This window comes from Collinsella aerofaciens, from assembly GCF_040926405.1.
Taxonomy (GTDB): Bacteria; Actinomycetota; Coriobacteriia; order Coriobacteriales; family Coriobacteriaceae; genus Collinsella.
Map to the genome: position 1 here is coordinate 1 of NZ_JBCOIG010000002.1, position 49330 is coordinate 49330.

General features: G+C 62.4%; 41 protein-coding genes, 3 tRNA genes and 2 pseudogenes. 4 read left to right on the forward strand and 42 right to left on the reverse strand.

Annotation, left to right across the window (positions count from 1 at the left end):
- Positions 1-145: 145 nt before the first annotated feature.
- The 23 genes from AB5758_RS00940 to AB5758_RS01050 all read right to left on the reverse strand — a co-directional run bounded on the left by AB5758_RS00940 (position 146) and on the right by AB5758_RS01050 (position 28372).
- Positions 146-2977, reverse strand: a complete 2832-nt coding sequence (locus tag AB5758_RS00940; RefSeq protein ID WP_161145191.1) for a molybdopterin-dependent oxidoreductase — start codon at positions 2975-2977, stop codon at positions 146-148.
- Positions 2977-3879, reverse strand: a complete 903-nt coding sequence (locus AB5758_RS00945) for an FAD binding domain-containing protein (RefSeq protein WP_368141204.1) — start codon at positions 3877-3879, stop codon at positions 2977-2979. Before AB5758_RS00945 ends, AB5758_RS00940 begins: the two co-directional genes overlap by 1 nt.
- 134 nt (positions 3880-4013) lie before the next feature.
- The gene (gene gdhA, locus AB5758_RS00950; protein WP_196025386.1) at positions 4014-5369 is read right to left on the reverse strand and encodes an NADP-specific glutamate dehydrogenase; all 1356 of its coding nucleotides are present in this window, start codon (positions 5367-5369) and stop codon (positions 4014-4016) included.
- Between the two features lie 257 nt (positions 5370-5626).
- The gene (locus tag AB5758_RS00955) at positions 5627-6022 is read right to left on the reverse strand and encodes a putative Se/S carrier protein (protein WP_196025387.1); all 396 of its coding nucleotides are present in this window, start codon (positions 6020-6022) and stop codon (positions 5627-5629) included.
- Positions 6023-6051: 29 nt separating this feature from the next.
- Entirely contained in the window at positions 6052-6684 is a 633-nt protein-coding gene (mobA, locus tag AB5758_RS00960) for a molybdenum cofactor guanylyltransferase (RefSeq protein WP_196025388.1), read from the reverse strand.
- A 154-nt stretch (positions 6685-6838) separates the two neighbouring features.
- A tRNA-Sec gene (locus AB5758_RS00965) sits at positions 6839-6935 on the reverse strand.
- A gap of 134 nt (positions 6936-7069) precedes the next feature.
- Positions 7070-9037, reverse strand: a complete 1968-nt coding sequence (gene selB / locus AB5758_RS00970; protein WP_368141203.1) for a selenocysteine-specific translation elongation factor — start codon at positions 9035-9037, stop codon at positions 7070-7072.
- Positions 9034-10491 carry an L-seryl-tRNA(Sec) selenium transferase gene (gene selA / locus AB5758_RS00975; RefSeq protein ID WP_368141202.1) on the reverse strand — a complete coding sequence of 486 codons (1458 nt, stop codon included), beginning with the start codon at positions 10489-10491 and terminating at the stop codon, positions 9034-9036. The genes selB and selA overlap by 4 nt, the downstream gene beginning before the upstream one ends.
- A gap of 52 nt (positions 10492-10543) precedes the next feature.
- Positions 10544-12661, reverse strand: coding sequence for a molybdopterin-containing oxidoreductase family protein (locus AB5758_RS00980; RefSeq protein WP_368141201.1), 2118 nt, complete (start codon positions 12659-12661; stop codon positions 10544-10546).
- A gap of 122 nt (positions 12662-12783) precedes the next feature.
- Positions 12784-13623, reverse strand: coding sequence for a formate/nitrite transporter family protein (locus tag AB5758_RS00985; protein WP_368141200.1), 840 nt, complete (start codon positions 13621-13623; stop codon positions 12784-12786).
- Positions 13624-13662: 39 nt separating this feature from the next.
- Entirely contained in the window at positions 13663-14166 is a 504-nt protein-coding gene (gene hycI, locus AB5758_RS00990; RefSeq protein ID WP_368141199.1) for a hydrogenase maturation peptidase HycI, read from the reverse strand.
- Positions 14166-14747 (reverse strand): formate hydrogenlyase maturation HycH family protein, encoded by a 582-nt coding sequence (locus tag AB5758_RS00995; protein WP_368141198.1) that lies wholly within the window; start codon positions 14745-14747, stop codon positions 14166-14168. Before AB5758_RS00995 ends, hycI begins: the two co-directional genes overlap by 1 nt.
- A complete protein-coding gene (locus AB5758_RS01000) occupies positions 14748-15530 on the reverse strand; it encodes an NADH-quinone oxidoreductase subunit B family protein (protein ID WP_022095195.1) in 783 nt (260 codons plus the stop codon).
- 2 nt (positions 15531-15532) lie between these two features.
- On the reverse strand, positions 15533-16249 hold the full coding sequence (locus AB5758_RS01005) for a formate hydrogenlyase complex iron-sulfur subunit (protein WP_368152662.1): 717 nt from the start codon (positions 16247-16249) through the stop codon (positions 15533-15535).
- Between the two features lies 1 nt (position 16250).
- On the reverse strand, positions 16251-18023 hold the full coding sequence (locus AB5758_RS01010; protein WP_035138048.1) for a hydrogenase large subunit: 1773 nt from the start codon (positions 18021-18023) through the stop codon (positions 16251-16253).
- 4 nt (positions 18024-18027) lie between these two features.
- Entirely contained in the window at positions 18028-19593 is a 1566-nt protein-coding gene (locus tag AB5758_RS01015; protein ID WP_368141195.1) for a hydrogenase 4 subunit F, read from the reverse strand.
- A gap of 3 nt (positions 19594-19596) precedes the next feature.
- Positions 19597-20250, reverse strand: a complete 654-nt coding sequence (gene hyfE / locus AB5758_RS01020; protein ID WP_035138044.1) for a hydrogenase 4 membrane subunit — start codon at positions 20248-20250, stop codon at positions 19597-19599.
- 10 nt (positions 20251-20260) lie between these two features.
- Positions 20261-21718 carry a hydrogenase 4 subunit D gene (locus tag AB5758_RS01025; RefSeq protein ID WP_055309579.1) on the reverse strand — a complete coding sequence of 486 codons (1458 nt, stop codon included), beginning with the start codon at positions 21716-21718 and terminating at the stop codon, positions 20261-20263.
- A 16-nt stretch (positions 21719-21734) separates the two neighbouring features.
- Complete coding sequence (locus tag AB5758_RS01030; RefSeq protein WP_055309580.1) at positions 21735-22658, reverse strand: respiratory chain complex I subunit 1 family protein; 924 nt, start codon at positions 22656-22658, stop codon at positions 21735-21737.
- 17 nt (positions 22659-22675) lie between these two features.
- Positions 22676-24694 carry a hydrogenase 4 subunit B gene (gene hyfB, locus AB5758_RS01035; RefSeq protein WP_368141194.1) on the reverse strand — a complete coding sequence of 673 codons (2019 nt, stop codon included), beginning with the start codon at positions 24692-24694 and terminating at the stop codon, positions 22676-22678.
- The gene (locus tag AB5758_RS01040) at positions 24687-25304 is read right to left on the reverse strand and encodes a 4Fe-4S dicluster domain-containing protein (protein ID WP_117746396.1); all 618 of its coding nucleotides are present in this window, start codon (positions 25302-25304) and stop codon (positions 24687-24689) included. The genes hyfB and AB5758_RS01040 overlap by 8 nt, the downstream gene beginning before the upstream one ends.
- A 78-nt stretch (positions 25305-25382) precedes the next feature.
- Positions 25383-27605: a formate dehydrogenase subunit alpha gene (gene fdhF / locus AB5758_RS01045; RefSeq protein WP_368141193.1), complete on the reverse strand. Its 2223-nt coding sequence runs from the start codon at positions 27603-27605 to the stop codon at positions 25383-25385.
- Positions 27606-27679: 74 nt separating this feature from the next.
- On the reverse strand, positions 27680-28372 hold the full coding sequence (locus AB5758_RS01050) for a 4Fe-4S dicluster domain-containing protein (protein WP_334204084.1): 693 nt from the start codon (positions 28370-28372) through the stop codon (positions 27680-27682).
- 254 nt (positions 28373-28626) lie between these two features.
- Here AB5758_RS01050 and AB5758_RS01055 point away from each other — a divergent pair, with 254 nt between their 5' ends.
- On the forward strand, positions 28627-28950 hold the full coding sequence (locus tag AB5758_RS01055) for a type II toxin-antitoxin system RelB/DinJ family antitoxin (protein ID WP_149926611.1): 324 nt from the start codon (positions 28627-28629) through the stop codon (positions 28948-28950).
- Positions 28943-29419, forward strand: coding sequence for a type II toxin-antitoxin system VapC family toxin (locus AB5758_RS01060; RefSeq protein ID WP_368141192.1), 477 nt, complete (start codon positions 28943-28945; stop codon positions 29417-29419). The genes AB5758_RS01055 and AB5758_RS01060 overlap by 8 nt, the downstream gene beginning before the upstream one ends.
- Before the next feature lie 141 nt (positions 29420-29560).
- Here the strand turns inward: AB5758_RS01060 and AB5758_RS01065 are convergent, their stop codons facing one another.
- The 16 genes from AB5758_RS01065 to AB5758_RS01140 all read right to left on the reverse strand — a co-directional run bounded on the left by AB5758_RS01065 (position 29561) and on the right by AB5758_RS01140 (position 45163).
- Positions 29561-30562 (reverse strand): hypothetical protein, encoded by a 1002-nt coding sequence (locus tag AB5758_RS01065; RefSeq protein WP_161145201.1) that lies wholly within the window; start codon positions 30560-30562, stop codon positions 29561-29563.
- A gap of 334 nt (positions 30563-30896) precedes the next feature.
- Positions 30897-30970 (reverse strand) — tRNA-Gly (locus AB5758_RS01070).
- 6 nt (positions 30971-30976) lie between these two features.
- Positions 30977-31053: transfer RNA gene (locus tag AB5758_RS01075), tRNA-Pro, on the reverse strand.
- 91 nt (positions 31054-31144) lie between these two features.
- The gene (gene brnQ, locus AB5758_RS01080; RefSeq protein ID WP_161145492.1) at positions 31145-32503 is read right to left on the reverse strand and encodes a branched-chain amino acid transport system II carrier protein; all 1359 of its coding nucleotides are present in this window, start codon (positions 32501-32503) and stop codon (positions 31145-31147) included.
- A gap of 77 nt (positions 32504-32580) precedes the next feature.
- Positions 32581-33720 (reverse strand): aminotransferase class V-fold PLP-dependent enzyme, encoded by a 1140-nt coding sequence (locus tag AB5758_RS01085; RefSeq protein ID WP_368141191.1) that lies wholly within the window; start codon positions 33718-33720, stop codon positions 32581-32583.
- The gene (locus AB5758_RS01090) at positions 33717-33968 is read right to left on the reverse strand and encodes a putative Se/S carrier protein (protein WP_161145490.1); all 252 of its coding nucleotides are present in this window, start codon (positions 33966-33968) and stop codon (positions 33717-33719) included. Before AB5758_RS01090 ends, AB5758_RS01085 begins: the two co-directional genes overlap by 4 nt.
- Before the next feature lie 19 nt (positions 33969-33987).
- The gene (yedF, locus tag AB5758_RS01095; RefSeq protein WP_161145489.1) at positions 33988-34614 is read right to left on the reverse strand and encodes a sulfurtransferase-like selenium metabolism protein YedF; all 627 of its coding nucleotides are present in this window, start codon (positions 34612-34614) and stop codon (positions 33988-33990) included.
- A 61-nt stretch (positions 34615-34675) separates the two neighbouring features.
- On the reverse strand, positions 34676-35725 hold the full coding sequence (selD, locus tag AB5758_RS01100; RefSeq protein WP_161145488.1) for a selenide, water dikinase SelD: 1050 nt from the start codon (positions 35723-35725) through the stop codon (positions 34676-34678).
- A 70-nt stretch (positions 35726-35795) separates the two neighbouring features.
- Positions 35796-36560 carry an acyl-CoA dehydratase activase gene (locus AB5758_RS01105; protein WP_238022729.1) on the reverse strand — a complete coding sequence of 255 codons (765 nt, stop codon included), beginning with the start codon at positions 36558-36560 and terminating at the stop codon, positions 35796-35798.
- Positions 36561-36715: 155 nt separating this feature from the next.
- Positions 36716-37879 (reverse strand): double-cubane-cluster-containing anaerobic reductase, encoded by a 1164-nt coding sequence (locus AB5758_RS01110; RefSeq protein WP_161145486.1) that lies wholly within the window; start codon positions 37877-37879, stop codon positions 36716-36718.
- A 154-nt stretch (positions 37880-38033) separates the two neighbouring features.
- A complete protein-coding gene (locus AB5758_RS01115) occupies positions 38034-39317 on the reverse strand; it encodes a double-cubane-cluster-containing anaerobic reductase (protein WP_368141190.1) in 1284 nt (427 codons plus the stop codon).
- A gap of 429 nt (positions 39318-39746) precedes the next feature.
- Positions 39747-40817 carry a sulfate/molybdate ABC transporter ATP-binding protein gene (locus AB5758_RS01120; RefSeq protein WP_368141189.1) on the reverse strand — a complete coding sequence of 357 codons (1071 nt, stop codon included), beginning with the start codon at positions 40815-40817 and terminating at the stop codon, positions 39747-39749.
- A 3-nt stretch (positions 40818-40820) separates the two neighbouring features.
- Positions 40821-42263 carry a molybdate ABC transporter permease subunit gene (modB, locus tag AB5758_RS01125; RefSeq protein WP_238022730.1) on the reverse strand — a complete coding sequence of 481 codons (1443 nt, stop codon included), beginning with the start codon at positions 42261-42263 and terminating at the stop codon, positions 40821-40823.
- A gap of 68 nt (positions 42264-42331) precedes the next feature.
- A complete protein-coding gene (modA, locus tag AB5758_RS01130) occupies positions 42332-43207 on the reverse strand; it encodes a molybdate ABC transporter substrate-binding protein (protein ID WP_161145483.1) in 876 nt (291 codons plus the stop codon).
- A 203-nt stretch (positions 43208-43410) separates the two neighbouring features.
- Positions 43411-43890, reverse strand: a complete 480-nt coding sequence (locus AB5758_RS01135) for a MogA/MoaB family molybdenum cofactor biosynthesis protein (protein WP_022095222.1) — start codon at positions 43888-43890, stop codon at positions 43411-43413.
- A gap of 10 nt (positions 43891-43900) precedes the next feature.
- The gene (locus AB5758_RS01140) at positions 43901-45163 is read right to left on the reverse strand and encodes a molybdopterin molybdotransferase MoeA (protein WP_161145482.1); all 1263 of its coding nucleotides are present in this window, start codon (positions 45161-45163) and stop codon (positions 43901-43903) included.
- Between the two features lie 210 nt (positions 45164-45373).
- Between AB5758_RS01140 and AB5758_RS01145 the strand changes: the two genes are divergently transcribed.
- Together AB5758_RS01145 and AB5758_RS01150 are read left to right on the forward strand one after the other, a co-directional pair.
- On the forward strand, positions 45374-46795 hold the full coding sequence (locus AB5758_RS01145) for a chloride channel protein (protein WP_192923967.1): 1422 nt from the start codon (positions 45374-45376) through the stop codon (positions 46793-46795).
- A gap of 87 nt (positions 46796-46882) precedes the next feature.
- Positions 46883-47845 (forward strand): diacylglycerol/lipid kinase family protein, encoded by a 963-nt coding sequence (locus AB5758_RS01150; protein WP_161145481.1) that lies wholly within the window; start codon positions 46883-46885, stop codon positions 47843-47845.
- An 86-nt stretch (positions 47846-47931) separates the two neighbouring features.
- Here the strand turns inward: AB5758_RS01150 and AB5758_RS01155 are convergent.
- The 3 genes and pseudogenes from AB5758_RS01155 to AB5758_RS01165 all read right to left on the reverse strand — a co-directional run.
- A pseudogene (locus AB5758_RS01155) lies at positions 47932-48243 on the reverse strand (peptide chain release factor-like protein); the annotation flags it as partial.
- Positions 48244-48395: 152 nt separating this feature from the next.
- The gene (locus AB5758_RS01160) at positions 48396-48974 is read right to left on the reverse strand and encodes a xanthine phosphoribosyltransferase (RefSeq protein WP_055286127.1); all 579 of its coding nucleotides are present in this window, start codon (positions 48972-48974) and stop codon (positions 48396-48398) included.
- A gap of 157 nt (positions 48975-49131) precedes the next feature.
- Positions 49132-49330: pseudogene (locus AB5758_RS01165) on the reverse strand (MFS transporter); the annotation flags it as partial.

The window sequence follows — 49330 nt, forward strand, 5'->3', positions numbered from 1 at the left end:
GGGGCCTCGGGGGCGTTCGGCTAGCTGCGGGAACGGCCTATCCGCTCAAAGTGTTCGGCTGAGATCGGAAATCAACCCTCACCACGAGTGCAAAAGGCGGGGCGAGTTGCCCCGCCCCGCAAATTACGACTTGTTCGCAGACCCGCTACTCCCCCAGCAGGGCCTTCTCGGGCGTGATCGGCAGTGAGCGCACCTGGTGGCCGGTGGCGTGTGCCACGGCCGAGGCCACGGCGGCGAGCGGCGTGTTGATGACGACCTCGCCGATCGACTTGGCACCAAACGGACCCGTCGGCTCGTAGCTCGGCTCAAAGGCCACGCGTATGCTGCCGATATCCAGGCGCGTGGGTAGCTTGTAGCTCATAAAGTTGCCGGTGCGCAGACGGCCGCGGTCATCGTGCTCGACAATCTCGTAGAGCGCGTGGCCGATACCCTGGGCAATGCCGCCCTCGGCCTGGACGCGCGCAAGCGCCTCGTTGATCACGGTGCCGCAGTCCACAGCCGCCGCGTAGTCCACAACAGTCACCTTGCCGGTGGCCTTGTCGACCTCGACCTCGGCAATGCCGGCCATAAACGGCGGGGGCGAAACGGGCAGGCAGGCAGAGGCATGCGAGGTCAGCGCGTCGCCGCCCGCGATGTTCTTGACGCACAGGTTGGCAAAGTCGCGCAGCGTGAGGTAGCGGTTCTGCTCGCGCGCGGCACGCTCGTCGGACAGACGCACGTACTGACCATCGAAGACCACATCGGCGGCGTCCACGTCCCACATCTGGGCGGCTTTGGAGCAAATCTTCTCACGCAGCTCGGTCGCGGCGTTCTTGGCGGCAAGGCCCGTCACGTACGTACCCGAGCTCGCGTACGAGCCGGCGTCGAACGGCGACACATCAGTGTCCACGCCGCGCACCACGATCATCGAACTCTCCACGCCCAGTTCCTCGGCGGCAATCTGCGCCAGGATCGTGTCGACGCCCATGCCGTTATCGGTGGCTCCGGTGCCGATGGTAATGAAGCCGTCCTCTTCCAGCCGCATGTCGATGCCGGCGATGTCCACGTTGGAAATGCCTGAGCCCTGCATGGTGAGCGCGCAGCCCAGGGCGCGCACGCGGTCGCCCAGGTCCACGGCTAGCGGCTTGTCGCGCCAACCGATCATGTCCATCGCGCGCAGCAGGCAGCGGTCGAGCGCACAGGCGTTGAGCTTCTCGTTGTAGTACTGCGGCATGGTCTCGCCCTCGCGCACAATGTTCTTAAGGCGCAGGTCGGCGGGGTCCATGTGCAGCATGTCGGCGAGCTCGTTGACGGCGCTCTCCACGGCAAACTGGCCTTGGGTGGCACCGTAGCCGCGATACGCGCCGCCGCGGTTGGTGTTGGTGTAGACGGCGTCCCAGCTAAAGCGGCTCGCCTTTACGTGGTTGTAGATGGGCAGGCTCTTGTGGCCCGACAGGCCGATCGTCGTGGTAGCGTGCTCGCCATACGCACCGGCGTTGGACAACGTATGCAGATCGATGGCCGTGATGGTGCCGTCGTTCATGGCGCCCAGCTTAACGGTCATCTGCATCTGGTGGCGCGAATTGCCCGCGGTGATGGTCTCCTCGCGGGTGTAGCAGCAGTAGCTCGGACGGCCAGTCTGCTGGGTCACGAACGCCACGAAGATCTCGCAGCAGCCCGTCTGCTTGGAGCCAAAGCCGCCGCCGATGCGCGGCTTAATGACCTGCACCTGCGACTGCGGAATGTCGAGCGACTGCGCGACCATGCGACGCACGTGGAAGGGCACCTGCGTCGAGGTGGTCACCGAGATGCGCCCGAACGCGTCGGTCGTCGCGAAGGCGCGGAAGGTCTCCATGGGCGCAGTCTGCGTGGCCTGGCTGGTGTAGGTGCGCTCAAAGACGATGTCGCTCTGGGCGAAGGCCTCGTCCAAGTCGCCAAAATCGCTGGTACCGCTGCACACCAGGTTACGAGCAACGTCGCCGCCCTGCGGGAACATAAAGGTCACGTCGCCCTCGGGGTGGACAACGATGTCGTTATCGAGTGCCTGGGTAAAGTCGAGCAGCGGCTCGAGCACCTCATAGTCGACCTTAATGAGTTTGAGCGCCTTGTCGGCAGCCTCCTCGGTCTCGGCGGCGACGATCGCCACTTCCTCGTTTTGGTAACGGACGAGGTTCTCGAGAATCAGGCGGTCGTAGGGACTCGGCTGCGGATAGCTCTGGCCGGCGATGGTAAAGCGGCGCTTGGGCACGTCCTCGTAGGTGTAGACGCCCACGACGCCCGGCACCTTAAGGGCGCGAGACGTGTCGATGGAGCGGATCTTGGCGCGGGCATAGGGGCTGCGCTTGAGCTTGACGATCAGGGCGCCGGCGGGCACCATATCGCCGGTGTAGACCGGACGACCCTCGAGCAGGGCCTTCGAGTCCTTCTTGGGCTGCTTGTGGGTGATCTGCTTGTAGGAGACGCCGTCAGAGCTCGTGTCGTTGACGGGCAGCTCGGGCATCTCAAAGCCAACCTGCACGCCGGACTCGTTGAGGAAGCGCACGATAGCGCGCAGCTGGCTCTCGTAGCCGCTGCAGCGGCAAAGGTTACCGGCAAGCTGACGTGAGAGCTCCTCACGCGTGGCGACGAGGCTCGGGTCCTCCTTGGCGGCGCGGGCAAGCGCCAGCACGTTCATGATAAGGCCGGGGGCACAAAAACCGCACTGCTCGGCGCCTTCGGCAGCCATCGCACGGGCAAGCGCCTCGGACTCGGCCTTGAGGCCCTCGAGCGTGGTGATGGAGCGGCCCTCGACGCGCGCGGCGGGAACCGAGCAGCTCAGAACCGGGTCGCCATCGAGCCACACCGTGCACAGACCGCAATTGGTGGTCTCGCAGGCACAGCGCACCGACGCGCAGCCCTGCTCGCGCAGCAGCGCAAAGAGCATGGTGTCGGGGGCAATCTGAACCTTGACCTTGCGGCCGTTGAGCGTAAAGGAAAGATCGATGAGTTTGGCAGCCATTAGCGCACCTCGCTAGAATCGACGCCGGGCACGCGGCGGCAGGAATACTCATCCGTGGCAAACTTAGGAATCTGCACGCCCTCGAGCTCGTGCGCAAGCGCGGCCGAAAGCTCGATGCCGGCGGCGCGACGCACGGCCTGAATCGCCAGCGGGGCCGAGATGCGGCGGCGGTAGTCGGCCGAGCCCCACAGGTTGGTGCCATAGCTCAGCGCGCGTACGGACGCGGCCAGGGCGCGCAGCTCGTCCTCTGAAGGCTGCTCGTTCACCAGGCCACATGCCTCGCCCTGCAGCAGGGTCGCGCGCAGCGGGCGGGCGCCCACGGTGACATGCCAGCTGTTGTCCCACCAGGCGGCGGTGACGTTTAAGGAGGGGAAGTCAGTCGCGGCCTTGCGCACGGCTTCATAGCTCGCACGGTAATCGTGCTTAACGACCACGACGTGCTCGATCACGTCGCGCACATAGCCCATGTCCACGAACTCGGCGAGCGGCACGCGGCCGGCACCCGTCAGCTCAACATACGAATCGAGCGCCAAAAATGCCGAGAGCACGTCCGAAAAACCAAAGCGACCGTAAATGCTGCCGCCCACCGTGGCGGTGTTGCGCAGCTGCACGCCCACGATATCGTGGACGGCGAACTCAAAGACATGGTTGACAAGCGCGTTGAGCTCGGCATGACGCTCGAGCTGGCGCAGGGTACACATGGCACCGATGCGAAACTCGGTCTCGGTCTCCTCAATCTGATCGAGTCCGCAGGCCGAAAGGTCAATCGCCGTCGCCACGCGACGCGAACCCAGGCGCATCCAGATGCCGCCGCCCACAATCTTGTTGTTGCGGTTCTTCTGTAAGAGCTCATAGGCTTCGGCCGCGTTTCCAACACGGACGTAGGTACCGAACTTGAGCACGTTCTCCCCCATCTCTTCACTTGTCCAGTACCTTTAAGTGTACCAAACGAGGGGGCACAGCCATCGTCACCATAGAAAAAGGCTCCCAGCCGGAATGGCTGAGAGCCTTATCACATGTTATGTCGAGCGAAGATTTAGCAGACGCCCTGGGCGAGCATAGCGTCGGCGACCTTCAGGAAGCCGGCGATGTTGGCGCCCATGACGAAGTTGCCCTCCTGGCCGTACTCCTTGGCGGTGTCGTCCACGTTGTGGAACATGCCGCGCATGAGCTGCTCGAGCTTGCCGTCGACCTCCTCGAAGGTCCAGGACAGGTGCTCGGCGTTCTGGCTCATCTCCAGGCCGGACACGAGAACACCGCCGGCGTTGGCAGCCTTACCGGGCATAAAGGCGACGCCGTTCTCCTGGAAGTAGGTCGTGGCCTCGATGGTCGTGGGCATGTTCGCGCCCTCGCCGACCACCTTGCAGCCGTTGGCGACGAGTGCCTGGGCGTCCTCGAGCAGCAGCGTGTTCTCGCGAGCGCAGGGCAGCGCGATGTCGCAGGGCAGCTGCCAAACGCCACGGCCGTCGCCCTCGTGCCACACGGCGTTGGGCTTCTCGTCAACGTACATGGCGAGCGTAACGCCCTTGTCGTGGCCGGAGCGCTTCTTGTTGTAGATGTGCTCGAGCACGGTGTAGTCGATGCCGTCGGGATCCTCGACCCAGCCGTGGGTGTCGGAGCAGGCGAGCACCTTGCCGCCGAGCTGGGAAACCTTCTGGACGGCGTAGATGGCGACGTTACCGGAGCCGTGAACGACGACGTTCTTGCCCTCGAAGGAGTCGCCGCGGCTCTTGAGGTACTCGTCCACAAAGTAGGCCAGGCCGTAGCCGGTGGCCTCGGTACGGGCGAGCGAGCCGCCAAAGGAGAGGCCCTTGCCGGTAAGGACGCCGGTCCACTCGTTGGTCAGGCGCTTGTACTGACCGAACAGGTAGGCAACCTCGCGGCCGCCAACGCCCAGGTCGCCGGCGGGAACGTCGGTGTTGGGGCCGATGTGGCGATAGAGCTCGGTCATGAAGGACTGGCAGAAGTGCATGATCTCGTTGTTGGACTTGCCCTTGGGGTCAAAGTCGGAGCCGCCCTTGCCGCCGCCCATGGGAAGGGTGGTCAGGCTGTTCTTGAGGATCTGCTCCAGGCCCAGGAACTTGAGCATACCCAGAGTGACCGTCGGGTTAAAGCGCAGGCCGCCCTTGTAGGGTCCAATGGCAGAGTTGAACTCGACGCGATAGCCGCGGTTGACCTGGACCTTGCCCTGGTCGTCGACCCAGGGAACACGGAACATGACGATGCGCTCGGGCTCGACGAGGCGCTCCAGCAGGGCGGCCTCCTCGTACTCGGGGTGGGCGTCGAGCGCCGGCTGGATGGTGCCGAGGATCTCGGTCGCGGCCTGGATGAACTCAGGCTGCTCGGGATAGCGGGCCTTGAGCTCTTCGAGAACTTTCTGCGTGTAGCTCATGCTTCCTCCAATGATGGGAAACGAAAAATGTTGGTCGCGGCACCCTATGTGCCGCGAACTTTATCGAGTATGGATAATATCGCACTGTTGCGGCAAAGTTACGAATAAGGCCGCGGGCGGATGTTTCATTTTGATTACGATGCAGGTAAAGACGTTTTTGAGTGCCTGACGTGCAAAACCTGTGTTTCAAACCTGTTTCGTCCACGTGTTCCAAACCACCACATTGGGGACAGGCACCTTTGTGGTGATGCTGGTGGTTAGAGGACGAGCTGATGGTAGTCGGCGGGGGTTATGCGGCCTTCGGCGGCAGCGCGGAAGGCGGCGAGCGCATCGCCCGAGAACGGCATGGCCCAGCACAGCCCGCAGCCGGCGGTGATGGAGCCGGGCAGCGGCATGATGCGCCCGGGCACACCGGCGGCAAGGCACAGCTGCTCGCATTCCATCACATCGAAGGTGCTATCGAACGAAACGATGATCTTGCGTTCGTGATCAGAGGCATCGCCAAACGAGGCCTCGCGGTGCGACTCGCGATACGCAGCCGCCGCTGCCTCTTCCTCGGCCGTATGTCCACAGCCGCCACAGCCGCAGGCGCAAGGTTCGGACCCATCGCAAGTGCAAGGTTCCCCGGTATCGGGGCAAATATCATGTGACACGGCATCTCCCGTCATTGATGTGTGCAGATCTAGGCGAGCAACTCGGCCGCCGCAAACTCCTCGGGCGTATTAACGTTCTCGAAGCAGAGCGTCGAGCCCGCGGCCTTAACGATCTGCGGCTCATCCATATAACCGGCCTGAACGCGATTGATCAGGCAGCGAATGCGCTGGCGGTCGCAGGCGAGCAGCTCTTGGGCAACCGGCGCACACGCGTCACGGCGCCAGACGGCGCAAAGCGGCTCAATCCCCCGCTCCTCGCGCGGCACGCACACGTCGAGCGCCTCGGCCTCAACACGATCGGCAAGCGCGCCGATGAGTTCCGGCGAGACAAACGGCATATCACAGGCGACGATAGCCGCATGAGGAAGCCGAGCCGCAGCCAGCGAGCTCGCGATGCCGCGCATGGCGCCCGCCGACCCCTCAAGGTCCGGCACTATTCGCGGCACCAGGCCGCCAAACGTGCGCTCCTCAAGGTAGGCAAGCTCGCTGGGACGCGACGTCGTCACGACCAACTCACCGGCAACTGGCGCCAACCGACCCAGTACGCGCTCGATGAGCGGCTCGCCGCAAAACGCCATGCGCGCCTTATCGCAGCCCATGCGCGAGGACAGCCCGCCCGCCTGGACGACACAAGAAAGATCGGTACGTCTTACGGTAGTCATACGGCAAAACACCTCCATCGGCATGCTCGAAACCCGGTGCACGATGCTAACTACAGCCGCCGAAATAACGGCGCTACGAAAAACTCGTGCAAAAACAAAACAGCGCCTTTGCGGCACGCAGCAAGACCGCGAGCACAAAAGCGCTGGTAGCGTGTGGCGGGAACGTATGTGAATCGAACACATCCAAGACGTTTTGCACGCCTCGCAACGGTTTTGAGGACCGCGGAGCCCACCGGAGCCCATCCGTTCCCAAGTGCGGCGGTATTTTACCAAACCGACAGGCCCCATCCCAAAATGACAAACAAGAAGTTGCGGTGGAATAGTTCCTGGTTTGGCGTTAGATGCCGAAAACAGGAACTATTTCACCGCAACTGATAAGGGTGGCCTAGCGCAGGGAGCGCAGGCCGCCGGCTTCTTTGTCGAGGGATGTGAAGCGCACGGCATCCAGGTGCTCCAAGATGCTGATAGCACGCTTGCGCGACACACCCAGGGCCTCGCGCAATACACTCGTGGTTGCAGCGCCGCCAGCATCGGCGATGGCGGCGGCAACAAGCTCGCGCGCATGGGCCTCGGCGGCGGCGGATAGGGCAACGTCGCGCTCGACCTTAACGATCGAGCGATTGAGCGAAAGCTCACGCAGGGCACGCGTCATGGTGTCGCGATCGAGCTGCAACTGCTCGCCCACTTCGGGCAACGTCGGTGCATCGAGGCCGGCTTCGTTCAGCAAGGCAACGATACGTTCGCAGGCCTCGCGCACCACACGCGCCGCGGCGGCAGCGGAGTGCGGGTCGAATACCTCGGCACCCTCGGCGGCACACACGCCACGCGAGCAGCCCTCGGCAATCAGAGCCGCGGCAACGCCATCATCAGCGGCAGGCCACGCAGCATGGGCAACGGCGCCGGGCGTAAAGCCCGTCTCCTTGGGAGACGCCGCGTGCATGGCTGACAGGGTCGCCGCCAGTGCATCCATCGCAGCGTCGAGCACCACGGCGTCCGCCAAGTAGTCCGCATCACCCATAGCAAGCTTGCGAACAGAGCCCTGCGACACCAACCCGCGCAGTGCGGCATCGACCTCGCCGACACCAAGATCCAAAGCGTCAGTAACATCAACAGCCGTAACTGGCAGCATCTGCAGCGCCAGCCAAGCGCCCACGCTGCCCGCGGTATCGCCGGACTCAAGCGCCGCAAACAGTGCGCGCTCACCGGCAGAAAGCTCGCGCGAGCGACGGCAGCGCGAAAGCAGCACGCGCCCGCCGCCGATGAGCATAACGGGCGAATACGACAGCACCACGGCATGGTCTCCGGCACACAGCGGCAGCGGCTCCTCCAGGCGCACCTGCACGGTACGGGTCTCGCCCACCGCCATGGGGGCCTCGCCCTCCAAAAGCATGATGCGGCCGACGACCTCGGCCGTGCCGGCCATCACATGTGCGCGCGCGCCCGACTCGAGCACGCGCGGCTTGGTGCCCTCGCGGCCCAAATACGTAAACGCCATCATAAATCGCATCGTCTGGCCAAAGCGGTCCGCCACGCCCAGCATCTCGCCACGGTCAAGCGCCGCGACACCGTCACCAACTAGGTTGAGCGCCACACGCTGACCAGGCAGCGCGCGCGGCGTATCGCCATGCACCTGAATCCCGCGCACGCGGCAGACCGTACGCGACGGCAAAGCCATCAGCTCGTCGCCCACCGCAACCGGCGCATCGTGCAGCGTTCCCGTTACGACAGTGCCGACGCCCTTAATCGTAAAGCAGCGGTCAATCGGCAGGCGCGGCGCGGCATCGGTGCGCTCGGCACGGTCGCGGCAGGCATCCCAGCAGGCACTTACCTGCTCGTCGAGCACCGCAAGCAGCCCATCGACCCCCTCGCCCGTCTTAGACGACACGGGCACAATCGGCGCGCCCGCAAACACGGTACCCGACAAAAAGTCATCGACATCGAGCTCGGCAAGCTCGGTCATCTCGGCGTCGCCCAGGTCACACATCGTCAGCGCCACCACCATATGCGTGACGCCCAGCATCTCCAGCACGTGCACGTGCTCGCGGGTCTGCGGCATCACGCCCTCGACGGCCGAAACCACCAGCACGGCCACGTCGATGCCCGTGGCGCCCTGCACCATGGCGCGCAGGTAATGCGCGTGGCCCGGCACGTCGACCAGGCCGACGATCTTGCCACTCGGCAGCGCCAGCTCACCAAAGCCAAGCTCCACCGTCATGCCGCGACGACGCTCGACCTCAAGGCGATCGGGATTCTTGCCGGTCAGTGCCTCGATCAGCGCCGACTTACCGTGGTCGACGTGGCCCGCCGTGCCAACGATAACGGGACACTCCACCAGCGCTTTAACCTCACTCATCGAGCAATCGCCTTCTTAACGCACGCGACGAGCGTCGTTGCCGCCGTCTCGATATCGCGGTCACCCACGAGTGTACGCACGTCAAACAGGACGCGATCGTGCGAGGCGCGTGTGACGACCGGCGTGTCGAAATCTTGGACGAGCGAGCGCTTGAGTGCGTCAACGGAAAGACGCTCATCGACGAGGCGCACGGCAACGCACATGGTGGGCAGCTCGACGGTAGGCAGCGAACCGCCACCGGGGGTCGACGATTCCTCGACAATCTCCAACTCAACGGCACACGGGCAACCAGCCTTATCGAGCCCGGCGACCATACGATCACGCAGCTTACGGGCACGTCGCTCCAAATGGGCCTGCGGCAGCGTAAGCATGCTGAGCACCGGAATATCGCGATGGGCAACATCGGCGCCATCCATGTAGATACGCAGCGTGGCCTCGAGCGCCGACAGAGCCAGTTTGCCCGGACGCAGAGCGCGCATGAGCGGATGTGCGCCGCAGGCCTGGACCAGATCGCGACGGCCCATGATGATGCCCGCCTGTGCGGCACCGAGCAGCTTATCACCCGAGCACGACACGATATCGAGCCCTGCCGAAACCGAAGCCGGCGTGGTTTCTTCGCCGCCGCGCACCAAGATGTCGTCGGGCAACAGCGCGCCCGACCCCTGGTCCTCGTAGAACAGCAGGCCATGTTTGTGGGCCAGAGCGGCAAGCTCCCGAGAGCCCACCTCCTCGTGAAAGCCCTCGATGCGATAGTTGGAAGGATGGACCTTGAGGATCATCGCCGTATCGGGCGTGATGGCGCGCTCATAGTCGTCCAAATGCGTGCGGTTGGTGGCGCCGACCTCGACGAGTTTGGCGCCCGAAGCCGCCATGACATCGGGGATGCGGAAGCTGCCGCCGATCTCGACAAGCTCGCCGCGGCTGACGATAACCTTCTTGCCTGCGGCATGGGTCGCCAGCACCAGCAGTACCGCGGCGGCGTTGTTGTTGACCACGAGCGCGTCCTCGGCACCGGTGAGCGAGCGGATCAGCTGCGCGGCGTGCTCCTTGCGCGACCCGCGCGAACAAGTGTCCACACTGTACTCGAGCGTGCTGTACCCGCGCGCAACCTCGGCCACGGCCTTTGCCGCCGACTCCGCGAGCGGGGCGCGGCCCAAGTTGGTATGGATGACCACGCCCGTAGCGTTGACGGCAGGGCGCAGGCTCGGCAACGCGGAGCGGTGCGCACGCCACTCGATGGCCGAGGCCAGGTCGCGCTTAGAGCGCGGGGCGGCATCGGCGCGAATGGCTGCGCGCTCCTCGTCGAGCTCGGCCGTCACGGCGGCATGCACCACCGCGTCGCAGGTCTCCCCCGCCGCCTTCACTACCGGCCACTCGGCAAGCAGCTCGTTGACGGAAGGAATGGCGCGCAGGCGGGCGCGTACCTCATCGGACATGTTCTGGCTATCGCTCATGTGCGGCCTTTCAAAAGAAACGTGGATCAGTCGAATACATCAGCTGATTCAATCAATCGCTATTATCCTCGCGCGCCGCGATCTTTTCCACGCGAACGGCGTTTTCCTGAGTGAGCGCGGCGCCCGTCAACGGGTCCCAGCGCAGCGGCGTATGGTCGAGCGGGCCCACGCCCAAGGCTTGAGCGCCGCCGGCATCGGCGCCAAACGAACGCCCGCCGGGGGCGGCCGAGGTGAAGATGCACGCCGGATGCAGATACGGCGTCGTCTCCACGCGCACGCGGTCGCGGCCCAAATCGCTCACGAGCTCGACGATCTCGCCGTCGGCGATGCCCATGTGCGCAGCAGCATCGGCATTCATCTGCACGGCATCCAGGTCCGATCCAGCCTCGGCGGCACCTTGAGCCGCAAGCCTGCGCGAGGTGTGCGACTCAAAGGGACGGTTGCCACTAATGAGGCGAAACATCCCCGGGCCGGGCTCCACCATGGGCGCAATCCAGTTGGGCACACGACCCATGCCGACTCGTTCCCATACGTCGCTTGCCAGCGCAATTTTGCCGCCGGCAAGCGGAATCACCGGCTCACCCGTGCGCGACGGCAGCGCCACGCCCGTATCGGCCCAGCCGCGCTCCTTGAGCTCGTCCAGATCGATCCCAAAAGGCGCCACCTGGGCAGCCGTCAGATCGTCAGACGTAAACTGGAAATATTCGCCCACGCCGCACGCCTGCGCCAGACCGGCAAAAATCTCCCGACCGGGACGTGTGCCGTCATGCTGCACGGGCAGCACGGCGTTGCGGTAGAACACGCGCGAATCGTTGACGCCCACGACTGTGCCCACACCGCGGTCGGCCTCCAGATACGTCACGTCGGGCAGCACGAAGTCAGAAGCACGCGCCGTCTCGGACCAACGAATATCAATCGTCACAAGCAAGTCGAGCTGCTGCAAAATACCCAACCAAGCCTGTGCATTGCCATAGCACGCACCGGGGTTACTGGCATAGACGATGAGCCCACGCAAATCGCCGGCAAGAATCGACTGACCGATGGTCGTGCACAGTCCGCGCACCGGATCGACCAGTGGATAGCGCTCGGACCCCAGCTTGGGCTCGCGCGGCACCGGCGGCGTCGCAAAGCGAGTGGGATCGAGGTCGCCCAGTGAAAGCGGTGTGGGCGGATTGAGCGCGCCGCCCGCATGTCCAATACAGCCCAGCAGCACATCGACCAAGCAGATAGCGCGTGCGGTCTGGGTGCTATTGGCATACGCGATGCCGATGCCACCATGAAAACCCGCATCCACCACAGCGGCAGGCGCGGCGGCAGCCAAATCACGCGCAGTCGCTCGGATATCGTCCGCCGGCACGTCGCACATCGACTCGGCCCACTCGGGCGTCCAAGCACTGGCCGCCTGCGCCAGCTCGTCAAAGCCTGTGGCGTAGCGGTCCACGAACTCGTGATCGTACAGGTCCTCGAATACCAGCACATGTGCGATACCCAGCAGCAACGCCAGATCGCATCCAGGACGTACGCGCAGCCAGCGGTCGGCAAGCGCGGCCGAGCCGCTGCGCCGGGGGTCAACCACGATGATCTTCGCCCCGCGCCGGCGCGCATCGTTGAGCGCGTCAACGGCCCCCATCGTCGACGAATCGACAATGGAACGCCCCAGGTACATGATGCAGTCGGTATGCGCAAGGTCGGAGGCGGGGCTATAGCCCAGGCTGTGCCCCCAACCGGTAAGTCTGCTTACCTCGCAGGCGCCATCGGCACCGTACACGTTGGGCGAGCCCAGCGCATGCATAAAGCGATAGGCCCAGTAGCGGTCGAACGAGGGCACACCAAGTGTCATGCCCAGCGCACGGGGCCAGCGCTCGTCAACAATTCCCAAAAGACGCTCGGCAATCTGAGCAAACGCCTCGTCCCAGGTAATCGCATCAAACCCCGAGCCATCCCGGCGGCGTCGCATAGGGTGCATAATCCGGTCGCGCTCGTCAAACGGCATTGCCAGGCGATGGCGCCCGCGGGCGCACAGGGCACGCGCCGCGCACGGATGTCCCGGCACCGGCAACTCGGCCACCACGCGACCGTCCTCAACGCGTGCCGCAAAGGCGCAATCGGCATAGCATCCCCCGCATGTGGTCACCACGGCGCGACCGTCACGCTCCACAGCAGATGCCATCTCGATTACCCCTTTCATCAGCCAAACACAACAGGCCAACAGCCCGGCAACGAGCCCCAGGCCCAAAAAGCCTCCCGCACGGCAACGCCCCGCGGGAGGCCCAACGTCAAACAGACGGCACCTTACGCCTCGGACTTCTTGGCGTAGATAAACCAATAGCCGAGCGCGATCAGAACCGCGCCGCCCACGATGTTGCCCAGCGTGGCGGCGGATAGGTTAAACGCAATGCCCGCGACGTTGAGCGCGTCGGCACCGGCAACCTTGGCGCCATAGCCGCACGCGTGCATCACGGCACCCATGGGCAAAAAGTACATGTTGGCAACGCAGTGCTCAAAACCGCAGGCCACAAAGGCTGCGATGGGCAGCAGAATGCCCACGACCTTATCGACCACGGTCTTGCCGGCAGTACCGATCCACACGGCCAGGCACACAAAGATGTTGCACAGGATGCCGCGGAAGAAGATCGTCACCCAGTCGATCGTCACCTTGCCGGCGGCGACGCTCACCATGGAGTTGGCGACCGCCTCGCCGTTGAGCTTATAGATGCCGGCCATGTACACCAAAAAGACGATGAACAGGGCACCGACAAAATTGCCGACCCACACGACGACCCAGGCCTTGAGCATCTGGGCCAGAGTGACCTTTTTGCTCTTGAGCGCGCAGACCATAAGCGAATTGCCGGTAAACAGCTCGGCGCCACACACCAGCACCAGCACCAGGCCCAGGCAAAAGCACAGGCCGCCCACGACACGCTGGGCACCCCAGCCCAGCGTGCTGTCGCTCAAGAACACCGTAAAGAACAGGCCGCCGAAGGCGATAAACGCACCGGCGAACATTGCCAACAGAAAGGCCTTTGCGACCGGCAGGTTGGCCTTGGTCACGCCGGCGGCCTCGGTCTTGGCCTCGATCGCGGCGGGTGCCAGGCAATCGGGAGCGGGATATTCTGCCTTGGAATCTGCCATGTCAATCACTTCTTTCCTAATCAGCAGGGACAAGCGCTCCTATTGCTCTTGCCCCAAGCGGATAAAGTGGGAAAAGTCGTTGGCGGCCACGGCGTCGTACACGGCGTCGACGGCGTCAAAGACTTCCGGGGACATGGGGTTGTAGAACTCCGTGTCGCCCGGCTGAATCCCAACGAAGACGATATCATCACACGATTGCTCGATTTCCTCGATCAGAATCGACAAAGGAAGCGAATGCGTGGTGAACATCGACTTGCGGGCTACATCGCGCTTGTCGAGCAAACGGATGGACCCGACGGGCAGCGCCATGTCGGCGGCATCGACCAAAACCAAACGCGGCGGACGCTCGCGCTTGACCTCGATGATGTCGTCCTCGGGCGTTTGACCGCCGTCGATGGTGTACCAACCGGCGATGGGTGCGTCTTCCATCTTTTTGGAGAGCACGGGGCCGGCGGCATCGTCGGCACGCAGCACGCTTCCCGCCGTGAGCACGATACCCGCAAATGGGGCTCCGTTCACACGTCCATCTACAACGCGACCCATTACTGCAACCTTCCCGTCAGATACACACCCGACACATCGCGCACGCGCTCCACCAGATCGCGAAACTTCATCAGAAACGCGACCTGCTGGGCATGCAGGCCAAAATCGTCGTCGAACACCGAGATGCCGGCCTTGGCCGACCCGCGAAAACCGCGCTCGTCGAGCAGCGCATCGCAGGCCTCGAGCAGCGACGGCACCGCCGCCTTGTCGAGCTGGCACTCGCCAAAGGAGCGGATGGCCTCGAACTTGGTCTTGGCCTCCCCCTCCGGCAACGCGTCGACGAGCGAATAGAACACATCCACCGACACCGACAGACGCAGCTCAAAGCAGTCGAGCACGCCGGTGTGGTGGCCCACGGCGAGCGTGTAGTACAGCACGTCGCAGGCCTCCTGGGGAACGTCTTCCTCGGTCTCCACAAACTTACGCGTGAGCTCGTAGAAGACCACCTGGTCGGGCGCATGGCCCAGGCAGGGGTCGGCGACGCCCTCGGCAGCCCCGTCGCTTGCGCGCGAGGCATCGCCAAAGGAGCCGCCGAGCATGCCGGGACCCGCAAAGTAACCAGAGCGGTCCGTAAGCTCCATCTAGCGACCTCCGGCCAGCACCAGATCCTGCAGCGCCGAGTACACCTCGACGCGGCGCGGATCGTCCTGCTTGTCGATGAGCAGCGCCATGGCACCTCGGATATCGCCCTTGGGCGCGCCCTCGAGCGTATCCATAAATTCATTGGCCAGGTCGCGGCCGTAACGGTAGCCGCTCATGGCGCGAGCTTCGCGCTCGATTGCAACGCGCAGCTTGTACGGCACGCCGGGATGCAGGATATCGGCCTGCTCGCCGGCGGCCTCCACCGTGGTCTCGGCATGGAGCTTTTGGTCCAGCAGACCGAGCGCCATGGCAAAGCCGTAGATGGTCTGCGCGGGGCTGGGCGGGCAGCCGGGGATGTAGACATCGACCGGCAGAATCTTGTCCGTGCCGCCCCAGACGCAGTAGTTGTCGTAGAAGATGCCACCGGTGCAGCCGCACGCGCCATAGGACACCACGATCTTGGGATCGGGTGCGGCCTCAAAGGCGCGCAGGGCCGGCATACGCATGGCACGCGTCACGGCGCCGGTGTACAGCAGCACATCGGCGTGACGGGGCGAAGGCACGACCTTGATGCCAAAGCGCTCGACGTCAAAGACGGGCGTGATGGAACCGAAGATCTCAATCTCGCAGCCGTTGCAGCCGCCACAGTCGACACGGTAGACGTACACCGAGCGCTTGATCTTCTTAAGAAGGGTCGCCTTGGCCTTCTCGATGCTCTCGTCGAGCTCGATCTTGGTCGGGCGGTACTGAAGCCGCTCGGGCAAAAGCGTGGGTTCGGCCATGGTTACTCCTCCTTCGTATCAAAATCCATGATGATGCCCTCGACCGGCACCGGACCGGCGGGAATCTCGGGCGCATCGGGGTTGAGCTCGCGGTCGATATACTCCGGGTTCACGCCGTGGCCGCCCAGATACTCCATGCCGGGGCCCTGGGGCTCACCGGACGCAAGCGTCTCGTTGGCAGCCATGCCGTGTGCGTTGCCGGTCTTTACGGCCGAGGCGGCGCGCAGGGCGTCGAGCTCGCGCTTGCACTCCTGGCACATACCGACGGTACGGGCGGCCTGGATGGCCTCCATGCCGCCGGCCTTTTGCAGCAGGCGCTTGGCGTAGTCGATCTCCTTGTGCGGGGCAAACGGCTTGCCGCAGCGCGAGCAGTGCTCGAGCGTATAGACGCTCTTGCTGGTGAGGTCGTCCTTGCTCATGACGGCCAACTCAAACTCCTCGGTGAGCTTGATGGCCTCCATGGGGCAGGCTTCCTCGCAGCGGCCGCAAAAGATGCAGCGGCCGTAGTCGATCGACCAGGTAATGGTATCGGCCGCAAGGTCAGTGTCCATGCGAATGGCATCGGCCGGGCACGCCACGCCGCAGGCACCGCAGGCGATGCAGAGCTCGGCATTGTGCTCGGGCTTGCCGCGCATGTCCTTATTGGTGGGAAACGGCGCAAACGGGTACTTGACCGTCGCGTCGCCGGCCTTGGCGTTAACCTTCCAAAGCTTCAGCATATTAGAGCGCCTCCTCATCGAGCGGAGCGGCCATGGTGCCCTCGCCCGCAAGCGGCGACTTGTCGCGCCAGACGTTCTCGAACTGCTCCTTGTCGAGCACGTGGTCGCGCTTGGCGGCGACATCGGTCACCGTCACGCGGTCGGTGCAGGAGTAGCACGGGTCGAGCGAGCCGACGATCAACGCAGCGTCACCCACGGTGTTGCCGCGGAACATGTAGCGCAGGACCGGCCAGTTGCTGTACGTGGCGGCCTTGGCGCGCCAGCGGTAGCACTTCTGATTGTTGCCGAGCATGGCCCAGTGCACGTCCTCGCCGCGCGGCGCCTCGGTGGCGCCGATGGCGTACTTGTGCGGGGTGTACTCCCAATCCGTGGTGAGGATGGGGCCCGACGGGCAGTTCTCGAGCATGGTCTCGATCATGTCGATCGAATCGTAGACCTCCTGGATGCGAACGGCGGTACGGCCGAAGGCATCGCAGGTGTCGGCCGTGGCGGCATGCATCTTTTGGACGTCCGGATCGGCGTAGCCGTCGAAGGGATGGTCAAAGCGCACGTCGCGGGCGTAGCCAGAGCCACGCATGAGCGGGCCGACCGGCGAGAAGTCGCGTGCGATCTTGCGGTCCAAGATGCCGATGCCACTCGTACGCTCAATAAAGTTGGGCGTGGAGAGCAGCACGTCGACGAGCTCTTGAACCTCGGAGCGCAGCTGGTGGATGGTCGTGAGCGTGGAGAGCTTCTGCTCGGCCAAAATGTCGCGACGCACGCCGCCGATCACGTTGAGACCGTAGGTCTTGCGGTGACCGGAGAGCTTCTCGGCCAGGTCCATGGACTTCTCGCGGACGCGGAAGAACTGCTGGAAGCCGGAGTCGAAGCCGGTGTAGTGCGATGCGAGGCCAATATTGAGCAGATGCGAGTGCAGACGCTCGACCTCGAGCATGATGGCGCGGATGTACTGGGCGCGCGGCGGGACATGAATGCCCTGGGCGCGCTCGACGGCCTCGGCGTAGGCCACCGAGTGAGCGCAGCCGCAGATGCCGCAGATACGGTCGGCGAGGAACGTCACGGCGTCATAGTTCAGGCGCGTCTCGGCGACCTTCTCCATGCCGCGATGCACGTAGAACAGACGATAGTCGGCGTCGACGATCGTCTCGCCCTCGACGAACAGGCGGAAGTGGCCGGGCTCGTCGGAGGTAATGTGCAACGGTCCCATGGGGACGAGTGTGGTCTCCTTGCCCTTGGTGTCGGCCAAGAACTCGTAGTTTTCCATGTCGCTCGCGGGAGCGGGACGGAAGCGGTAGTCCATGGAGTCCTTGCGCAGCGGGTACAGGCCGCTGGGCCAGTCATCGGGCAGTACCAGGCGGCGACGGTCGGGCAGACCCTCGGGGATCAGGCCGAACATGTCGCGCAGCTCGCGCTCGCCCCACACGCAGGCGGGGACGAACGGCGTCACGGACGGGAACGTCATCTTGGCGGGATCGACCTCGGTGCGCACGGTCACCCAGCCGGGGTCCTCCCCCTCCATGGAGATGACATAGTACACGGCGTAACGGCCGCACAGACTGCGCTCGTCGTTGCCGATGATCACGGGAATCCAGCCGTAGCGCTCGTAATACAGGTAGTGGACGGCCTCGGGCAGCTTGTCCTGCTTGACGGTAATCGTCAGCTGGTCCTCGCACTGCCACTCAACCTTCTCGATAGCGCCCGGCACTGCGGCGCGCAGGGCCTCGACGTGGCTTTCGCAACGACGAGCGTAGTCCTTCTTTTCAGGTTCTGCCATGGTGCTAATTCACCTCGCTTGTCTTGGTCTGGGAACTGAACACCATGCGGTAGAGAGGAGCCTCGTGGAGCTCTTCGACGCTCTGGTTCAAAACGACGGACGTTGCATCCTCGACGCCGCTCGTGATGGCGACCGGGGTGGCGATACCGAACCACATGACCACGATCGCGAGGGCAATCTCGGGGATGATCATGAGGGCGGGCACCTCGTGGCGCTTCATGCCCTCGGGCGCCTTGCCGAAGATGGACTTGAGCGCGATGCCGGTAAGGGCAAAGTACACGCCGGTGAGGCCAATGGCCACGAGCACGACCACCCAGATGGGACCGGACTGGACGCCGGCCACGAAGGTGAGGAACTCGGAGATGAACAGGGCGAACGGCGGGAAGGCGGCGAGCGCGAGCAGGGCGATGATGGTGAGCGCTGCCGTGACGGGAGCGATCTCGACGACGCCCTTGATCTTGTTCAGGTCGCGGGTGTGGTAGATGTGCTGGATGTTACCGGCCATGCAGAAGGCGAGCGCCTTGGTGAAGCCGTGGAAGATGCAGTGCAGCAGGCAGGCGGCGATACCGAGCGGACCACCGATACCCAGGCACAGCGCGACCACGCCGACGTTGTCGACGGAGGAGTACGCGAAGCGGCGCTTGATATCGTCCTGCTTGAAGATGCACAGGGCGGCCACCAGGATGGACAGCGTGCCCAGGATGAGCAGGAGCGTTCGCGGATAGGTGTCGCCCACCGTGATGATGGACAGGGAGTAGAAGCGGATGATCACCAGCATGGCGCACTTGAGCAGCACGCCCGAGAGCAGCGCGGAGACCGGGCTCGGAGCCTGGGAGTGCGCGTCGGGCAGCCAGGTGTGCATGGGGAACAGGCCCGCCTTGGTGCCGAAGCCGATGACGATGAACGCGAACGCGAGGCGCACGAGCATCGGGTCGAACTGGTCGGCGTAGGGCATGATGGAGGTGAGGAACGCGGCCTCATGCGCGTTGGGCATGATATCGGCGGCGTTCGCGTAGATGAGCAGCGTGCCGAACAGGCCGAAGGCCACGCCGGCGGTGCAGACCATCGCGTACTTCCAAGACGCCTCGAGCGCCTGCTTGTTCTTGTAGATGCCCACGAGGAACACGGTCGACAGCGTAGTGGCCTCGACCGCCGCCCAGGTGAGGATGATGTTGTTGGACAGGCAGGCGAGCAGCATCGTGAAAACGAACAGGCTGAATAGCGCGTAGTACTGCTTGGTGCGCTCGGCCGGCATGGTCTTCTCCTCAATATCGATCTTGATATAGGAGATGGAGTACACGCCGGTGATGAACCCGATGATGCCTACCAGAAGGACGAAGATCGACGAGAGCGAATCGAGATGGAGCCACAGGCCCAAGGCGTCGATATTCTGCCCGCTCGAGAGCATGGTTCCCGCGGTGACGACCGAAAGGACGAGGGTCGCCGCGACGGAGATGGTGTTGAGCCCCGCGAAGACGTTGTAGGACGTCGCCTTGGGGAGTGCGGCCATAATCAGGGAGAACACAAGGGGACAAGCGAGCAGGGCGACCGTCAACATTGAAACATCCATGGCCTACCCCTTCAATTCGGTAAGGTCGTGGGAGTCGAGCGACTTGGTGTCGTTCCAGATCCTCACGACGACGGCGGACATGATGATGACGGCGAAAATGGCGTCGGTGGCGATGCCGATCTCGATGATCTCGGGGGCCGTGGGCGCGAGCAGGGCGAGCGTCACGTGGCTACCGTTCTCCATAAGGCAGTACCCGAAGATCTGCTTGAGGATGTTGCGCTGGGAGATGATGCACGTGAGGCCGACGAAGAAATGCGCGAAGCTGATGGCGAGGGCCGGAGTAGCCACCTCAGCGGTGGGCAGGCTCAGGCGCGTGACCACCGCGAAGCAGATGGCCACCTCCAGACCGGTGAGGATGATGGTCCAGGCCGGCTTGATGGAGGAGGTCAGCGTGCTATCGGCAGGCGAACCCATCTTTTTGTAGGCACGGTTGAGAATGAACGGAACGAGGATCACCTTGGTGACGAAGGCCGACGCGGCCCACATGAGAAGCTCGGTGGCACCGGTGGTGAGGCCCAGGGTGAGCAGCACGCCCACCAGGACAACCGACTGGATCGCGTACCACTTAATGGCGGACGGGATGGTCTTCGAGACGACCACCATGGTGGAGGTCACGATCAGAAGACCGCCCAGGATATTGACTAACGAATAACCCATGTCCTACCTCCTAACCCATCCAACTAGAGGACAGAGGACCGGCGACGACGACCATGATCATGAGGACGACGAACACGAACGCCATGGCGCGCGGAAGGGGCTGGCCGGCGGCCACGGTCTCGCTCGGCTCACCGGGCAGGACCTTACCCATCCAACGCAGGAACCATGCAAAGGTGGCGACGGTCTCGACGACCATGACGCACACGAGGACGAAGATGACCGTGTTGGAAGCACCAACCGCGAAGCCACCGGAAATAATCTGGAACTTGGAGAAGAACGTGCTCATGGGGGGCACGCCGGCGATAGCGGTCGCGGCGACCGCGAAGCCCACGCCCGTGACCGGGTACTTCTTCATGAGGCCCTGGATCTTGGGCAACATACGGGTTCCCAGCGTGAAGCTGAGGGAGCCGGCGATGAGGAAGAACAGGGTCTTGGTGAACGCGTGGTTGAAGATGTGCTCGACGGCGCCGTTGAACGCCATCTGGCTTCCGAACACGGAGAGGCCCAGGCCGAAGAACACGTAGGCGAGCTGCGCGATCGTCGAGAAGGCGAGCAGGCGCTTCATATCCTTCTGGGGCAGGTACATGAGGAAGCCGAAGAGCATGGTCACGACGGCGTCGATGATGGCGACCCAACCGACGATCTCGGGGATATCGCCGGCACTCGCAAGAGCGCGGGCGAACACGCACACGCCGACCTTCACCATGGACGCGCCATGGAGGTAGGCGGAAACGGGCGTGGGGGCCTCCATTGCGGAGGGCAGCCACATGTAGAGCGGGAACTGGGCGGACTTGGCCCAAGCGGCGAACAGGATGAGCAGCAGCACGACGGTCTTCATACCGGAATCGAGCTGGGAGATCGCGCTCAGCGCGAACGTGCCGGTTCCGGCGAACAGGAAGGCCGCGCCGATGTAGAGTCCCAGAGCGCCGATATGGGTGATGATGAGCGCCTTCATACCGGCCTTCTTGGCCGTGGGCGTCATGTAGTAGCTGATGAGGCCCCAGGAGCACACGCCGGTGATCTCGAAGAAAACGAGCTGGCCGACGATGGTGGAGCTGTAGGCGAGACCGGCCATGGCGCCGATGAACGTGGAGAAGTACACGTAGAAGCGGCGACGGGGCGCGTCGGGATGCTCCTTGTTCTTATCGCTCATGTACGGGAACGAATAGATGACGACGAGCAGGCCGATAGCGACGAACGCGGGTGCGAGCAGCGTGCTCATCCGGTCGAATATGAAGCCCATGACCAAGGTCTGGCCCATACTCGCCCAGGTTACATCGACCGCGTTCATGCCGTTTCCGGCAAACGTCGCGGCCAAGCCAACGGAAGCGACCGTGGCGATGCCGCCGGCAAAGGCGCAGATCCATTTAGCGTAGGGACGCGGCAGCATGACGATGAGCAGGGAGCCCAGCATGGGGACGGCGATCGCCACCATGGCAAAGAGGGACAAGCTCGATTCGATTGACATAGTTTCTCCCTTCTCCCTACACGCCTACGACGACGAAGACGAACGCGAGGACCGCGATGCCGACGACGGCCCAGGTCTGGTTACCGAGCACCTTGAAGCGCGAACGGGAAACGGAGTTCTCGAGCACGCCGCAGACAACGAAATCGACCAGGCACTTGACAAGGAAGACGACGGCGCCCACGAGAGCGGTGACGCCAATGGTCGCAGGCTCTCCCCAGGGGATGAAGATGGAGGTGAACCAAGCGACGACCACGACCTGCTTCATGCCCATGGCGAGCTTCATCATGGCCAGGGACGGGCCGGAGAGCTCGGCGAGCGGGCCCTCCTGGAGCTCCTGCTCGGCTTCGGCCTGATCGAACGGAAGCTTGCCGAGCTCCATATAGCAGGCGGCCGCGAAGGCGACGCCGGCGAGGATGACGGCGACGACGCTCGAGACGTTGCCCGTAACGATGTGCTGACCCATGGTCGCAATGTCCGTGGAGCCGCACACGATGGCGACGGTAAACAGCGCGATGAGCATGGACGGCTCGATGAGCACGCTCATGAGGAGCTCGCGGATACCGCCGAAGCCCGCGTAGGCGTTGGAGGAATCCACGCCGGACAGCGCGAAGAAGAAGCGGGACAGCGCGAGCGCGTACATGATGGTGATGGCGTCACCAAAGACGGGCATGGGGCTCTCGAGCGTGAACATGGGCAGGCCCATGGCGAGCATGAACGACACCGCGAGGAACAGCGGCGGCATGATGCGCAGCACGAAGCTCGAGTCGGAACTCACGGACTCGGGACGCGCCATGAGCTTCGCGAGGTCCCGGTAATCCTGAAGGATGGACGGACCGCGGCGATTGTGCATCTTCGCGCGAATCACACGGGCGAGGCCGGAGAAGAAGGGCGCGACCAGCATGACCACGAGGCCCTGCGCTATCGCAAGAACGATGTTCATAATATCCTCTCCCCTCTCTAGACCATGACCACGGCGAGCACGAGGAAGACCACGAGCGCCGCGACGATGTAGCAGATGTATACGGAGTAGTTGCCGCCCTCGATCTTGGAGGCGAGGCCGGCCAGCTTATCGGCACCCTCGCTCGGTGCATCGACCAGGAAGCGGTCGGGCAGGGGCTCAACGCCCTGGGCGACACCGGTGAGCTTCTGGAACACGTGCGCGATGGACCAGCAGATCTTGGTGCATACCTCGCGCAGGGTGTAGAGCGGGCCCATGAAGAGCTCTACGTCTGACGCGAAGCTCGTGGCGACGACGGGCATGTGCTCGTTGGGCTCGTAGCCGCACGCCCAAGGGTCGGTCTTCTTAGCGGGGGCCTTGGTGCCGAGGCAGGACCTCAACACGAACGCGAGGCCGGTGAGGACCACGAGCGCGATGGCGATCGCGGGGGTGGAGGTGGCGGCACCGGAAATCTCGTTCACCAGAGACACGCCCGAGGTGGCTGTGATGGCAGAGCCGGCAAGCACGCTCTGGGCGACGTCGCCCAGAACCGGGGCGATGACGGGAGAGCCGATTCCCAGCACCACGCAGATGGCCGCGAGGAGCATCTGCGAGAACAACATCGGAGCCGGGGACTCCTTGGCGTTCGCGGCCTCCTGGGAACGAGGGCTGCTCGCGAACGAGACGCCGTAGGCCTTCACGAAGCACGTGACGGCCAGGGCACCGGTGATGGCGAGGGCGGCCGCGGAGGCGACGGCGAACACCATGACGACCGGGTCGGAGAGCGTCGAGATGTTGAACAGGGACTGGTAGGTGAACCACTCGGAAACGAAGCCGTTGAGCGGCGGGATGGCCGAGATGGCAAGGGCACCGATGAGGAAGCAGACGGCCGTGACCGGCATGCGGCGGAACAGACCGCCCATCTTCTCCATGTTGCGCGTACCCGTGGCATAGAGCAGGGAGCCCGCGCCGAGGAACAGCTCGCCCTTGAACATGGCGTGGTTGAGCGTGTGGTAGAGGGCGGCCATGAGCGCGATCGTCGCGATGACGTCGTTGCCCAGGGCGTGCGCCGTCATGGACGCGCCGACACCGAGCAAGATGATGCCGATGTTCTCGACGGAGTGATAGGCAAGCAGGCGCTTGATGTCGTACTCGTGGAGGGCGTAGACGACACCCAGGACCGACGAGATGGATCCGAAGACCAGGACCATGAGGCCCCACCAGAGCTGGACGCCCGAACCCGCGAGCAGGTCGAGACCGACCTTGAGGATTCCCAGGATGCCGATCTTGATCATGCCGCCGGACATGAGGGCGGACACGTTGGACGGCGCCTCGGGGTGCGCCTGGGGCAGCCAGGAGTGCAGCGGAATGATACCGGCCTTCGCGCCAAATCCGAAGAACGCGAGGACGAAGCACGCGGAGGAGACGGCGGGTCCAAAGTCATGCGTACGGAAATCACTGAAGCTGAAGGAACCGCCCACGCCGTTGGTCATGAGCAGGAAGCTCGCCATGATGAGAACGAAGCCCACGTGCGCGATGACGAAGTAGAGCCAACCGCCCCTAATGGAGTTCTTGTTCTCCTCGATAACGACAAGGAAGTAGCTCGTAAGGGACATGAGCTCAAAGGCGACCAGGAACCAGAACACGTTGTCGGCGGTGATGACGAGCATCATCGAGGCGACGAAGGTGTTCATAAAGAAGCCGGCGCGCCCGACCTTGCCCGGGTACTCGTCGAAGTAGGACAGACCGTAGATGAAGCCCGCAAAGGCGAGAATCGAGATGAGGACCACGATCAGGCCCGCAAGGCCGTTGAGCAAGAGCTCGAGACGGGCGAACGGGAAGAAGAAGACCGTGTTGAGGGACGAAACGTCGCCAAGCACGGCCTCGAGGCCCGCGATGAACGACAGCACCGCGGCGACGGCGCCGATAAGGCAGCCGGCGGTCTTGGCGGCGTTATCGGCCTTGATCAGCAGAACCGAGGCGAGCGCACCGATGCACGAGACGGCAAGCGATGCGATAAACAGCGTCATGCTATCCATTGTTTACGCTCCCTTCTGCTTTCTCGGACAGACCCTGGGCCACAGCGGTAACGTCGACGGACGGACCGTTTTCAATCGAGCGCAGGCGCTTGGCCTCGTCGAGTTCGCGATCGGCCGCGCCGCCCATGACGGTCAGCGCCTTGGTGGGGCACGCCGCCACACAATGCGGGCCGTCCGGATCGAAGGCGCACAGGTCGCACTTGACAGCACATGTGTACTGGCCGGGAGCCCACGTAAGCAGGCTGCTCAGGGACTTAGGATACGAAGGCGTCGGGTCGCACATGCCTGCGACACCGGCGATAGACGTGCCATCGGGATGGATGGCACCGAAGGGGCACGCGATGGCGCACAGCCTGCACCCGATGCACTCCTGCTCCTTGACGTGGATGCGATCGCCATCGTGCTCGATGGCATTCACCGGGCAAACCTCGGCGCAGGGGGCACCCTCGCAATGGTGGCAGGCAAGGGCGGCCGAAATACCGCCGGTCTTCACGAGCGCCAGGCGCGGCGTATCCTGAAGACCCTGCATCCGGTGGGCGTCGGCACAGGCGGACTGGCATGTCCCGCAGCCGATGCACCTCTCCGGGTTGATGTCGATGAAGCGGTTCATCCCCACTTCCTTTCAAAATAACGGGCCGGGGTCCCGAACGTACGGGACGCCCGGCCCAAAAAGCCAACGAGAACGGGACTACACGATTTGATTCACGTGCGTCTCGTCATCGAACTTGGCGGCGCCGGGCTCAACGTCTTGGGGAGCGGCGGCGTCCACCAAAGCCTGCTTGAGCTCGGTGTACTGACGCTCGACCTCGCCCTCGGCCCAGACCTGGTCGGCGATGGCGTCGACCTGGCAGGCGGAGAACTTGTCCTCGGGCGTATGCGAGACCGGGTCGACCTTGTGAATGGTCAGCTCGTTGCACTTGCCGATCCACCACTGGTAGGTCATATAGACCGTGCCCTTGTTGATGCGATCGCTTATGTCGGCGCGACTGTATACCTGGCCACGGCGGCTGTGGATCGAGACGATGTCGCCGTTCTTGATGCCGCGCGCCTGGGCGTCCGCGGGATTCATGCGGACAAAGCCGGGCTCGTCGGCAAGCAGCGCCAGCGTCTTGCAGTTGCCGGTCATCGAGCGGCAGCTGTAGTGGCCGACCTCGCGGACGGTGCACAGGATGAGCGGGTACTCATCATCGGGAAGCTCGGAGGGCGCCTCCCAGTCGTGCGCCATCAGGTTGGCGCGGCCGTCCTTGGTGGTGAACTTGCCACCAGCGAACATGTCGGGCGTACCGTGGTCGTTCACATCGGTGCTCTTGACCGGCCACTGGGCGTAACCGCCCTCGGGAGCCATCTTCTCGTAGGTTGCGCCCACAAAGTTGGGGCACAGGCTAATGCACTCGTTCCAGATCTGCTCGGTGTTGTCGTAGTGCATGGGATAGCCCATGCGCGTGGACAGGTCCGCGAAGATCTCCCAGTCGTGGCGGCACTCGCCCTTGGGCGGAACAGCCGCGTCAAAGTGCTGGAAGCTACGGTCGGATGCGGTAAAGACGCCCTCGTGCTCGCCCCAAGAGGTGGCAGGCAGGATGACGTCGGCGAGCATGGTCGTCTGCGTCATAAAGATGTCCTGGCAAATGAACAGATCCAGCTCGGAGAGCGTCTTGCGCATACCAGCCGAATCGGGCTCGGTCTGCACCGGGTCCTCGCCGTAGTTGTAGAAGCAGTGCACCTTGCCCTCGTCGACCAGGTGGCCCAGGTCGGTGAGCTTGTAGCCCTCCTCGAGCGGGAGCTTTTCCTCGGGCACGCCCCAAGCCTTGGCAAACTTGGCACGCACAGCCGGGTCGGTGACTTTCTGGTAGCCAGGATACAGGTTGGGCAGCATGCCCATATCGCAGGAGCCCTGGACGTTGTTCTGGCCACGCACGGGCGCGAGGCCGGAGTTGGGTTTGCCGATCTGGCCGGCAACGCAGGCGATGGAGGCGATGGTGTGCACCGTCTTCAGGTTCTGCTTCTGCTGGCATACGCCCATGCCCCAGCCAATGATGGCAGAGGGCTTCGCCGTGGCGTACATCTCGGCAGCTTGGTGGATCAACGCAGGCTCGACGCCCGTGATGTCCTGTACGGATTCGGGAGTGTAGTTCTTGATGGTCTCCCACCACTCGTCAAAGCCGTTCGTGTGCTCGGCGACGAATTCCTTGTCGTAGAGGCCATCGTTGACCAAGCAGTTGGCAAAGGCGTTGAGGAACGCAACGTTGCAACCGTTCTTGATCGGAAGGTAGAGATCGGCGATACGCGCAGTTTCGATATGGCGCGGATCGGCGACGATGATCTTGCAACCCTTTTCTTTGGCTCGCACGATACGCCTTGCGACGATGGGGTGCGAATCGGCAGGGTTATAGCCGAAGAGGAAAATGCAGCCCGCATCCTCCATACCGGGGATGGAGCATGACATGCAACCTGAACCAACCGTGTCCATCAGACCGAGGACAGTAGGGCCGTGTCAAGTACGGGCGCAGTTGTCCACGCTGTGGGTGCCGATGCACGCACGCGTAAACTTCTGCATGACGTAGTTCGCCTCATTGCCGCCGCCTCGCGAAGAGCCGGTGGTCATGACAGCGTTAGGACCATATTCGTCAATTATGGCCTGCATCTTAGATGCGGTGAAATCCAGTGCCTCGTCCCAGCTTACGCGCTCAAGATCCGCGCCCTTAGTGCGGCGGATCATCGGGTGCAGTACGCGAGGAGTCAAGATCTTGGTGTCGTTGATGAAGTCGTAGCCGCTCATGCCCTTAAGGCACAGCTCGCTCTGGTTGGTGATGCCGTTGAGCGGTTCGGTGCCCACGACCTGGCCGTTTTGGACCAGGAGGTTAAACTGGCAACCGGCGCCGCAGTACGGGCAGATCACTTTATGCTTCTCCATGACACCCTCCTTCCTTTCTCTGCTACCGAATGCTCGGTACTTATTTGACAATCATTGGGCCTGTCGCCCGACGCTTACGCCTCGTTTTCGATGGTGGCGCGGGCACGCTCGGCAGTCAGTTCTGCCAGACGCTCCTCGTCTACCAGGGTGAGGCCCTTGGTCGGACACGCCTCGGCACACGCCGGACCGCCGGGACGGTCCACGCACAGGTCGCACTTGAGCACGAAGCTCTTAGTCTGCGAACCCACGCGAACGTCACCCATCAAGACGGGGACCTGCGTGGTCGCCACGCTCACGGCGCCAAAGGGGCATGCCATGACGCAGCTCTTGCAGCCGATGCAGTTGTCCTCGTTGACGCCGATGCGATGGTTCTTTGGATCAAAGAACAAGGCGCCCGTGGGGCAGGCCTTGGCGCACGGAGCGTCCTCGCAGTGGTGACATGCCACCGGCGCGGAAATCTCGTAGGTGCGCGTTACGCGCAAGCGAGGTGCGGCGATGTTGCCGGGAATATCGTGCGCCTCGATGCACGCCGCCATACAGGTTTGGCACCCAATGCAGCGTGAAGAATCAGCCACGACTCGTTTATTGCCCATGTTGTTCACTCCCTCCTGAATCCCATGCCGGAGAGACCCTGTCGACGTTGCCCCGGACCGCCCGTGGTCCGGCATCGACGAATCGAATGCATGCGGCGAAACATGCACTCGGTAGAGTTTCTCCAACGATATACAGGTTAAATATACGCAGTTGCAGGGGGCAAACTTGAGCATAGGCCCTGCAATACGGGTGTATTGCAGGGGTTTTGGCAGGTTGGAATTATTCTCTAGAAGCTATAAAGGTGAGTGTATTACATGCGTACATCCAAGGGAGATTTCACGCTCGTTTCTGAAAGATGTAGTACGTTTGTAATATCGTTTACACTCAATTACTCTAGTGCAATAAAGTAGTGGTTGTAAGATTGGCTATTATTAGCCGATGTTGTATTTGACTATTCAAATTGCACGCTCATTAAGGGAGGCCAGTGATGTCATCGACTCAAAAACGAGCCATCCTGCAGGTGCGCATTCGCGAGGAAGACAAGCAGCATGCCGAGCGTCTCTACGACGCCATGGGCACATCGCTCGCCGAGGCTGTCCGTCTATTTGTCGCGCAGAGTATTTTGATGCGCAAGCTCCCCTTTCAGCCGGTCGCCGTGCGCTCCAAGGACGGCACGTCCGCCTATGGACTGCTCAAAGCATATGGGGACCCCAATCGCCGCTCCGAGGAGCGCAATGCCTGGATTGAATACCTAGCCACAGAAAGCGACGAGTCGGTTTTGGGTCCCGAGGAAGTAGATATCCATGAGTAGCACCATCATCGACGAGACCGTCATCCTTCGCTACCTGCTTGACGACGACGAGGTCCTGTCACCGCGCGCTGCCAAGGTCATCGCCACGCGCACCGCACGTGTCTACCCCGAAATCATCACGCGCGTCGTGGTCACGCTGCGCGACGTCTATAAGGTTCCCCGCGTTGAAATTGCTGCGGCCATGAAAAGGCTGCTCGATGACGTCATGGTCGACGAGCCCACCGTTGTCGCCCTTGCCGTCAAACTCTTCAGCAAGACCCATATGGACTTTACCGACTGCCTCCTCGCAGCCCGAACCGCCATCTACAACGATGATGTCGTGAGCTTTGGCAAGCCCATCATCCAAGGCATGATCGACTACCGCCGCCAGCGCCAAACCGCCGCCGACGCCCGCAGCCGAAGCACCGACGCCCGCGGACACGGCACCGACTCCACCATCGACAAGCTCCGCCACCACGGTCGCCACTAACCGGCAGGCAACGGCATCGCCCGCCCCTCAGCCCCATCCCCTCCTAAGTTGCGGTGAAATACGGACTGTTTCATGCCTTTAAAGGCCTCGATAGTCCGTATTTCACCGCAACTTATTGAAGGTTGGCTGCGAACGATTTCTCTATCGGGAGTCGGCGTAGGGTTTTGTTGTCGGAATACCGTAACCGCGCATCATGGCACCGAACGATTCTACTTCGTAGGTGTCCGAGAGTTTGAAATGAATGACGTTGTGGCCCATGGCGCGAAGGTTCGCATCGCGCATGAGGGCCGCTCGATAGGTTTTTGCCGCCGCTTGCTCCGGATCATTTTGAGCTTCGTCTTCAAACTTACCCAGCCCATGCAGCTCTGCCAGCGTCCATGAGCCGTCTGGCATCTGCCAGCCATAATCTGCTAGATAATAGCCAGCGTTTCCTGGTCGCGGTATCTCAACTTGAAGCTCAGGCGCGGCAACCCCAGCGAGAATCATCGCTGCTCTCGCCTCGGACTCGCCGCCATTGTCTGACCTGCCATCCATATGCTCAAAAACGTCAAAAGCACGCGCGATGCCATGCAACCCTCGGCAATTTGCCTGCGCATATGCCCGCAGCTCTTCGCGTTCGACATCGTACTCACGGGCCAAGCCATCGACATAGCCCAGCGCATAACGAAAGGCGCTCGTTCGAGCGATATCAACAACCGTTCGATACGGATCCGTCAGCGTAAACAGACCGAGACGCCACACTTCGCCCACCCGCCAGCGCTTGTATTCAACGAACTCATACGTATCACGCCTTGTAGACCGTGGCAGCAGTACTTGCACTTTATCCAGAAGCGTATACGCCGAGCCGATGCCGTAGAGCAGCGCTGCTGTCGATCCGCAAAACACAGCATCCGGTTCAACGACCGCAATAGCGGATGCCAGCTGAAAGATGCGATCTTCAACCCCAAGATTATTCCAATAGACCGGATCCGCATACACGTGGTTGTAAAGACGAAGCATGAGCTCTTCCTGCATAAGCTCACGCGCACGGCGTTCATCCCAAGGATCAATTGTTATAAGCAGCTGTCCATCTTGATGAATTCCAACGGCCGAGAATAGCATTCTTGCATATGACTGCGGAAAATGTTTGCCTTTATCGAGCATGGCCAACCCCATAACCATCACGGCGGAGAGAATACCATTACGCTATCGCATGCTTCCGTCCGCAGGCCTTGCCAAAAGCTGACCAAAAGCTTGACGTCGCAGGTCAGAGCTTCAAAAAATATTTCCACTCTCGGTAGACGGTCGCTACGACCCTCCCAACGGCATCAAAATCCAACCTTACAAATAGTTGCGGTGAAATACGGACTACATGGGCCATAAAAGCCGGAAAACAGTCCGTATTTCACCGCAACTTAGGAGGGGATGTGGGGTCCCCGGTATGTATATGAAAACGGCTCTGGCACCAAATAGAGCCAAAGCCGTTAAAACTATCCTATGGAGCGGGCGACGGGAATCGAACCCGCGTCATCAGCTTGGAAGGCTGGGGTTCTACCATTGAACTACGCCCGCAAGATATGGTCGGGACGACAGGATTTGAACCTGCGACATCCTGCTCCCAAAGCAGGCGCGCTACCAAACTGCGCCACGTCCCGAAGGTGTTGAGCAGCTAAGGTCTAAACCTTGCGTGTCCCAAAGCGAAGGAAATTATAGGGGAGACTCCCCGCCTGTGCAAGCGCAGAAACCCTAGCTCCTCGAATGTGCGACAAACCGGCTGTGGAGCAGACCGATCGCAAACGCCACCACGGCGACCGGCGCCCACGCGGCGCCGATATCTGCCAGGGGAAGCGCATCAAAGGGCAGCCACGTGCCCCCAAAGAACGCATCGCGGACCGAGGTGATCACGCTCTGCACGGCAACCACACCGCCGACCCAGACCCACACCTGCGGATGAGCGTCGCAAAAGCCGTGTACCAAACCCATGAGAACCAGCACGATGGCGACGGGATACAAGGCGTTAAGCATGGGCACCGAGAACATAAGGATCACGTCGAGGCCCACGTTGGAGAGCACGCACGAAAACGCTGCGAACACAAAGGCGAGAACCGCAAAGGGACGGCGCATGGCCTCCTCGGAAGCCTCCGCTCCCCCTTTAACCACATACGTCTCGCAGAAGTAGCGCGAGCAGCAGCTGATGAGGCCGATGCACACGTTCATGCAGGCGAGGAAGAAGATGGCGAAGACCACGACCGTGCCGGCAAGGCCAAAGTGCATGGAGGCAGAGCGGGCAAGGATGGCGGCGCCGTTGGTGGCGTCGGGCATCACGGTGCCGAGCTGCATTCCGGCAAGGCCCAAGCCACAGTAGATGATGGCCATGAGCACGCCGGCGATAACGCCGGAACGCGAAATCTCAAAGGCCACGCGCTTGTCATCGGTAACACCCAGCTCGTGGATGGTCTCGGCGATGATGATGCCGAAGGCGAGCGACGCGAGCAGGTCCATGGTCTGATAGCCGGTCAAAAAGCCCTGCACGGCAGCGCCTGCATCGTAGGGAGCCTGAGGCACGGCAGCGGGTCCCAGCGGCGAGATCACGGCAGCACCCACAACCAGCACGATGAGCGCAATGAGCGCAGGGCCCGTAATGCGGCCGAGCACGCGTGTTATGACACCCGGACGCAGCGTGAGCACAAACGCGACGACAAAGAAGCCAACGGCAAACACCAGACGAGCCGTGCCAAGCGAAACGCCCTCGGGCAGCAGCGGCACCAGCATCTCGAAGGCCGTGGAGCTCGTACGCGGAATGGCCAGGCACGGGCCGATGGCCAGATACACCGCCGCGACAAAGAACTCACCGAACTTGGGGTGCACGCGGCCGGCAAGCTCGCGCGCCGTTCCGGCAAGCGCCACGGCGATAAAGCCCATGACGGGCAGGCCGATGGCGGCAATCAAAAAGCCAACCATGGCAAGCGGTGTGGCCGTGCCGGCCTGGAGCGCCAGCAACGGCGGAATGATGAGGTTACCGGCGCCAAAGAGCATCGAGAACAGCGCAATGCCGACGGTAACGACATGGTCGGAGCGCAGGCCGCGCGGAGCGGATGAGGCCATAGGCACACCTTTCGGGTCGAAACAAAAACGGGACGGGCAAATACACCCGTCCCGCAAGTATAAACGGTCTAGCAGCTTTAGCAGGCTAAATCGCACAGAGCATCGATAGCCGTGTCGACTTCTTCGGTAGTGTTGAAATACCCAAACGAGAAGCGGACGACGCCCTGGCGCTCGGTCCCCAGCGCACGGTGCATGAACGGGGCGCAATGGGCGCCGGGGCGCGTCGAAATCCCCCACCCTTGCATGAGCGCATCCGAGATCTCGGCAGAGTCGATATCGGCTACGTTGAGCGACACAATCGCAGAGCGCGCCTGCTGGTCAAAGGCACCGTAGAGCTTAATCCCCGGAATCTTGCGCACACCGGCAAGGAAGCGATCAGCGAGCGCACGCTCGTGGGCAGCAATCGCCTCGACCCCACCCTGGGCCTCGATAAAGTCGAGACCAGCGGAAAGTCCCGCGATGCCATGACCGTTGAGCGTGCCCGCCTCAAGGCGCGTGGGCCACCCAAGCGGCTGCAGCGCATCGAAGCTGTGCACGCCCGTGCCGCCCATGGCCCACGGAGCCACGTCAATGCCCTCCGCCACGGCCAGGCCGCCGGTCCCCTGCGGACCCATGAGCCCCTTGTGACCGGTAAAGCACACGACGTCGAGCCCCATGGCATCCATGTCAATCTTCGCCGTGCCGGCAGACTGCGAAGCATCGACGATCACCAGCGCGCCGGCCGCATGCGCGATGGCAGCCACGCGCGCAATGTCGACCGCGTTGCCGGTCACATTGGAGGCGTGCGTCACCACCACAGCACGCGTACCGGGCGTGACAAGCCGCTCGAGCTCGTCGTAGTCGAGCACGCCGTTGGTATCACAGCCCGCATGCTCAACCGTCACACCCTGCTCTGCCGCCAGGCGGTTGAGCGGACGCAGTACGGAGTTGTGCTCGAGCACCGTTGTGACCACACGGTCGCCGGGGCGCACCACGCCATTGATGACGGTGTTGAGCGCCGCGGTGGAGTTGGGCGTAAAACAAACATGGTCAGCACGCGGGCAGCCCAGCAAGCGCGCAAGCTTGGCGCGGCAGCCGTGGATGGTACGTGCCGCATCGAGCGCACCCGAGGTGGCACCGCGCCCAGCATTGCCGAGCGAGCACATCGCCTGCGTCACGGCATCGATGACCGTCTGCGGCTTGTGCATGGTCGTCGCCGCGTTATCCAGGTAGATCATCGCACGACCTCCCACATATTAATCACGGTATAGCCCTCAGTGGGAACGCCCGCCGCGGCGAGTTCGCCGCGCAGCAGCTCCTCATCGACAGGCAACGCCTTCCACGCCAAACCGCAGCCGGCAGCGACCTCCCCGGGCACGGGAATCGTCCGCCCGGGAAGACCGCGCTCGATGCACAGGGACTCGCAACCCATGGCGGCCGCCGTGGTGGGAAACGTGATGACAAGCGCCGGGCGCTTCTCCCTCATGGCAACTCCAACCAATACGCTACGGGCGCACGACGCGCACGGCCTGCTCCATCTTCTCAACGATCACGTACATGTTGGTGACCTCGCCCACCGCAAGCTGGTCCTTAATGCCAAAGTGGTCCAGGCAGGTACCGCAGGTGAGAATCTCGACACCCTGCTCCGCCAAGCCCTTCAGGTCATCGAGCACCGGCGAGCCCTCGACGGTGAGCTTGGCACCGCCGTTGTAAAACAGCATAGTCGCGGGCAGCTCCTCCTGCTGCGTCACGGCAAAGATGAAGGCCTTCATGAGCTTGTGGCCCAGCTCATCGTCGCCGCGGCCCATGCAGTCGGTGTAGACGGAAATGACGAGCTTGCCCTTGCCGGCGCTGGCATTACAGAAGACAGCGCCATCCTGCTCGGGATCGGCCACGGCAACGGCGCCAGAGGTCGCCACGGTCACGTGCCACTCGGCGTCAGAAACCTTCTCGACCGAGGCCGTGCAACCCTTCTCCTGCGCCATCTTGGAGATGTTCTTGACGGCGGTCTCGTTATCGACCGAGGTCACGACGGTGCCCTCGCCATCGAGCTGCTTCAGAGCTTTGAGCGTCTTGACGACGGGCAGCGGGCAGGCATCGCCCATGGCATTGACTTCAATCTTGGTAGACATAGTAAATTCCTTTCGAAAGAACCGTTCTAGAGAACGGTAAACAGTTACATAAACGTGCGGGTTAGCGAACAACGCGAACAGCAGGACCGCCCGGCACCGGCTCGCACACGCGGCCGATTGTGGCGGCAACGCGCCCCTCAGCGTGCAGACGACGCGCAAGCTCATCCACATCCGCCGCGGGCGCCGCAATTAGCAAACCGCCCGAGGTCTGCGGATCGTACAGCGCATCCAGCATTCCCGGCTCCAAGTCATCGTCAGCTGTCACGCGCGGGCCAAAGAAGTCCTGGTTGCGGTAGGAGCCCGCGGGGATAATGCCCAGACGCGCCATGTCAAGCACCTGATCAAAGAGCGGCACCGCCCCCGACGCAAGCTCAATCTGCACGCCCGAGCCCTCGGCCATCTCGCACGCATGCCCGATCAGGCCAAAGCCCGTAATGTCGGTGCAGCCGTGAAGCTCAAGTCCCTCGGCCAAACGAATCGGAGCCTCGTTGAGGGTGCGCATCGAGTCAAACATGGCCGCGGCCTCATCTTGCTCGATAAGCTCGCCCTTAATGGCCGTGGTGATGATGCCCGAGCCGATCGCCTTGGTCAGCAACAGGACGTCGCCCACGCGCGCGCCGCTATTGGCAAGCATACGATCGAGCGCGACAAAGCCGCTCACGGACAGGCCGTACTTGGGCTCGTCGTCGTTGATGGTGTGGCCGCCCGCGATGGAGCAACCCGCCTCGACGCACTTGTCGGCGCCGCCCGCCAGAATCTGACCTGCGACCTCGACGCCCAGGCAACTGGGAATGCACAGCAGGTTCATGGCATGGCTCGGCCGCCCGCCCATGGCGTAGATGTCCGACAGCGAATTGGCCGCGGCGATCTGGCCAAACAGAAACGGGTCGTCGACCATCGGCGGGAAGAAGTCGACGGACTGAACGAGGCCCAGGTTATCGCCGACGCGAAGGACGCTCGCATCGTCGGAGGTATCGAACCCCACGAGCAAGTTGTCGTTATGCACATTTGGCAAATCGCCCAGGACCTGGGCGAGGGCTCCGGGAGCCAACTTAGCGGCTCAACCGCTCGCGGCAGTCATAGACGTAAGCTTAATCTGATCGTCAGCCATCGATACCTCCTCTCATCGGTCAATCATTTTCTCCCAGTATACGCATGAATGCGAGCCTACGGCGGATGCATTAATTGAGCGCCTGTGCGCGAATCGCCGCGCCGATGGCACCGGCGAAGCGGGCCTGGGGCGAGGTGGTGACCGGCGACCCCAGCAGCGCCGCCAGCCGCTCCACAACGTAAGCGTTCTCGCACAAGCCTCCCGTCAGGTAGTACGGAGCACCCGTCGCCTGCCCGGCCATAGTGGCCACGCGCGAGACCACGCTGTCGATCACGCCACGCGCAATGTTCTCGCGCAGCTCACCGCGACCGATCAGGCTGATAACCTCGCTTTCGGCAAACACCGTGCACATGCTGCTGATCTTGGTGGGCTCGCCGGAACGCGCCAGGTCGGCCATCTGCTGCTGGGAAATGCCCAGGCGGTCGGCCATGATCTCCAAAAAGCGCCCCGTGCCGGCGGCGCACTTGTCGTTCATGGCAAACTTGGCCACGCGGCCACTTTTAAGCTGAATGACCTTGGTGTCCTGACCGCCCACGTCGATCACGGTGCCGTGGTCGCCAAACAGACGCACGGCACCGGTGCCGTGGCAGGTAATCTCGGTCACGACCTTGTGCGCATAGGGCACGGCGACACGACCGTAGCCGGTCGCGATCACACGCACGTCGTCGGCAGCCACGTCATAACCCGCCGCTGCCAGTGCCTCGCGCAGCCGCTCGGCAGCATCGACCGAGGAGAACCCGGTTGGCTGCACGCACGTCCACGACACCGAACCCTCCCCGTCGACCACAGCAGCCTTAGCCGCCGTAGACCCGATATCGATCCCGATCCTTATCATGGCTCTCTCCCAATCTAAACATCAAAGGTAGCGGCGCGTTCAGGCGCCTTAGCTCTAGGTTTCTCAGGTGCCGGAGATTGCCCCGAAAGAGGAGCGCAGCGTACTTTGGGTACGCAAGCGACGGTTTGAGGAGCAAGATCCGGTGCCTGAGGAAGCTAGAGAGTTTCGATGAAGGCGACGATGCGCGTCTCGATCTGGCCCATGTCGCCGTTGCTGTAGTCGGTCTCGATCTTCATATACGGAATACCCGCACCCTCGACAGCCTCCTGCATGCGCGCACTCTCCACGTTAAAGGTGTGGCACGCCTGGAGCACGCTCTCCACTACGCCATCGACGTGATACTTCTCGCACATGGCCAGCGTGTTTTCCATACGACCGTCGCTGGGCGTCATGACCGAGCAGTTGATATCCAGGTAGCGGTCGGCGATGGCGCGAAGGATGTCGGGAGCCTCCGGGTCGATCATCATGGCCGCCGTGCGCTCGCCCGAGCAGTCGTCCATGCACACGACCACGCCGCCGTTGGACTCGATGGTGCGACCGATCTTGTTGATCACGCCGCCCACCGGGCAGCCGGTGATCAGAATGCGCTTGGCATCCGCCGCGATCGGGCGCTCGCCTGCATCATAGGCCTCGCGCAGCTTGGCGACCTTTTGCTCCAGCTGCTGCGTATAGGCCTCGATATCAAAGCTGAACGTACCGGCAAACATGGTGCTCATCAGGTCGACGCCGCTCATGGCCGCCGGCTGGTTGGCCTGCAGCGCAAACATCTCGAGCTGGGCCGCACGCAAGCGGTTGCGACGACGGACGGCAGCGCGCAGGTCATCGTCGGTAATCGTGATGCCGTAGAAGCCCTCGAGCTCCTCCTTGAGCAGGCAGCACTCCTCGTACCAGCCCTCGCGCTCGTAGGCACGGTCGCGACCCTGCGGAAGATGCAGAATGTGCGTGCGCTTGAGCTCGTTGAGCAGCTCGTACATCTTCTTTTTGCCGTCGCAGGTGGTCTCGCCGATGATCATGTCGCTAAAGTACGTAAACGGGCACTTTTGCGAGTAGGCAAAGCCATAGGTCGACTTGATGAGCGGGCAGAGATTTGCCGGCAGCACCTTCTCGGCCTCGGGAATCACCTCATCGGACGTACCGCACAGAGCCACGCTCGAGGCGCCCGCGGCATCGATAATCTCGAGCGGCGTGTAGCTGCACAGAAAACCGATCAGGCGATTACCGGCCTGCTTGTAATCCTTGACGCGAATAAACGCCGCCTTGCGCTGCTCGTTGAACTCCTCAAACGTGGACGGCAACGGCTGCTCAATATATTCCGGCATATAGCTCCTTAACAAACCTTTTAACCAACCAAGGAAACGGCTTTCCCAGGTGCCCGAGGTTGCCGTGAAAGAGAAGCGCCGCGTACTTTGGTACGCAAGCGACGGTTTGAACGGCAAGACCGGGTGCCTGGGGAAGCCGCCGAGACGGATAGCTCTAAATGGTTTCCAAGAAAGCCTCGATCCTGGTTTGCAGCTGACCTGCGTCCTCGCCGGCGTAGTCGGTCGTGATGTGCATAAACGGAATGCCGGCCTCCTCGGCGGCCTTCTCCACGGCAAACGACTCCATCTCGTAGAGCGTGCAGAACTGCAGAGCCACGTCGACGATGCCGTCGGCATGCAGGTCCTTGGCCATCTGGACAATGTCCTTCATACGCTGGTCGTTGGGCGTAAAGACGGCGCAGTTGATCCTAAAGTAGCGCTCGGCGATGGCATCGAGCATCTCGTCGACCGTCTCGCCGGACTCGTCGACCAGGTCCTTGTAGTAGCGCGAGCCCGTGCAGGACTCCTCGCCTACCACAACGCCGCCGGCCTTCTCGATAAGGTTGAACAGCTTCCAGTTGGGCACGGCCATGGGCGTACCGGTGTACAGGATGCGCTTGGTCCCCTTGGGTGTCACGCCCTCGCCGGCCTCGACACGCTGCTCGCACTCAGCCGCCATATCGTTGATGGCTCCGGTCAGACGCGGTGTGTCGTCCATAAAGGCGGCCTGAACGGTCAGCAGGCTGTCGAGACCGCTGATGGGCGCAGGGTCGGCAGCGCGGGTCGCAGCGAGGCGCTGCAGGGCGCGGCGCTTCTCATTGACGGCGTGGATGGCAGCCTTCAGGCCCTCGGGCGTAATCTTGACGCCGCACTCGTCCTCGATCTTGGCGGCGAGCTTCTTGACCTCGGCCTTCCAGGTCACGAGCGTCGACTCGTCGTGCACGTTGGGAATATCCATGACGTACATGTTCTTTTGCGTGGCAAAGAACTCGTAGGCTTTCTTCTTACCGTCGCAGGTGTTCTCGCCTACCACCAGGTCACTCGACTCAATGTAGGGGCAGACCTCGCCCAGCTTAAAGCCGGCAAAGCTCTTGATAAGCGGGCAGGTGTTGCGCGGCAGGTGCTCCTCGACCTTATCGGTTGCCCAATCGGCACCCGAGCACAGGCCCACGGGAATGCCGTCACAGGCAAGCACGATCTCCTCGGGCACGTACACGCAGAACGAGCCGACGATCTTGGTGGCCTCGCCGGCCTCCTTCTTGTCGAGCATCTCCTTAATACGGCCGCTGTGGATGTTGGTGGCGACAAAATCCAGGTAGGACGTGGACTTGGGGCGATTGTTCTGCGTCAGGAACATATCGCCGTACATCTGGCCCACGGCGCCCAGCAGCATGTCGTGGTCGGCAAGATTCATGCCGAGGCTCTCCCACATCGGATGGAAATCGAATTCTTCAGCCATGACGGTTCCCCTCTCGAACCAAATACGGATAACTACGGTATTGCTGCACGGTGGGTGGCGAAAACCCAGCCGTGCTCAAACCCGGAATTTTGGGGAACCTGCTTTGCAGCTGATTATTTAGCTGTGCGTCGTCTCTCCCGGAGCCGTGAACATACCTGCTCATATGCGGCTCCGAGCCATATACAGGGCGCGCACGGCAACGCGACGCGAATATGTCTTCTGCGGCATCGGCGCGCCCTCCTTTTCTCGTCGAAGGTAACTATATCAACGGTTGTCGTCCAGACGAACACCGCCGACATTCGTACGACAGCGTCGTGTACCGTCGTTTAATAAATAATTATCTTGATTGATAAGAGTTTGTCATCCCCCATTCGGCAAACAGCAAGACAAAGCCGCCGGGGCTTATATCCCCGACGGCATTACCCGGCGCTACCGACAAACCAAATGAATCTTATTCGCATCGAAGTGCATGCGCAGCGTCTCGCCTGCTTGCGGCAGCTCGTCGACAGCTACGTTCACCTTGTTGACCTTCCACTGCAGACGCGTGGGCGCATCAGCACGCGGCACGTCTAACAGCACCAGCCGCTCAAAGCGCGAATCGCTCACTCGGGCCACATGCAGGTCGTAGCTGTTACGACCCCGCTCAGCACGGTTGTCCACATGGAAGTAGCTTGCGCGAATGCCCAGGTATGCCACGTCATCGGGAACCTCGCGGCCCACGTTGAAGGTCATGCCCCAGTCGAGGGCCTCAACTTCTTCGTCGCCGATCTTGCGCGCCCGGCTTGTGTTCTTGCAGCCCGTCAGGCGCAGCGCCGCCAGCGTCTGCGGGCGGCGAACCACGTCCTCGACGGAGCCGATCTCCTCCACATGCCCGTCGTGCATCACGCAGATTCGCTGGCACAGGCGGCACGCTTCGTCGATGTCGTGGCTCACGTAGAGTACGGTGCGGTTGCACACATCGAACAGGTCGAGCATGTTCTGCTCGAGGGCGCTCTTAAGATAGGAATCGAGTGCGCTCATGGGCTCGTCGAACATAAAAATGCCCGGATGCGCCGCCACCATGCGGGCAAGCGCCACGCGCTGCTGCTGCCCGCCCGAGAGTCGTGCGGGATAGCGGTCGACAAAATCGGCCAGACCGAAAATGCTCAGATAGCGCTCGGCGAGCTTTTTGCGCGCGGCGGCGTCACCCGCGTCCTTTACACCGGCGCATACGTTATCGGCCACTGTCATGTTAGGAAACAGCTGATAGTTTTGGAACAGCAGAGCGCATTTGCGCGCCTGGGGCGACAGGTTGATGCCCGCCGCCGAGTCAAAAAAGGTCACGCCGTTGACGACAATCTTGCCCTCGTCGGGCGTCTCCACACCGGTGATGCAGCGCAGCGTACAGCTCTTGCCGCAACCCGAGGCGCCCAGCAGGGCCACGCGCTCCTCGCCGGCCTCAAGCTGCATGTCGAGCACAAACCCGGGATAACGTTTCTTAATATCCAAAACGAGCGACATAGCTTATCGACCTCCCCGCGGCGCCGCATCATCACGCATGAGCTCGGCCAGCGCCTCGCGATCGATACGCAGCGCATCGCCGCCGACTGGGTCGAGCGAATCGCCCTGTCCGGCGAGACCTTTGGCCTGTTTGCGCTCCGCACGGGAAAGGCCACGTTCGCGATACTTTTGCGAATGCGCCGTGTACATATTGATGAACAGAATGACCAGGAAGCTGAACGCGATTACGACCACGACCCAAAAGAGGGCCACCGACGTATTGCCGCCCATCCACTCAAAGTAAATCGCAATGGGAATGGTCTGCGTAATACCGGCGTAGTTGCCCGCAAAGAACAGGGTGCAGCCAAACTCGCCCATCGCGCGGGCAAAGGCGAGCACCGTGCCGGCGGCAATCGAGGGCCAGCCAAGCGGCATCATGAGCTTGGCAAAGATGCGACGCTCGGACCATCCCAGGGTTCGCGCGGCGTCGAGCATCTGCGCGTCAAGACTCTCGAAGGCTCCGAGCGCCGTGCGGTAAACCAGCGGAAACGACACGACGACGGCCGAAATGACCGCCGCGGGCCACGTAAAGACGATCGAGATGCCGTGTGCGATCAGCCACTGGCCCACCCCGGTCGAGCGGCCAAACAGCATGAGGAGCAAAAAGCCGCAGACCGTGGGCGGCAGCACCATAGGGATGGTAAAGACCGAATCGAGCAAACCCTTCACGCGGCTCGTGGTACCCATGGTCTTCCACGCGGCAAACAGGCCCAGCGCAAACGCGATCACCAGGGCAAGGCCGCTCGTTTTTATGGACACCCAAAACGGGCGATAGTCGATGCCGCCCAATAAGGAGGCCAGAGAGGCCAAGGGGCCCTGCTCATCCCGCAACACGACAGACGATGCCTCTACCATTTGAGCGCTATCAAGCCAACGCGCGCCGCCCTTGGCATCACCCGAGGCTGATGCAATCACCACATAGCGGTCCCCATCCGCACCGCGCTCGTCAAAGCCATAGGTATACCCGCCGGCATCAAACGTTGTTTCCGCCGTGACATACCAAGGGAGATCCACGTCCCCTAGCTGCGCGCCTCCCATGCAGTTTGCGCTGTCGAGCTCACAGACGAGGGCCTTGAGACCCGATACGGACTCGTTATCCTGCGGATCCAATCCATACTTCTCGACCGCCTTGGGCGATATCCACACCACAACGCGGTCGGCAGCGAGCGCCGCTACAAGGTCCACGTCCTCGTCAACGGGAAACCGGTAGCCCTCAGGCTGGCCCTCCATGTCACGAGCGGTCCCCTTGGCCAACCGCTCAAAACCCTCGATCCCATAGGAAAGCCCATGAGCGGTCGCAGCAACCTGGGCCCCGTCCTCAGCGTTCCCAGCAAACGCAAATCCCGGCACCCAGCAAAGCGCGAAGGTCAAAGCGCAGGCGACAAGCATGCGGAATCTATTAAGCACGAAAAGCTCCAAGCGAATACAAGGACGGAGTGAAACACAAAACGATGGAATTATCGCGCCAAGCCGCACTACGCGGAAAGCTCAAAGCCGTACTTAGCCCAAATCTTCTGAACCTTCTTGTTGGACAGGCAAAAGTCGATAAACGCCTTGGCCTCGTCGGCATGCTCGGAGCTTTCGGCAACGGCGCCCGGGTACACGATGGGCTTGTGCGAATCCTCGGGGCACACGAAGGCCTCCTCGATGCCGTCGTAGCGGAAGATGTCGGAGCTGTAGACAAAACCGGCCACGCAGTCGCCTGTGGACACATAAGCGGCGGCGGTGCCCACCTTATCGGCCAGTGCGACCTTGTCGGCGATCTCGGGAGCATACTCGCCGTCGTCGCCCTCGGTGCCGGTGTAGAGGCCCACGGAAGCCAGGGCCTGGTTGGCGTACTTGCCGGCGGGGACGGTCTTGGCGTCGCCAATGGCGATCTTGCCGTCCAGATTCGCGACGTCGGCGATGGCCTCGACCTTGGTGTCAGAGCCCTCGGCGCGGATGATCACGAGGTCGTTGACGAACATATCCTCACGTGTGTCGGCATCGACGAGCTCGGCGGCTTCGGCGTCGTCCATGGTGCCCTTGGAGGCCGTGATGAGCACGTCGACGGCGGCACCGGCGCGCATCTGCTCGACAAGGTCGCCAGACGCCTTAAACTGCGTGTCGGCAAACGTGGTGCCGGTCTGCTCGGTGTAGAGCTCCTGAACCTCGGGCAGAGCTTTCTCGAGCGAGTTAGCGGCAAAGACCTGCAGCTCGACAGCCTTCTTCTTAGAGGAAGACTTGACGGAGCCGGCATCGGAACCAGCGGGCTCGGACGTCTTGTTGCCCGAGCAGCCGGCAAGGCCAAGGCCGGCGGCAGAGGCAGCAGAAAGCGAGACAAAACCGCGGCGTGAAACCATATCGAACATATTCAACCCTTTCGAACGCTATGCCCGGGCACCCCGCCGCAGGCTTTATTCTGTTACTAGATTATACTTCCGCGCGAATAATGATAATGAGAAATTATTCTCGCTAGAGAATATAGTTTCGAGTTGCCGTGCACCTCGGCGTCGCTTCGGCGGAAAACAAAGGCGGAGCAGCCGTTCAGGTCGCCCCGCCGCAGGTAAACCGCTTATTTGGTATGTCCGCCGCCCGCCGTCATTTGGGCCGCATGCTCCAGCTGATCGCTCACGGCCTCCCAGCTTTCGCGGGCCGCTTTCGTGGATCCCGGAAAGTTGATGACAAGCGTATGCCCACGCTGCATGCACACGGCGCGCGAGAGCATAGCGCGGCGCGTCTTGGTCATGGAGTACGCGCGGATTGCCTCTGCAATACCCGGCACATCGCGGTCGCAGACGGCACGCGTCGCCTCGGGCGTCACGTCGCGCATCGAAAGTCCCGTGCCGCCACAGGTGAGCACGACATTGGCGTGGCACTCATCGGCAGCTTCCACAATGGCATCACCGATCTCGCTGGCGTCGTCGCGCACGACCACATGTGAGACGACCGTCCAGCCCTGCGCCTCGATAAGTTCCTCGAGTGCGGCTCCAGCCTCGTCCTGAGCAAGATCGCGCGTATCCGAGCACGTCACGATCGAAATCTTCAACTCCATAGTCTTCCTCCTACAACACCGTGCCCTCGGGCAGGTCGACACGCACGACATCCACGACGTCGCCCGCCTTGAGCTCGCACGGTCCTTCGTCAATACGCAGCAGGCAGTTGGACCGCTGCATCGTGCCGAGCAGCGCCGAATTCTGCGTCTTGGCCTCGGTCACCAACAGCTCACTGGTCTCGGGGTCGCGCAAAACCGTGGCGCGATCGAAGAAGCGTCGGTCCTGGCGCTTTTTCACGCCGTGCGTGAGCGTCGCCTGCTGCACGGGACGCACGCCCTCGGCAAAGCCGCGCATCTTGCGAATCGCCGGACGGGCAAGCATCTCAAAGCCCACATACGCCGCGGCCGGATTGCCTGAAAGCCCTAGGTAGGGCTTGCCCCCGAGTAAGCCAAACGTGATGGCCTTGCCCGGACGCATCGAGATGCGATCGAACAGCACCACGCCCTCGCGCCGGACGAGCGCCGTCACGTAGTCGTAATCGCCCGCCGAGGCGCCGCCGCTCGTAATGACAAAATCGCACTCTCGCGTGGCGCGATGCACCAGCTCGCCAATCGCCCGCTCATCGTCGGGCGCAATACCGTAGAACACGGGCTCGGCGCCGGCATCGAGCGCCTCGGCCATCAGCGCCGAGGAGTTGGAATCGCGAATCTGACCGCGCGCCGGTACCTTACTCGGTGCGACCAGTTCCGTGCCCAGCGAGATGATGCCCACACGTGGGACAGCGTGCACCTTCACGCTCGCGTATCCGGCGCTTGCCAGCAAGCCGGCGCCCGCCGGAGTCACAACCTCACCAGCACGCATCACGACTTCGCCGGCATGGGCCTCCTCGGCGGCAGAGCGAACGTTCTCCCCCACCTTGGCCGGCGCCGAAAACCTCACACGCGAGCCCTCGTTGCCGTCACCGTCGAGCACATCGACGATCTCGTACTTCACCACGGCATCGGCACCCTCGGGCACCGGCGCGCCCGTCATGATGCGGACCGTCTCGCCCGCGCCGATTGCGTCCCCAAACACATGACCCGCGGCCTCATGTCCGATAACATCGAGCGTCACCGGCGCCTCGCCAGATGCCTGCGCCAAGTCCGCCGAGCGCACGGCATATCCGTCCATAGCGCTGTTGGCAAACGGCGAGATGTCGATATCGGCCACCGCGTCCTCGGCCAGGGGAAGACCGGCGGCCTGCCACACGGGAATCTCGACGAGATCGGTCGGAGCAACGTGCGACAGGACAATCGACTGTGCGTCATCCAGCGGAATGAGTTTCTCTGCCATATGCACCTCTTAATGCCACGGCGCACAACAGGGGCGCCGATTCTTTATGCTTGTCTCAGTATAATCCCCCGTCGCACGACCGCGACTCGGCCTGTACCAGTAAATACACCTGTCGGCCGCAAGCCGCGAAACAGAATGGAAACCAACCCACCGGCTCGTCGCGTTTGCCGCGTTTTATAATGCTTGCGTTGCAACCTAAAAGAGGAACGTATGGCTCATAACGACAAACCCGAAAGCGCAAACGAAACGCAGGATCATTCCCAGCCGCTCGACGATGGCGGCTTTTTCTCCCTGAACGACGTCATCACGGCAGGCAGGCATAAACTTACCCGCTCCGAGCATCTCTTGGCTGCCGACACGCGCCGCAACGCCCGCAACCTACTCGCGAGCGCCAAGTTGCTCGCGCTCGTCGTCATTGTCTCGCTCGCCATGGGCGTTGCCGCTTGGGCGTTTTTGGCCTCGCTGAATATCGCCACCGACTATCGCGAGCACCATGTGTGGGTCTACGCCTTGCTTCCCGTTGTGGGCGTTGCCACCGCATGGGTGTACAAAAACCACGGTCTTGCCGCCAAACGCGGTAACAACCTGGTCATCGACTCCGCTCTGGGCACACGCCTCATCCATATGCGCATGGCCGTCCTCACCTTCGTCTGCTCCACGCTCACGCACCTAACGGGCGGATCGGCCGGTCGCGAGGGAGCCGCGGTGCAGATTGGCGGCACCATCGCCAGCAACATCTCGAGCCTCGCCCACCTCAAAAAGCATGACCACCACGACCTCATGCTCGCCGGCATCTCGTCGGCCTTTGGCGCCGTATTCGGCTCGCCCCTTGCCGGGGCTTTCTTTGGCATGGAGATGTGCTTTATCGGCAAGATCGACTACACCGCGGGCATCTACTGCCTGGTCGCCTCGTTTACCGGCTACTTTACATCACTCGCCCTAGGTACCGAGTACGAGGCGAATGTTATCGCCAGCGTTCCCAACATGACACCACGGACGGTTGTCATCGTTGTTATCAGCGCCATTATCTTCGGTCTGACGGCACGCCTCTTTGCCTGGTCAGTTCGAACCGTCAAGAGCCTGTACGGTCGCTTTATCACCAATTATCTTATTCGCGCACTCATAGGTGCACTCGTGGTTTTGGCCGCCTATGCCCTTCTCGACGCTTGGAACTACGCCGGCCTTTCCACGTGGCTTTCCGGCGCCGGATTTGCCGGCAACACCACCCTGGCGGACGCAGCCATCAAGTTGGTCGTCACAGCGCTCACCCTGGGCGCCGGCTTCCAAGGCGGCGAGGTCACGCCCCTGTTTGGTATCGGTGCGGCGCTCGGCGGCTGGATCGGTTGCCTCGTCGGAATCGACCCCAGCTTTCTGGCAGCGCTGGGCATGCTCGGCGTGTTCTGCGCCGGCCTCAACGTGCCCATCACCACCTGTATGATGGCCATCGACCTGTTCCACGGCACGGCAGCCGGGTTCTTTGTCATCGTGGCCTTTATCAGCTACCTAACCGCCGGACACCGCGGCGTGTACCCCGCCCAGCGCATCATCTCGCCCAAGCGCCGTTCGCTTATTGTAGATGAGGGCGGTACGGTAGCGGATGCTATCGAGCGCCACAACGACCTGATAGAGTAGACGTAAGTATTCGACGTGCAGCCACAATCGGGGGCAATTCGACCTGAGCGCGACCGCACCGTCACGTCATACGCCGGGAGTCGCCCCATGCACGCAACTGATTTTGGCCGCACGCTCATCATCGCCAACCCAGCCGCCCAGTCGGGTGCGGCGCACGAAGTTGCCGAGCGCCTGCAACGCTTTTTGGATATGACCGCGCGCGCATCCCAGTTTGACCTGGTGCTGACCGAGCGCATGGGACACGCCAAGGAGCTGGCCGCACAGGTCGAGGGCTATCGCACCGTTATCGCTCTTGGCGGCGACGGCGTGATCCACGAGGTCGTCAACGGACTTATGGCGCAAGAGGAGGACGCCCGCCCCGCTCTTGCCGTCCTACCCGTGGGCTCTGGCAACGATTTTGCCCAAACGCTCGGCATCGACGATTTCTCCGGTAAGGATTTTGGCGCGCTGCTCACCTGCGAGCTGCAGCGTCAGGACATCGGGCGCATTCGCTCGTGGAGCCCTGCGAGCGGCAGCGGCGAGGCTACCGTTGAGTACTACGACCAGACGCTTTCGGTCGGCATCGATGCCGCCATCGGCCTTGGCACCACCGAGCTGCGCAAAAAGACGGGCCTCGCCGGCGCTCCGCTCTACACCCTCTCGGGCCTTGAGCAGTTTGGCCTGCGCTACCGCAACTATCCCATGACGGTGAGCTTTGACGGTGCGCCCGCCGAGCGCGTGCGGGCGATTATCATGGCGATTCAGCTGGGCCCCACCTATGGTTCGGGCTATCGCATCTGCCCCGACGCCGACCCGTGCGACGGCATACTCGACGTCTGCTACGCCTGCGGCCCCGTTCCGCGCGCGGTCGCGCTTCCCATGTTCCTTTCGGCCAAAGATGGCCACCATACCAAGCTGCCACCGGTTCGCATGTGCCGCTGTCGCCATGCCGAGCTCACCCTTGAGGAGCCCGACTACCCCATCCAGGCCGACGGCGAGCCCGTTGTCGCCTCGCGCATCGAGGTCGACATCCTCGCCGGCGCCCTCCACGTCTGGCACCCCACCCGCTAACCCCACCTAAGTTGCGGTGAAATAGGGACTGTTTATGCATCTAAAGCCGCAAAACAGTCCCTATTTCACCGCAACTTATGAGGAGGCTATTCGTCGCTGCCCGGTTTGCGACGGTTGGCCTTTTTAATGGCGTTGAAGTGCTTGTCATTAAGCCTGCGCTGGCGAGAGCGCTGAGGCACCTTGGTCTTTACGCGTCGACGCGGTGGACGCCCGCGACGCTCAAGCTCAGCGCGCAGCTTACGCAGGCAGCTCGCGCGATTCTGAAACTGGCTGCGGCTCTCACGCGCCGTCACGACAATCCCCGTGGGCCCATGTTTCATGCGCACCGCAGAGTCCGTCGTGTTCACGCCCTGCCCGCCCGGACCCGTCGCGCGAAACACCTGTACCTCGCAATCGCGCGCCAGCTCCTCGACCGACATCTCGGCATAGCGCGCATACTCACGCCATCCCATCTTGTTCTCATCCATATCAGCACCTCCCCTCATACAAAAAATGTGACAAAGGGACAGTCCCTTTGTCACATCGCATACCAATCGCTTGTGTTGCGCGCTTAGGCGAAGGTGATCTCGCCGTTCTCGCAGTCCATATCGGCGATACGGGCCAGGCTCTCAACGCGGAAGCCGCGTTTACGGAGCTTATCGCCGCCGCCCTGGAAGCCCTTCTCAACGGCAATGCCAATGCCGGCAACTTCGGCACCCGCAGCCTCGCAGATCTTAATAAGGCCCTCAAGCGCGCAGCCGTTGGCCAGGAAGTCGTCGATAATCAGGACCTTATCGCCCTCGGACAGAAAGCGCTTGCCGACAATGACCGGGTACTCCTTCTGCTTGGTAAAGGAATAGATGGTCGTGGCATACTGCTCGCCGTCAAGGTTGATGGACTGGGCCTTCTTTGCAAAGACCACCGGCACGCCGCCAAAATGCTGAGCTGCGATGCAGGCCATACCAATACCCGAAGCCTCAATCGTCAGGATCTTGTTGATCTCGACACCCTCGAACAGACGGGCCCATTCGGCGCCCATGTGGTCGAACAGCTCAACGTCGCACTGGTGGTTGAGGAAGGCATCAACCTTAAGGACGTTACCGGCCTTTACGATGCCGTCATGGCGAATACGATCCTCAAGCTCCTGCATGGCGCAACCCCTTCTCGCGGCAACGATACCGCGCGATTAATAAACGTTGTTCGATAGTCTACCACGGACCGACCCCCGCCCGCCCCACAAGCCGCATCGCACCACAAACCAGTCTTTTTGGGACAACGCAAATCGTGGCAGACAGCCTCCCAACGCACTAATGGCGGGCGCGCATCTTCACCAAACGCACCATGGCGAGCGCAAAGCCCACAGCGGCCACAGCCATAAGCACGTAGAACACCGAGCGAAAGCCGAACAGGAACACATCCGGACGGCCTGCAACAATACTGGTCACGGCCTCGCCCATCGCCACGCTCATCTGCCCATAGAGGATATGCGAACCTGCCGTAATACCC

Excerpts from the sequence above, each read along its gene's own strand:
- hycI (WP_368141199.1), bottom strand. The coding sequence starts at position 14,166 with ATGGGTCGCGTTGTAGATGGACGTGTGAACGGAGCCCCATTTGCGGGT.
- AB5758_RS01060 (WP_368141192.1), top strand. The coding sequence starts at position 28,943 with ATGAGTAGCACCATCATCGACGAGACCGTCATCCTTCGCTACCTGCTT.
- AB5758_RS00985 (WP_368141200.1), bottom strand. The coding sequence starts at position 13,623 with ATGGCAGATTCCAAGGCAGAATATCCCGCTCCCGATTGCCTGGCACCC.
- AB5758_RS01040 (WP_117746396.1), bottom strand. The coding sequence starts at position 25,304 with ATGAACCGCTTCATCGACATCAACCCGGAGAGGTGCATCGGCTGCGGG.
- AB5758_RS01150 (WP_161145481.1), top strand. The coding sequence starts at position 46,883 with ATGCACGCAACTGATTTTGGCCGCACGCTCATCATCGCCAACCCAGCC.
- AB5758_RS01055 (WP_149926611.1), top strand. The coding sequence starts at position 28,627 with ATGTCATCGACTCAAAAACGAGCCATCCTGCAGGTGCGCATTCGCGAG.
- hyfB (WP_368141194.1), bottom strand. The coding sequence starts at position 24,694 with ATGGATAGCATGACGCTGTTTATCGCATCGCTTGCCGTCTCGTGCATC.
- AB5758_RS01030 (WP_055309580.1), bottom strand. The coding sequence starts at position 22,658 with ATGAACATCGTTCTTGCGATAGCGCAGGGCCTCGTGGTCATGCTGGTC.
- AB5758_RS00980 (WP_368141201.1), bottom strand. The coding sequence starts at position 12,661 with ATGGCATCTGCTGTGGAGCGTGACGGTCGCGCCGTGGTGACCACATGC.
- AB5758_RS01105 (WP_238022729.1), bottom strand. The coding sequence starts at position 36,560 with ATGATAAGGATCGGGATCGATATCGGGTCTACGGCGGCTAAGGCTGCT.
- AB5758_RS01115 (WP_368141190.1), bottom strand. The coding sequence starts at position 39,317 with ATGGCTGAAGAATTCGATTTCCATCCGATGTGGGAGAGCCTCGGCATG.
- AB5758_RS01000 (WP_022095195.1), bottom strand. The coding sequence starts at position 15,530 with ATGGCCGAACCCACGCTTTTGCCCGAGCGGCTTCAGTACCGCCCGACC.
- AB5758_RS01015 (WP_368141195.1), bottom strand. The coding sequence starts at position 19,593 with ATGGATGTTTCAATGTTGACGGTCGCCCTGCTCGCTTGTCCCCTTGTG.
- brnQ (WP_161145492.1), bottom strand. The coding sequence starts at position 32,503 with ATGGCCTCATCCGCTCCGCGCGGCCTGCGCTCCGACCATGTCGTTACC.
- AB5758_RS00940 (WP_161145191.1), bottom strand. The coding sequence starts at position 2,977 with ATGGCTGCCAAACTCATCGATCTTTCCTTTACGCTCAACGGCCGCAAG.
- hyfE (WP_035138044.1), bottom strand. The coding sequence starts at position 20,250 with ATGGGTTATTCGTTAGTCAATATCCTGGGCGGTCTTCTGATCGTGACC.
- AB5758_RS01120 (WP_368141189.1), bottom strand. The coding sequence starts at position 40,817 with ATGTCGCTCGTTTTGGATATTAAGAAACGTTATCCCGGGTTTGTGCTC.
- AB5758_RS01160 (WP_055286127.1), bottom strand. The coding sequence starts at position 48,974 with ATGCAGGAGCTTGAGGATCGTATTCGCCATGACGGCATCGTAAAGGCC.
- AB5758_RS01025 (WP_055309579.1), bottom strand. The coding sequence starts at position 21,718 with ATGTCAATCGAATCGAGCTTGTCCCTCTTTGCCATGGTGGCGATCGCC.
- AB5758_RS01135 (WP_022095222.1), bottom strand. The coding sequence starts at position 43,890 with ATGGAGTTGAAGATTTCGATCGTGACGTGCTCGGATACGCGCGATCTT.
- AB5758_RS00995 (WP_368141198.1), bottom strand. The coding sequence starts at position 14,747 with ATGGAGCTTACGGACCGCTCTGGTTACTTTGCGGGTCCCGGCATGCTC.
- yedF (WP_161145489.1), bottom strand. The coding sequence starts at position 34,614 with ATGTCTACCAAGATTGAAGTCAATGCCATGGGCGATGCCTGCCCGCTG.
- AB5758_RS01140 (WP_161145482.1), bottom strand. The coding sequence starts at position 45,163 with ATGGCAGAGAAACTCATTCCGCTGGATGACGCACAGTCGATTGTCCTG.
- selB (WP_368141203.1), bottom strand. The coding sequence starts at position 9,037 with ATGAGTGAGGTTAAAGCGCTGGTGGAGTGTCCCGTTATCGTTGGCACG.
- selA (WP_368141202.1), bottom strand. The coding sequence starts at position 10,491 with ATGAGCGATAGCCAGAACATGTCCGATGAGGTACGCGCCCGCCTGCGC.
- modA (WP_161145483.1), bottom strand. The coding sequence starts at position 43,207 with ATGTTCGATATGGTTTCACGCCGCGGTTTTGTCTCGCTTTCTGCTGCC.
- AB5758_RS01010 (WP_035138048.1), bottom strand. The coding sequence starts at position 18,023 with ATGGCAGAACCTGAAAAGAAGGACTACGCTCGTCGTTGCGAAAGCCAC.
- AB5758_RS01005 (WP_368152662.1), bottom strand. The coding sequence starts at position 16,249 with ATGCTGAAGCTTTGGAAGGTTAACGCCAAGGCCGGCGACGCGACGGTC.
- AB5758_RS01050 (WP_334204084.1), bottom strand. The coding sequence starts at position 28,372 with ATGCTCAAGTTTGCCCCCTGCAACTGCGTATATTTAACCTGTATATCG.
- gdhA (WP_196025386.1), bottom strand. The coding sequence starts at position 5,369 with ATGAGCTACACGCAGAAAGTTCTCGAAGAGCTCAAGGCCCGCTATCCC.
- AB5758_RS01085 (WP_368141191.1), bottom strand. The coding sequence starts at position 33,720 with ATGATCTACCTGGATAACGCGGCGACGACCATGCACAAGCCGCAGACG.
- AB5758_RS01110 (WP_161145486.1), bottom strand. The coding sequence starts at position 37,879 with ATGCCGGAATATATTGAGCAGCCGTTGCCGTCCACGTTTGAGGAGTTC.
- AB5758_RS01145 (WP_192923967.1), top strand. The coding sequence starts at position 45,374 with ATGGCTCATAACGACAAACCCGAAAGCGCAAACGAAACGCAGGATCAT.
- AB5758_RS01065 (WP_161145201.1), bottom strand. The coding sequence starts at position 30,562 with ATGCTCGATAAAGGCAAACATTTTCCGCAGTCATATGCAAGAATGCTA.
- AB5758_RS01090 (WP_161145490.1), bottom strand. The coding sequence starts at position 33,968 with ATGAGGGAGAAGCGCCCGGCGCTTGTCATCACGTTTCCCACCACGGCG.
- mobA (WP_196025388.1), bottom strand. The coding sequence starts at position 6,684 with ATGACTACCGTAAGACGTACCGATCTTTCTTGTGTCGTCCAGGCGGGC.